Origin of the sequence: Thermococcus aciditolerans (assembly GCF_008152015.1) — an archaeon.
GTDB lineage: Archaea > Methanobacteriota_B > Thermococci > Thermococcales > Thermococcaceae > Thermococcus > Thermococcus celericrescens.
Genome location: NZ_CP041932.1, coordinates 1,645,452 through 1,701,212, shown reverse-complemented (window position 1 = coordinate 1,701,212; position 55,761 = coordinate 1,645,452). Strand labels below are relative to the sequence as shown.

General features: G+C 53.6%; 57 protein-coding genes (2 of these 57 running past the window's edge). 24 read left to right on the top strand and 33 right to left on the bottom strand.

Annotated elements, in window-relative coordinates:
* Together FPV09_RS09350 and FPV09_RS09345 are read right to left on the bottom strand one after the other, a co-directional pair.
* On the bottom strand, positions 1-1,081 hold the 5' portion of the coding sequence (locus FPV09_RS09350; protein WP_148883204.1) for a cation:proton antiporter. 62 nt of this gene lie to the left of the window's left edge; only the first 1,081 of its 1,143 coding nucleotides appear in the window; its start codon is at positions 1,079-1,081; its stop codon lies off the left edge, out of view.
* A gap of 21 nt (positions 1,082-1,102) precedes the next feature.
* On the bottom strand, positions 1,103-1,660 hold the full coding sequence (locus FPV09_RS09345; RefSeq protein ID WP_148883809.1) for a CBS domain-containing protein: 558 nt from the start codon (positions 1,658-1,660) through the stop codon (positions 1,103-1,105).
* 158 nt (positions 1,661-1,818) lie between these two features.
* On the opposite strand from FPV09_RS09345, the gene FPV09_RS09340 reads away from it, so the two are divergent.
* The 5 genes from FPV09_RS09340 (at position 1,819) to FPV09_RS09320 (ending at position 6,427) form a co-directional block, all read left to right on the top strand.
* Positions 1,819-3,279, top strand: a complete 1,461-nt coding sequence (locus FPV09_RS09340) for an NAD(P)/FAD-dependent oxidoreductase (RefSeq protein WP_148883203.1) — start codon at positions 1,819-1,821, stop codon at positions 3,277-3,279.
* Between the two features lie 113 nt (positions 3,280-3,392).
* Positions 3,393-3,986, top strand: a complete 594-nt coding sequence (locus tag FPV09_RS09335; protein ID WP_148883202.1) for a DUF257 family protein — start codon at positions 3,393-3,395, stop codon at positions 3,984-3,986.
* A gap of 2 nt (positions 3,987-3,988) precedes the next feature.
* Positions 3,989-4,600 carry a DUF257 family protein gene (locus FPV09_RS09330; protein ID WP_148883201.1) on the top strand — a complete coding sequence of 204 codons (612 nt, stop codon included), beginning with the start codon at positions 3,989-3,991 and terminating at the stop codon, positions 4,598-4,600.
* Positions 4,601-4,756: 156 nt separating this feature from the next.
* Positions 4,757-5,668: a tRNA-5-methyluridine(54) 2-sulfurtransferase gene (gene ttuA / locus FPV09_RS09325; RefSeq protein ID WP_168194778.1), complete on the top strand. Its 912-nt coding sequence runs from the start codon at positions 4,757-4,759 to the stop codon at positions 5,666-5,668.
* Between the two features lie 102 nt (positions 5,669-5,770).
* Complete coding sequence (locus FPV09_RS09320) at positions 5,771-6,427, top strand: DUF257 family protein (RefSeq protein ID WP_148883199.1); 657 nt, start codon at positions 5,771-5,773, stop codon at positions 6,425-6,427.
* A 3-nt stretch (positions 6,428-6,430) separates the two neighbouring features.
* On the opposite strand, the gene FPV09_RS09315 is transcribed toward FPV09_RS09320, so the two are convergent.
* On the bottom strand, positions 6,431-8,395 hold the full coding sequence (locus FPV09_RS09315; RefSeq protein WP_210411124.1) for an alpha-amylase/4-alpha-glucanotransferase domain-containing protein: 1,965 nt from the start codon (positions 8,393-8,395) through the stop codon (positions 6,431-6,433).
* A gap of 129 nt (positions 8,396-8,524) precedes the next feature.
* Between FPV09_RS09315 and FPV09_RS09310 the strand changes: the two genes are divergently transcribed.
* Positions 8,525-11,956: a CARDB domain-containing protein gene (locus tag FPV09_RS09310; protein WP_148883197.1), complete on the top strand. Its 3,432-nt coding sequence runs from the start codon at positions 8,525-8,527 to the stop codon at positions 11,954-11,956.
* Positions 11,957-11,991: 35 nt separating this feature from the next.
* Here FPV09_RS09310 and FPV09_RS09305 read toward each other — a convergent pair whose 3' ends face one another.
* Both FPV09_RS09305 and FPV09_RS09300 read right to left on the bottom strand, forming a co-directional pair.
* On the bottom strand, positions 11,992-12,618 hold the full coding sequence (locus tag FPV09_RS09305; RefSeq protein ID WP_168194753.1) for a diacylglycerol/polyprenol kinase family protein: 627 nt from the start codon (positions 12,616-12,618) through the stop codon (positions 11,992-11,994).
* Positions 12,590-13,285, bottom strand: a complete 696-nt coding sequence (locus tag FPV09_RS09300) for an HAD family hydrolase (protein ID WP_148883196.1) — start codon at positions 13,283-13,285, stop codon at positions 12,590-12,592. The genes FPV09_RS09305 and FPV09_RS09300 overlap by 29 nt, the downstream gene beginning before the upstream one ends.
* An 80-nt stretch (positions 13,286-13,365) precedes the next feature.
* Between FPV09_RS09300 and FPV09_RS09295 the strand changes: the two genes are divergently transcribed.
* From FPV09_RS09295 to FPV09_RS09280, 4 genes are read left to right on the top strand one after another with little or no spacing between them, the layout of a single operon-like run.
* A complete protein-coding gene (locus FPV09_RS09295; RefSeq protein WP_148883195.1) occupies positions 13,366-13,614 on the top strand; it encodes a TIGR00304 family membrane protein in 249 nt (82 codons plus the stop codon).
* 1 nt (position 13,615) lies between these two features.
* Positions 13,616-14,791, top strand: a complete 1,176-nt coding sequence (locus FPV09_RS09290) for a cation:proton antiporter (RefSeq protein WP_148883194.1) — start codon at positions 13,616-13,618, stop codon at positions 14,789-14,791.
* A gap of 37 nt (positions 14,792-14,828) precedes the next feature.
* Complete coding sequence (mfnA, locus tag FPV09_RS09285; RefSeq protein WP_148883193.1) at positions 14,829-15,983, top strand: tyrosine decarboxylase MfnA; 1,155 nt, start codon at positions 14,829-14,831, stop codon at positions 15,981-15,983.
* A gap of 24 nt (positions 15,984-16,007) precedes the next feature.
* Entirely contained in the window at positions 16,008-17,381 is a 1,374-nt protein-coding gene (locus FPV09_RS09280) for an ATP-binding protein (RefSeq protein WP_148883192.1), read from the top strand.
* On the opposite strand, the gene FPV09_RS09275 is transcribed toward FPV09_RS09280, so the two are convergent.
* A complete protein-coding gene (locus FPV09_RS09275; RefSeq protein WP_148883191.1) occupies positions 17,371-18,231 on the bottom strand; it encodes a cation diffusion facilitator family transporter in 861 nt (286 codons plus the stop codon). The two genes, FPV09_RS09280 and FPV09_RS09275, sit on opposite strands and share 11 nt — an antisense overlap.
* Positions 18,232-18,781: 550 nt before the next feature.
* Between FPV09_RS09275 and FPV09_RS09270 the strand changes: the two genes are divergently transcribed.
* The gene (locus FPV09_RS09270) at positions 18,782-20,326 is read left to right on the top strand and encodes a flippase (protein WP_148883190.1); all 1,545 of its coding nucleotides are present in this window, start codon (positions 18,782-18,784) and stop codon (positions 20,324-20,326) included.
* Here the strand turns inward: FPV09_RS09270 and FPV09_RS09265 are convergent.
* Genes FPV09_RS09265 through FPV09_RS09255 form a run of 3 tightly spaced genes read right to left on the bottom strand, consistent with a single transcriptional unit; the run spans position 20,323 to position 24,165 of the window.
* Positions 20,323-21,915, bottom strand: a complete 1,593-nt coding sequence (locus FPV09_RS09265) for an alkaline phosphatase family protein (protein ID WP_148883189.1) — start codon at positions 21,913-21,915, stop codon at positions 20,323-20,325. The genes FPV09_RS09270 and FPV09_RS09265 overlap by 4 nt on opposite strands.
* A complete protein-coding gene (locus tag FPV09_RS09260) occupies positions 21,891-23,069 on the bottom strand; it encodes a glycosyltransferase family 4 protein (protein WP_148883188.1) in 1,179 nt (392 codons plus the stop codon). The genes FPV09_RS09265 and FPV09_RS09260 overlap by 25 nt, the downstream gene beginning before the upstream one ends.
* On the bottom strand, positions 23,056-24,165 hold the full coding sequence (locus FPV09_RS09255) for a glycosyltransferase family 4 protein (RefSeq protein ID WP_168194752.1): 1,110 nt from the start codon (positions 24,163-24,165) through the stop codon (positions 23,056-23,058). Before FPV09_RS09255 ends, FPV09_RS09260 begins: the two co-directional genes overlap by 14 nt.
* Positions 24,166-24,260: 95 nt before the next feature.
* Here FPV09_RS09255 and FPV09_RS09250 point away from each other — a divergent pair, with 95 nt between their 5' ends.
* Genes FPV09_RS09250 through FPV09_RS09230 form a run of 5 tightly spaced genes read left to right on the top strand, consistent with a single transcriptional unit; the run spans position 24,261 to position 28,856 of the window.
* Positions 24,261-25,532 carry a sulfatase-like hydrolase/transferase gene (locus FPV09_RS09250; protein ID WP_246112259.1) on the top strand — a complete coding sequence of 424 codons (1,272 nt, stop codon included), beginning with the start codon at positions 24,261-24,263 and terminating at the stop codon, positions 25,530-25,532.
* Positions 25,529-26,413 (top strand): glycosyltransferase, encoded by an 885-nt coding sequence (locus FPV09_RS09245; protein WP_148883186.1) that lies wholly within the window; start codon positions 25,529-25,531, stop codon positions 26,411-26,413. Before FPV09_RS09250 ends, FPV09_RS09245 begins: the two co-directional genes overlap by 4 nt.
* A 49-nt stretch (positions 26,414-26,462) precedes the next feature.
* Positions 26,463-27,596: a site-2 protease family protein gene (locus tag FPV09_RS09240; protein WP_148883806.1), complete on the top strand. Its 1,134-nt coding sequence runs from the start codon at positions 26,463-26,465 to the stop codon at positions 27,594-27,596.
* 46 nt (positions 27,597-27,642) lie between these two features.
* Complete coding sequence (locus tag FPV09_RS09235; protein ID WP_148883185.1) at positions 27,643-28,614, top strand: TIGR00269 family protein; 972 nt, start codon at positions 27,643-27,645, stop codon at positions 28,612-28,614.
* Between the two features lie 41 nt (positions 28,615-28,655).
* Complete coding sequence (locus FPV09_RS09230; protein WP_148883184.1) at positions 28,656-28,856, top strand: TIGR04140 family protein; 201 nt, start codon at positions 28,656-28,658, stop codon at positions 28,854-28,856.
* Positions 28,857-28,890: 34 nt separating this feature from the next.
* Here FPV09_RS09230 and FPV09_RS09225 read toward each other — a convergent pair whose 3' ends face one another.
* The 4 genes from FPV09_RS09225 to FPV09_RS09210 are packed head-to-tail and all read right to left on the bottom strand — an operon-like array spanning position 28,891 to position 31,497.
* Entirely contained in the window at positions 28,891-29,490 is a 600-nt protein-coding gene (locus FPV09_RS09225) for a hypothetical protein (RefSeq protein ID WP_148883183.1), read from the bottom strand.
* Positions 29,491-29,498: 8 nt separating this feature from the next.
* Entirely contained in the window at positions 29,499-30,677 is a 1,179-nt protein-coding gene (locus FPV09_RS09220) for an RNA-guided endonuclease InsQ/TnpB family protein (RefSeq protein ID WP_148883182.1), read from the bottom strand.
* Entirely contained in the window at positions 30,658-31,266 is a 609-nt protein-coding gene (locus FPV09_RS09215; protein WP_148883181.1) for an IS607 family transposase, read from the bottom strand. Before FPV09_RS09215 ends, FPV09_RS09220 begins: the two co-directional genes overlap by 20 nt.
* A 57-nt stretch (positions 31,267-31,323) precedes the next feature.
* Complete coding sequence (locus tag FPV09_RS09210; protein WP_168194698.1) at positions 31,324-31,497, bottom strand: hypothetical protein; 174 nt, start codon at positions 31,495-31,497, stop codon at positions 31,324-31,326.
* Between the two features lie 140 nt (positions 31,498-31,637).
* Between FPV09_RS09210 and FPV09_RS09205 the strand changes: the two genes are divergently transcribed.
* Together FPV09_RS09205 and FPV09_RS09200 are read left to right on the top strand one after the other, a co-directional pair.
* Positions 31,638-32,252: a hypothetical protein gene (locus FPV09_RS09205; protein WP_148883179.1), complete on the top strand. Its 615-nt coding sequence runs from the start codon at positions 31,638-31,640 to the stop codon at positions 32,250-32,252.
* Positions 32,253-32,256: 4 nt separating this feature from the next.
* Positions 32,257-32,565, top strand: coding sequence for a transcriptional regulator (locus tag FPV09_RS09200; protein WP_148883178.1), 309 nt, complete (start codon positions 32,257-32,259; stop codon positions 32,563-32,565).
* Here FPV09_RS09200 and FPV09_RS09195 read toward each other — a convergent pair.
* Genes FPV09_RS09195 through pcp form a run of 3 tightly spaced genes read right to left on the bottom strand, consistent with a single transcriptional unit; the run spans position 32,546 to position 35,836 of the window.
* Positions 32,546-33,160 carry a hypothetical protein gene (locus FPV09_RS09195; RefSeq protein ID WP_148883177.1) on the bottom strand — a complete coding sequence of 205 codons (615 nt, stop codon included), beginning with the start codon at positions 33,158-33,160 and terminating at the stop codon, positions 32,546-32,548. The two genes, FPV09_RS09200 and FPV09_RS09195, sit on opposite strands and share 20 nt — an antisense overlap.
* 24 nt (positions 33,161-33,184) lie before the next feature.
* Positions 33,185-35,194 (bottom strand): DUF460 domain-containing protein, encoded by a 2,010-nt coding sequence (locus FPV09_RS09190; protein WP_148883176.1) that lies wholly within the window; start codon positions 35,192-35,194, stop codon positions 33,185-33,187.
* A 39-nt stretch (positions 35,195-35,233) separates the two neighbouring features.
* Positions 35,234-35,836 (bottom strand): pyroglutamyl-peptidase I, encoded by a 603-nt coding sequence (pcp, locus tag FPV09_RS09185; RefSeq protein ID WP_058938520.1) that lies wholly within the window; start codon positions 35,834-35,836, stop codon positions 35,234-35,236.
* A gap of 61 nt (positions 35,837-35,897) precedes the next feature.
* On the opposite strand from pcp, the gene FPV09_RS09180 reads away from it, so the two are divergent.
* Together FPV09_RS09180 and FPV09_RS09175 are read left to right on the top strand one after the other, a co-directional pair.
* Entirely contained in the window at positions 35,898-37,010 is a 1,113-nt protein-coding gene (locus FPV09_RS09180; protein ID WP_148883805.1) for a geranylgeranyl reductase family protein, read from the top strand.
* Positions 37,011-37,022: 12 nt separating this feature from the next.
* The gene (locus FPV09_RS09175) at positions 37,023-37,370 is read left to right on the top strand and encodes an ASCH domain-containing protein (RefSeq protein ID WP_148883175.1); all 348 of its coding nucleotides are present in this window, start codon (positions 37,023-37,025) and stop codon (positions 37,368-37,370) included.
* On the opposite strand, the gene FPV09_RS09170 is transcribed toward FPV09_RS09175, so the two are convergent.
* Positions 37,363-37,731 (bottom strand): type II toxin-antitoxin system VapC family toxin, encoded by a 369-nt coding sequence (locus tag FPV09_RS09170; RefSeq protein ID WP_148883174.1) that lies wholly within the window; start codon positions 37,729-37,731, stop codon positions 37,363-37,365. The genes FPV09_RS09175 and FPV09_RS09170 overlap by 8 nt on opposite strands.
* Positions 37,704-37,940 (bottom strand): antitoxin VapB family protein, encoded by a 237-nt coding sequence (locus tag FPV09_RS09165; protein ID WP_148883173.1) that lies wholly within the window; start codon positions 37,938-37,940, stop codon positions 37,704-37,706. Before FPV09_RS09165 ends, FPV09_RS09170 begins: the two co-directional genes overlap by 28 nt.
* Positions 37,941-38,038: 98 nt before the next feature.
* Between FPV09_RS09165 and FPV09_RS09160 the strand changes: the two genes are divergently transcribed.
* Positions 38,039-39,256 carry a hypothetical protein gene (locus tag FPV09_RS09160; RefSeq protein WP_148883172.1) on the top strand — a complete coding sequence of 406 codons (1,218 nt, stop codon included), beginning with the start codon at positions 38,039-38,041 and terminating at the stop codon, positions 39,254-39,256.
* Between the two features lie 50 nt (positions 39,257-39,306).
* On the opposite strand, the gene FPV09_RS09155 is transcribed toward FPV09_RS09160, so the two are convergent.
* From FPV09_RS09155 to FPV09_RS09140, 4 genes are all read right to left on the bottom strand, one after another.
* Complete coding sequence (locus tag FPV09_RS09155) at positions 39,307-40,806, bottom strand: carboxypeptidase M32 (protein ID WP_148883171.1); 1,500 nt, start codon at positions 40,804-40,806, stop codon at positions 39,307-39,309.
* Between the two features lie 87 nt (positions 40,807-40,893).
* Entirely contained in the window at positions 40,894-41,922 is a 1,029-nt protein-coding gene (locus FPV09_RS09150; protein WP_148883170.1) for a CGP-CTERM sorting domain-containing protein, read from the bottom strand.
* 2 nt (positions 41,923-41,924) lie between these two features.
* Positions 41,925-42,950 carry a CGP-CTERM sorting domain-containing protein gene (locus FPV09_RS09145; protein WP_148883169.1) on the bottom strand — a complete coding sequence of 342 codons (1,026 nt, stop codon included), beginning with the start codon at positions 42,948-42,950 and terminating at the stop codon, positions 41,925-41,927.
* Positions 42,935-43,909, bottom strand: a complete 975-nt coding sequence (locus FPV09_RS09140; protein WP_148883168.1) for a DUF4855 domain-containing protein — start codon at positions 43,907-43,909, stop codon at positions 42,935-42,937. The genes FPV09_RS09145 and FPV09_RS09140 overlap by 16 nt, the downstream gene beginning before the upstream one ends.
* A 216-nt stretch (positions 43,910-44,125) precedes the next feature.
* Here FPV09_RS09140 and FPV09_RS09135 point away from each other — a divergent pair, with 216 nt between their 5' ends.
* Complete coding sequence (locus FPV09_RS09135) at positions 44,126-44,956, top strand: carbohydrate kinase family protein (RefSeq protein WP_148883167.1); 831 nt, start codon at positions 44,126-44,128, stop codon at positions 44,954-44,956.
* On the opposite strand, the gene FPV09_RS09130 is transcribed toward FPV09_RS09135, so the two are convergent.
* From FPV09_RS09130 to FPV09_RS09110, 5 genes are read right to left on the bottom strand one after another with little or no spacing between them, the layout of a single operon-like run.
* Positions 44,953-45,375, bottom strand: a complete 423-nt coding sequence (locus FPV09_RS09130; RefSeq protein ID WP_148883166.1) for a hypothetical protein — start codon at positions 45,373-45,375, stop codon at positions 44,953-44,955. The two genes, FPV09_RS09135 and FPV09_RS09130, sit on opposite strands and share 4 nt — an antisense overlap.
* Positions 45,372-46,676, bottom strand: a complete 1,305-nt coding sequence (locus FPV09_RS09125; protein WP_148883165.1) for a DUF58 domain-containing protein — start codon at positions 46,674-46,676, stop codon at positions 45,372-45,374. Before FPV09_RS09125 ends, FPV09_RS09130 begins: the two co-directional genes overlap by 4 nt.
* 9 nt (positions 46,677-46,685) lie before the next feature.
* Entirely contained in the window at positions 46,686-47,639 is a 954-nt protein-coding gene (locus FPV09_RS09120) for an AAA family ATPase (protein ID WP_148883164.1), read from the bottom strand.
* Positions 47,608-48,060 carry a hypothetical protein gene (locus FPV09_RS09115; RefSeq protein WP_148883163.1) on the bottom strand — a complete coding sequence of 151 codons (453 nt, stop codon included), beginning with the start codon at positions 48,058-48,060 and terminating at the stop codon, positions 47,608-47,610. Before FPV09_RS09115 ends, FPV09_RS09120 begins: the two co-directional genes overlap by 32 nt.
* Positions 48,047-48,898, bottom strand: coding sequence for a DUF4129 domain-containing protein (locus tag FPV09_RS09110; RefSeq protein WP_148883162.1), 852 nt, complete (start codon positions 48,896-48,898; stop codon positions 48,047-48,049). Before FPV09_RS09110 ends, FPV09_RS09115 begins: the two co-directional genes overlap by 14 nt.
* A 68-nt stretch (positions 48,899-48,966) precedes the next feature.
* Here FPV09_RS09110 and FPV09_RS09105 point away from each other — a divergent pair, with 68 nt between their 5' ends.
* Complete coding sequence (locus FPV09_RS09105; protein WP_148883161.1) at positions 48,967-49,461, top strand: DUF2118 family protein; 495 nt, start codon at positions 48,967-48,969, stop codon at positions 49,459-49,461.
* 4 nt (positions 49,462-49,465) lie between these two features.
* Here the strand turns inward: FPV09_RS09105 and FPV09_RS09100 are convergent, their stop codons facing one another.
* The gene (locus FPV09_RS09100; RefSeq protein ID WP_148883804.1) at positions 49,466-49,762 is read right to left on the bottom strand and encodes a hypothetical protein; all 297 of its coding nucleotides are present in this window, start codon (positions 49,760-49,762) and stop codon (positions 49,466-49,468) included.
* 125 nt (positions 49,763-49,887) lie between these two features.
* Between FPV09_RS09100 and FPV09_RS09095 the strand changes: the two genes are divergently transcribed.
* Positions 49,888-50,385, top strand: a complete 498-nt coding sequence (locus FPV09_RS09095) for an FKBP-type peptidyl-prolyl cis-trans isomerase (protein ID WP_148883160.1) — start codon at positions 49,888-49,890, stop codon at positions 50,383-50,385.
* Here FPV09_RS09095 and FPV09_RS09090 read toward each other — a convergent pair.
* From FPV09_RS09090 to FPV09_RS09070, 5 genes are all read right to left on the bottom strand, one after another.
* Entirely contained in the window at positions 50,353-51,267 is a 915-nt protein-coding gene (locus FPV09_RS09090; RefSeq protein ID WP_058939281.1) for a type II secretion system F family protein, read from the bottom strand. The genes FPV09_RS09095 and FPV09_RS09090 overlap by 33 nt on opposite strands.
* Before the next feature lie 5 nt (positions 51,268-51,272).
* Entirely contained in the window at positions 51,273-52,337 is a 1,065-nt protein-coding gene (locus tag FPV09_RS09085) for a type II secretion system F family protein (protein ID WP_148883159.1), read from the bottom strand.
* A gap of 11 nt (positions 52,338-52,348) precedes the next feature.
* Positions 52,349-54,178, bottom strand: coding sequence for a CpaF family protein (locus FPV09_RS09080; RefSeq protein ID WP_246112344.1), 1,830 nt, complete (start codon positions 54,176-54,178; stop codon positions 52,349-52,351).
* Positions 54,179-54,265: 87 nt separating this feature from the next.
* Positions 54,266-55,048, bottom strand: coding sequence for a hypothetical protein (locus tag FPV09_RS09075; RefSeq protein WP_148883157.1), 783 nt, complete (start codon positions 55,046-55,048; stop codon positions 54,266-54,268).
* A gap of 79 nt (positions 55,049-55,127) precedes the next feature.
* Positions 55,128-55,761, bottom strand: partial view of a DUF515 domain-containing protein gene (locus FPV09_RS09070; RefSeq protein WP_246112258.1) — the final stretch only. It continues 812 nt past the right edge of the window; 634 of the gene's 1,446 nt are visible here — the last part of the coding sequence; the start codon falls outside the window, past its right edge — the gene reads right to left on this strand; it ends in the stop codon at positions 55,128-55,130.

Sequence of the window (55,761 nt, the reverse complement as noted above, 5' to 3'; positions counted from 1 at the left end):
TCGCGATGGCTATGGAAAAGCTCTCGTTCGTCAGGATTCCCTCGGAAAGGCCTATGTTGGCCATTATAAGGCCCACTTCCATTCTCGGAATCATTCCAACGCCTATCTGGAGGGACTCCATGGGGCTGAACTTCGAGAGGATTCCGCCGATTCCACAGCCGATGACCTTCCCGACTATGGCGAGGAGTGAGTAAACCAGCGCGAAGGCCCCCGCCGCGAGGACCACGTGGGCATCGGTTTCGGCGCCAACGCCGACGAGGAAGACGGGAATGAAGAAGGCGTAGCCGAGGGTGATTATCTTGTCGGTTATCTTCCTCGCGTCGTCGCTCCCGGCCACGAGTATTCCCGCCAGGTAGGCACCGGTTATGGCCGCTATCTGGAAGTATTCGGCGAGGTAGGCGAAGATGAGCATCACGACTATCGAGACCGTGGTGACGGTTTCGGGGAGATTTATCCTGTGGGAGGAGCGGAGGACCTTCTTGACGATTCCCCTGCCTATGAGGTAGCTGAGGAGGAAGAAAGCGGCGATTTCAACGAGAAGCACCGCTATATCTCCTACGTAAACCGTCCCCTTGGTGTTCATGGCCACGAGAATGGTAAGGATTATTATGCCCAGGACGTCGTCCACCACGGCGGCGGCCAGGATAGCCGCACCAACGCGGGTCCTGAGGCGCTTCATCTCCATGAGAACGCTCGCGGTTAAACTGACGCTCGTCGCCGTCATGACGCCGCCGAGGAAGAGGGCCTCCATACCCGGGTAACCCCACCTGAGGGCCACGGCGTAGCCGAAGATGAAGGGAACAGCAACACCCAGGGAGGCTATGAGAAAAGCCGGGAGGCCGACGCGCTTGAACTCCTCCATGTCCGTTTCGAGACCGGCCAGAAAGAGGAGCATTATGACGCCCAGCTCGGAGATGAGCCGAACGCCCTCGCCGTAGGCCACGAAGTTCAGAAGGGACGGACCGAGGAGTATTCCCCCGATTATCTGACCCAAAGCCGCGGGGAAGCCGAGCCTCGAGCTTAGGTAGCCCATCAGCTTGGCCGTAATCAGTATGACCGCCAGCTCCAGGAAGACGTCCATGGTAACACCCGATTTTAGTGGTCAGAGGGAGACGAGGCGTATGAGGCGTATTATGTCCTTAACCTCCAGCAGGCCGTGGGCCCTGCCACCGTCGTCCACCACGGGAAGGTGGTGCTTTCCGGTTTCGAGCATTATCCTTATGGCGTGCCCCAGGTCGTCGTTGATGTTCACGGTTACCGGCTTGGTGACCATTATGTCCTCCACCCTCGTCGCCCTCGTGACGGAGTACCTCTTCAGCAGGCCGAAGCCCACTATGGAGTGCCTCCGGGGGACGTCGAAGAGGTGGAGTATGTCCTTCATCGTGACGAATCCAACGAGCTTTCCCTCGGAATCAACGACGATAGCGGAGCTTTCCTCCTCGCCCATACTCTCGATGAGAGTTGCCAGGGAGTCGTGAGGGTGAACGACGAGGTAGTCGCGGTCCATGACCAGCCTCACGGGGACTTTGGAGACGTACCTTATGTTGTGGCTGAGCTCTTCCTTGCGCTGGAGCTGGAGAAGCCTCCTTTTGCTGTGGATTATTCGTATCTTCTTCGCTTTGGCCTCATGGGATTTTTCCCCGGCATTCAAAGTGTCCATACGCCCCACGTTTAAACACTAATGTGCGAAAGTGTTTAAAGATTTCGGAGATTCCTTTGAGTGTTACATGTCAAAAGTATCGTACGCCCCCGACAGGTTAACCAAAAACTTGCCAAAAACTTTTTAAGGGGCCACTCAGAGACATCGGCAAGGGAAATATGGTTTCTGAAGCAGGAAACGGAAAGACCTACGATGTCGTGATTATAGGTGCCGGCCCCGCTGGCCTTTTTGCGGCCTACGAGCTGGCGGAAAAGAGCGATTTTAGGATTCTGGTGATAGAGGAAGGCGGCAACGTCGAGCAGAGGATCTGCCCGATGTACGAGCTTGGCTACTGCATCGGCTGCCAGCCCTGCCACATAATGAGCGGCGTAGGCGGTGCGGGGGGACTGAGCGACGGCACGATAAACCTCAGGCCGGACATAGGCGGCGATTTGAGCGAGCTGACCGACGATGAGAACTACGCCTGGCAGCTCGTCTGGGAAGTTGACAGGATTTTCCTGCGCCACAGGTCACCCAGAAACCTGTTCAGGGGAAACCCGGAGGAGATCCGATACTGGGAGCAGAGGGCGGCACAGGCGGGTGTGAAGTTCATCCCCATAATCCAGCGCCACATAGGTTCTGACAGGACGCCCGAGGTCATAGCCGACATAAAGAGGCACCTCGAGGGCAAAGGCGTCGAGTTTCTCCTCTGGACCAAGGCCCTAGAGTTCGGGCCGGGCCGGGTGAAGGTGAAGAGGGGAAAGAACATCTTCACGATCAACGCCCGCTACATAATCGTCGCCCCCGGGAGAGGCGGAGCGGACTGGTTCCACGACGTGGCCCAGAGGATAGGGCTTGAGGCGAGGCACGGGCCAATCGACGTGGGCGTCCGCGTCGAGGTTCCCGCGATAGTGATGGAGCCGATAACGAGCATAAACCACGACCCCAAGTTCCACATCTACACCGACACCTACGACGACTTCGTGAGAACATTCTGCACCAACCCCCACGGCTTCGTCGTTGAGGAGAAGTACGACTCCTATGTCGGCGTCAACGGGCACTCGATGCACGAGAAGAAGAGCAACAACACCAACTTCGCCTTCCTGACGAGGATAGAGCTGACCGAGCCGGTTGAGGACACGACGGCCTACGGGAAGAGCATAGCACAGCTCGCGACGACGATCGGCGGCGGCAAACCGCTCCTCCAGCGCCTCGGCGACCTCAGGAGGGGGAGGAGGAGCACGTGGGCGCGCATAAAGAGGAGCGACGTTGAGCCGACCCTGAGGCACGTCACGCCGGGGGACATAGCGATGGCCCTGCCGCACCGCGTTGTGACCAACATCATAGAGGGACTTGAAAAGCTCGACCGCGTTCTTCCGGGCGTTGCGAGCGACCACACCCTGCTCTACGCACCCGAGATAAAGTACTACGCCATGAAGGTCGAGGTGGACGAGAACCTTGAGACGAGCATAGAGGGAATCTTCGCTGCCGGCGACGGTGCCGGCCTGAGCAGGGACATAGTGAACGCGGCCGCCACCGGATTGCTCGCCGCGAGGGGGATACTCAAGAAGGAGGGCATTTTCACGGAGAAGGACTTCAGGAAACCCGGGAACTGGAAGGCCAAGATCGAGGCCCTCTAGTCCATTACTTTTTTCTGTCAAACCGTCATCTTTGTGCAAAAGGGCAGATACACTTTCCCAAACTGGATAAGGTATATTTAGGAGAATGCCAAAAACAGAATCTGGGGGTAACCATGGTAGATGCAATCGAAAAACTGCTCTCGATGAGAGATGCCGTAGTCCTCGTAGAGTATCACTCAACCGATCATCCCGAGTGGATCCTCAAGGAGATACTCGACGGCTGGGAAAACATGGGAATCTTCCCACTGGTAGTCGACATCGGGGACACCCTGCACGGGTTCGTCCAAAACCTGAGGTTCAGCGGGCAGGCAATAACCGTTGACACGGTGCCCGTGATAAAGATAAAAGGGGTCATGAACGTGGGGCACGTCCTAGGGAATATCGACGTCGTCGATGACTTCGAGTACCACCTCGCACTCTACTCCAAACTGGCGCGGAAGGTTCCGGAGAGAAGCCGGAACCACACGGTGGTTCTCGGGATGGAAAAGTTCACATTCACCTTCCTCGAAGACCCCCAAAAACTTGAGAGATACTTCGAGACGATAACCAGGAAGTACCTTAGCATTGTGGATAAGATGAACTTTCTTTTCCTGAACGTTGACATAGCATCCCCCTACCTCATAAAGGGCCTTGAAGAGGACTCCGACTACGTGATGGAAATTGTGAGAAGCGGCTTGGAGCTCAAAAAAATGCCCGGAGGCTGGTAGGAATGAGGCTTGCTGACTACCTCCAGGATATTGAGTGGGGCGAGAGCGTCCTCATAGAACACACATCCCTCTCGGCATATCCGCGGGTTTTTCACACCATCGGCGAGGTTTACGGATGGGAGAGGCTTCTTATCGTTGACGTTCTGGACTCGAGCATGTCGATAATCAGATGGTTGAGACTATCAAAAGTGAAAATCCCCGGAAAAATACGAAGGATTAAAGTCGGCGGAACGTCCGATTGGGGGGAGGTGGTCTTGGAGGTCGACCCCCACAAAGACCCGGGAATATTCCTCAACCGCCTCTCGCGGAGCGTGAGGGAATACTACCGGGAGAACCCCAAGACGGTCTCCATCCTCATGAACCCCGAAAAGCTGATTCCGCTCCACAGCAACAGTCCAAGGTTCATCCTCAGCCTCTCCAATCTGGGCTACGCCTTCCTCGGAAACCCCGTGAGGAAGACCTTTTACTTCGTCAACGTCGACCTGGCCGAGAGGCGGTACGTTGCCATACTGGAGGAAGCATTTATCAGGGTGCTCAGAATCGACGACAGTGGAAGTATCACCGTACTCAAATCCCCCCACGGTGATGAGGAAGGACTGACGCTTGAACCTTGACCTCCATTACCCCAATCCCACGGTTCGGGTTATCTTTTATACCATTCAAAAATCCCTACGGTCGGCTGATTTCCGGTGACCCCTTCGGGACCTTATTAAATGGAAGAACCTTTAAGGCCCCGACCCTCAAAGTAATCAGGTGAGGATGGCATGCCCATGAGATGCAAGTTCTGCGAGAGGCCGGCGTTTATAAAACTCCACTACCCGAGGATGTACCTGTGCCCCGAACACTTCACCGAGTACTTCGAGAGAAAGGTCAAGCGCACGATAGAGCGTTACAAGTTGATAAAACCCGGCGAGAGGATTCTGGTCGTGGTGAGCGGGGGAAAGGACTCGGCCGTTACAGCCCACGTCCTCAAGAAGCTCGGCTACGACATCGAGTGCCTCCACATCAACCTAGGCATCGGTGAGTACTCCGAGAAGAGCGAGGAGTACGCCAAGAGGCAGTGCGAGAAGCTCGACGTTCCCCTCCACATCGTCCGCGTCAAAGAGCTCCTCGGAAAGGGCATCGGGGAAGTGAGAACGCGCAGACCGACCTGCTCCTACTGCGGCCTGACCAAGCGCTACATCTTCAACAAGTTCGCCTACGACAACGGCTTCGACGCGGTGGCGACCGGCCACAACCTCGACGACGAGGCGGGCTTCATCCTGGCGAACCTCCTGAACTGGAACACGCAGTACCTGGCCAAACAGGGGCCGGTAATCCCGGCGCAGTTCAACGGAAAGCTCGTGAAGAAGATAAAACCCCTCTACGAGCTGACCGAGAGGGAGGTTGTAGCTTACGCGCTCGCCAACGGCATAGAGTACCACATCGAGGAATGCCCCCACGCCGTCGGGGCCACGACGATAGAGGTCAAGGGCATACTCAACGAGATGGAGGAGAGGCGGCCGGGAACGAAGATAAACTTCGTGAAGGGCTACCTCAGGAAGAAGGGACTCTTTGAAGGGGAGCTCCAGGAGGCCGACCTCAGGGAGTGCAGGGTCTGCGGCATGCCCGCCAGCGGCGAGGTCTGTTCGTTCTGCCGGTTCTGGCGCAGGGAGGAGCCCCTGACCTTTTCCCCGCCGTGAACGGCGAAGCTTTCAAAAGAAAAATATAAGACGAAAGACTATTTAAATCCAGCCGGGATATTTTCCTACATCCTCGACACCACAAGTAGCAGGGTGATAAAAATGAGCGTACCCGACGGCCTCATGATGAACCTCTGGGAATCACTAAGGATGGGCGAGATAGTCCTCATGGAGAGGACGGACAGCGGGGATCAGTACTTCGGCTTCTACCAAGTGGTGAGCTGGGGCAGGAGCAGGAGGTACAAGGTTGTGGTCATCGACATCCTGGACTCACTCCACATCCTAAAGGCCAAGGCGCGGCTCGCCGGCCTGGATGACGGGGTTCTGAACAGCGTGAAGGTCATCAAGATAGGCGGCACAATAGAAACCGGGGAAGTCGTCGGATGGATAAGGGACATCTCCGAGCCGGTGATTCTCGCAAAGAAGTTCATGGAGACCTACACCAAGCTTCTCGAATCAGGAGGACCAACCCTAACTGCAGTGGTGGGCCTTGAGAAGCTCTTCGTGGCATCGGAGTTCTCGCCGAAGAACGTTCAGGTCATAATCAGCGCCATATCCAAATACGTTGGCGATGAGAGGAGGCTGTCCGTCCAGTTCCTGAAGGCCAACGTTATAGACGGCATGAGGCAACCAATCGTCAGGCTCCTGGAGGACCTCGCAACCACTGTAATCCAGATCTCGAGAAAGGACAAGGTGACGGAGTTCAGGGTGCTGAAGTCGGTGGACCCGAAACTCGAGGGAATGACGATAAAAATGTGAAAATCAAAGTTCCCTGAACCTCAGCCGGAACCTCAGCTCCCCCTCAACCGGCAGGAGGACCGTGTAACTGACGCCCTGCTGCACGAAGTCCCAGCCGGCTTCGCTCTGACTGAGGGTCTTTATTGGATACTTCCACACCCTCGCTTTTTTGTCGAGCTCCACCGCCACCCTTCCGATGCCGTAGGGGTCGTTCACCTCGAACTTCTCAGCCTCGAACTCCGCCGGCTCCTCCATGACGCTGTGAACCGCGAGGTTGAGCTCGACACCGAAGAGGGCCACTGACTCACTCCTCACGGTGTAGTCAACGACGAAGCCATCCTCTGCCAGGTGGAAGGTCTTCTCCACCCTCGCCGGCCTTCCGGAGACAGTTCCGTCCCTCTCGAGGGTGACGCCGCCTTCAAAAAGGCTGTAGTCGTAGGCACCCGTAACGAAGTCCCCAAGCTCGATGTGCCTGTTGAGGCGATACTCCTCGAGTGCCGTCTCTGGGTCAAGGAAGTGGTCCTGCAGGATTGCCCTCAGGCGGTCATCGTAGGCAAGCTCGCGCCGTATCTCGTCCGGAATCTTTCTGCCGACCTCGTGTATGCTCGCCACGCCCTCCCCGTCTTCCTCCTCGGGAGTGGCGGATTCGGGAACCTCGTGGTAGTGCTCCCAGCGCCTCGCCAGCACGTCGTTGTAGTTGACGGCCCTCCGGCGTGAGGAGAGCTCAAAGAGGGCACCACCGTAGGCGGGCTTAAAGACGGCGTAGAAGTTCTCGTCCTCGATGAATACCTCATCGCGGCCGTCAAAGTCTATGTCGCGGACGAAGCTGCCCGTGGAGGCGAAGCCGTTGGCCCTTATTATGTTCTCCCAGACGGCCCTGCGGAGGTGCGGGAGGTAAATCCCTCCGAAGACGCCGTGCCAGTAGGCGTCGTTGCACTGGGCCTTGAGGATGAACTTTCTTGCCTCGGGGTCCTCCCTGACGAGCTTGCTCACCATGAGCATCCTCTTGTGCATGTAGTTGCTCTCAGGGTACTTGAAGAAGAAGTTCTTCCATATCCCACCCCTGACGAAGACGCGGTACCTCTCGAACTGGCCGTGCCCCTTGAGCTTTTCAACGAACTCCACGAAGAGCTTCGCCTGCTTTGCCGGGAGGGACCACTCGCTCATCTCGAAGTAGGAGGCAATGGGGAGGTAAACCAGCCCGCGGGGCTTGAACCTCGCGAGGTACTCGGAGTAAAGCGTTAGATTTATCCTCTCATCACTCGAAATCCTGTCAAAGAACTCCCTGAGCCAGCCCTTCTCGTAGACCCACTCGTACGTCCCCGGCCAGACACCGAACTTCTCACCGTCGTCGTGGAACACCGCGACCCTGCTCTCGTCACCGTTGTCAAGGCTGTGGAGGTACTCAACGGTCTTCTCAACGGGGCGGAACGGGATGAGGTAGCGGAGCTTCTCGTCTATCGGGAAGACCGCAATGACCTCCCCGCCGTCCTCGGTGTAGTACGGCCAGTACAGCTCCTCCTTGCTCAGGCCGGCACTCATGAAGTGGTAGTCATCGACGATGACGTACTCGATTCCAGCCTCGCGGAGGCTCTTGACGAGTTCTGGCTGCCAGACGCGCTCGGTGAGCCAGACGCCCCTGGCGTCGTAGCCGAGTTTCTTCGCGAAGTCCTTCAGAAGGGTTATCTGTTCAATCCTGTCCTCCTTCGGAATGGCGGCCAGGACGGGCTCGTAGAATCCCGCCACGACTATCTCCAGCTGCCCCTTCTTCACCAGGGAGCGGAGGAGGTCCATGTACTCAGGCCTGTTGGCATCGAGCCATTCGAGGAGGGGACCGCTTATATGAACCGCGGCCTTCATGTTCGGGTATTCCTCCAGAATCTCCATGAAAGGCCTGTAGGATCTATCGTAGGCGCTCTCGAAGACCCAGCCGAAGTTTCCGAGGGGCTGATGGTTATGAATGCCAAAGATAAAGTTCACCATTGCCAACCACCCACCAGATGTGTTATCACTACCAGTGATATGGAAAGAAAGGCATATAAACCTTTTTCTCGTAATACTCACTACGGGTGACTACCGTACACCCCTGGGGATTTACCCCCACCGGAGGTGGATAATGTGAAGAAAACGGCGGCAGTTGTGTTAACCTTCGTTCTGTTGCTTGGTTTAGTGCCCACGTTTAGCGGCCTCGTCAGCGCCATGTACGGCACTAAAATCATAGACGGCAGCCTAAGCGACTGGACTCCAAGCGATTTGGTTGCGGTAGGCAAAGATACTGGACTTGAAGGAGCCAACCTCGACAGACTCTATGTTTCATGGGATGACGAGTACCTGTACATAGCGGTTAAGACGAACAACACCCAGAGCTGGGATGTTGCCTATGGAATAGGAATAGACGTAGACCCTGGAACAGGAAACGGCTACGTTTCCGGTGGAGATTCATGGGGAAGGAGCGTCGAGTTCTCCAACGGCTTTGCTCTTGACTATGAGATTTACTTCTGGTGGGGTCAGAGCAGCGGAATGGGAACAGATAACTTCAACATCTGGACCGGTGGAGGCTGGGATTACAAGGGCATCTCCGGCGTCGGCGGGAGCTTCGCCTATACAGGGAACACTTCAACAGGTCTCCAGACGGTCGAGATAAAGATACCTTGGAGCGCCCTCGGCGGGAAGCCTGAGAAGATAGCGGTAATGGCGTGGGTCACTGGAAGCGGGGGTTCGGCGGTGGACAGCCTCCCCGTTGATCCGGCCATAGACTACACTGACATCGGAAACGAGTGGGGTGACACCGACACCTTCACCAACCTCCCGGTCATCTACGTCGCCCCCAAGACAATAGATGGCAATCTCAGCGACTGGAGCGAGAACGAACTGGCGGCCGAGGACACCACGGGTACGGGCGTTGACGTGGGCAACCTCAGCAAGTTCTACGTCTCCTGGGATGACCAGTACCTCTACCTTGCCATTGAGACCAACAACACCAAGAACGGAGGAATGGCGTACGGTTTCGGAATTGACATCGATCCCGGGACAGGAAACGGCTACACGGCAGGAGGAGACGCATGGGGGCGGGGCATAGAGTTCTCCAATGGATACGCGCTGGACTATGAAGTTTACTTCTGGTGGGACGACGGGAGCGCATCAATAACCGCCGCGCAGCTCAACCCATACGAGGGCGGCTGGAGCTGGCCGAGCCTGACCGATATGGGTGGAAAGTATAACTACACTGGAGACAGTTCAACAGGCCTTAAAACCCTCGAAGTCGCAGTACCATGGTCAGCCATCGGAGGAATGCCCAGCAAATTCGCGGTCGCCGCATGGGTAACCGGTGGAGGCGGCTCTGCCGTTGACGTCCTCCCGCAGGAAGGTACCGCCGCGGACAACGCAGACGAATGGAGCGACATGGACGTCATCACCGAGATGGCGGACTTCGAGATGTTCATTCCTGTGCCCGAACTCACCGCCAGCATAACCGGCCCCGGTATCGCGGGACTCAACAGAACGACCGAATACCGCATCACCGTTAAAAACCTCGGTTCCCTTCCGGCCTCCGATGCCGAGGTCAGGGCCTACGTCAACGATACGCTCATCTCCAACTGGACGGTCGACCTCGGTGCCGGCGAGGAGAGGGAGCTCACCTTCACATGGAAACCAAACGAAACTGGCAGGTACGTGCTGAAGGTCACGGTGGACGAGGACAACCTCATCGAGGAGGCCAACGAGGACAACAACGTCGTCACAATGGACGTTGAGGTGGAGTGGGTCGGAAAGATAGAGGTTGACGGTAACCCGGACGACTGGCCGTCGGCTGACCTAGCCAACGACACGTACACGGTAATCAACGGAACGTTCATCTGGAGGGACGCCGAGAACGACCAGAGAACGGACAACGACAATTACCTTGAGGAAACCAACTACACCTCAAGCCATGCCGACCTCACCGAGGTGGCGGTGACGAAGGACGACCACTACGTTTACTTCCTCTTCAGGTTCAGGAACATGAGCAACATGAAGCTGGGGGCAAACGGAGCAACGTTCATAGCCGTCCCGATCGATTACAAGGACGGCGGAAAGGCCGGTGGCTTCGCCGGTAGCATGGACATGAAGTCGGTAATAGACTGGGACATCCAGATGGCGGTGAACCTCAAGTGCTCCGGTTGCACGGGGAAGACCGCTGTAAAGCCCGCCGGCGAAAACGTTGAGTCCATGCTGTACTTCATAGACCCGGACAACAATATCGTCACCGTGAACGGGGCCGTCGTTGGGGTTAACCTCTCAGCGAACACCGTTGAGGTCAAGATTCCGGTAGAGGTCTTCAACGGCGCCACGGATTTCAACTTCCAGGTCGCAACCGGCCTGAGCTGGGGAGGCGGAGTCTGGAACTTCGGAGAACCGTTCAGCGACGACGAGGTCAGCGACGCCGTTGATGTCCTCAGCGACAAGCCCACCGAGGAGGAGGTCATGGACGGATACCTTGACTACTACATCCACATCGAGACCAACGGCATGGTCGAGAAGGCAAACGATGTGGACTACACTTCCGTCCGCAGGAAAATGCAGATGCAGAAATTCTGGAGAGGTTTCGTGTCCCTCAACAAGTATTACGGAACCTGGCACTTCAAGAACGACTACGGGCGCTATCTCGAACTCGACGAATACTTCCGGAACGCCACCCTGCCGGAGGAGATAGAGAAGAAGGTTGAGGAATACGAGAACACCGTGAACGACCTCCTCAAGCTCTACAACGAGGGGAAGGAGAACATCGATAACGGAAACGCCGCCCTGGGGGCGTCCATTAAGATATTCCGCGCGTACACTGGACTGAAAAGGGTAGTGCATGAGATGGAGGAGCTGAAGAAAATCGTCGAGGAGGGCAACCTTGAAAGGCTCGAGTACCTCAAGGAACTCTCCAAGAACCTCACCAAGACCATAGACGGAAACCTCGATGACTGGAGCGTCCAGCCGGTGGCAGTCGATGAGACCGGCTACGGCCAGGACGGTGCAAACCTCAAGGCCCTCTACGTCGATCACGATGACCAGTTCCTCTACATCGCCCTAACCACCGAGAACAGCGCCTCGTGGAGGGTTTCCTACAGCATATCCCTCGACTACAAGGCCGGTGGATACACGGATGGCCAGGACAGCTGGAGCAGAAAGGTGAGCTTCGGCAGGGGAATAGATGCACAGCTCTACTTCTTCTGGAACGGGGAGTTCTTTGGAGACCCCGGAACCAGCACCATAACCAGCGCCCAGCTCGCTCTGTGGAACGGAACCGGATGGAAGTACGAGGACCTCAAGTGGATAGGATTCTACGCATACACGGGCAACCAGAAAGACGGTCTCCAGACCCTCGAGATAGCGATTCCATGGGAAGCCCTCGGCGTCAAGCCGGGAGAGATAAACGTGGTCGCCTACGTCACCGGACAGGGTGCCGGCGATTCGGCCGTTGACTCACTGCCGCTCCAGGACGCCGTCAAGGACACCGACCCAGGACAGGAGTGGGGCGACGCAGATACCTTCACCCAGTTCGCGACGGTCACCATAGAGTGACCATCCATTTCTCCACCTTTTCTTGATTTTATCCTTCAGATGACGAACCCTGCCAGGTAAACGGTCAGCGCCACCGCCAGCTGGTTGGAGAAGTTGTCGTCGGGCGGCAGGTTGTAGAACTCCGCCACGGTTCCAGCTATAGAGCCGACCAGCGCGAGGGGAAGGCCAACGAGGGGCCAGAGTATGGCAATCCCGGCGAGGAAGTAGGCAAGGCTGCCCTCGAAGCTCTTGCCGTTGGAGAAGCGGTGCCTTCCGAGGGACTTGCCCACTATGGCCGCCAGGGCGTCTCCGACGGTCGCGACCGTTATGGCCCCCACCGCCACCTCCATCGGGAAGAAGTACACCACTATGAACGAGGCCGCGGCGAAGTAGATGTGAGCCGCGACGCGGTAGCGCTCGTGGGAGCGGGTTATCTCGTCTATGTGCTTTTCCAGAACCTCAACCCTTCCGATGACGTCCTCATCGACGTATATCCTGAGCCTCCTCTTTATGTTGTCCCTGAGCTCCTCTATTATCCTGAAGGGCTCGAGGACGACGAAGAGGAAGAACGAGATGCCTATGAGCGTGAGGGTAAGCTCCCTGCCGAACAGGTGGTAGGAGAGCGGAACGAGCAGACCCGTCATGTGGAGGGACTTACGCTTCAGCTCGCTTTTCATGCTCACGCTTTATCACCTCCAGGGCTTCGATGAGGTCCTTAACCACGTAGTCGGCGTGCTTGGCGAGCCTCCCACTGAAGTAGCCCCTCTGAACCAGTATCGTCGTCGCCCCACTATCCTTCCCCCCGCGCATGTCGGTGTCGTCCCTGTCCCCGACCATGTAGACCTCATCGTCGGGGAAGAGCCTGCGGGCAAGCCTGAAATTGTGGGGTTCGAGCTTGCTGTGGCCGGTTTCACCGCTTATTATCAGTGCGTCGAAATAGTCCTTTATACCGAGGTACTCGAGCTTCTTCCTCTGCCACTTGGTAGAGGAGTCCGTAATGAGAACGAGCCTCGCACCCATGGCTTTGAGACCCCGCAGAAAGGGAACGGCGTCCGGGTAAAGCTTCAGATTGGAGAAGAACACCCTATCAACCAGTTCCGTTATCTCGTCCAGCTCGTCCGGGCTGATTTTGGCGTAGACCTTGCTCATCACCCTCTCGACGAGCTTATCGAAGTCGAGGGTGTGGAATTCCCTTGACTGCTCCAGCTCCCTGTAGCGGGCCGTAAGAATGTAGAAGAACGCCCTGAACTTCCTCCGTCTAATGAGATAGGGTATCAGGCGGAGAACGCTGTACCTGCCGGCCTCCCAGGTGTTGCAGAGCGTGTCGTCGAGGTCAACGAGCACAAGCATATTAAAGAATCCCCACGGGTCGTTTTAATCCTTTGGGTTTGGCGCTAAGTTTTAAAAGGTGAAAGGGAAGCCCATACCGTATGGACGGGAAAACGCTGATACTGAGCGGGATGGCGCTTATATTCCTCGGCTTCCTGTTAGTTTTCATTGGGACCCTCGTTTCTGCCCTCGGCGGAGAGGCGGACGTTGAGGGGGGCGGGGTGATAATGATAGGCCCCATTCCGATAATATTCGGAACAAGCAGGGGGGCCGCTGGAATCGCGGCTGTACTGGCGATAATACTCATGGCGCTCTGGCTGCTTGCGGCCCTGCTGATGAGGGGGGACTGACGTGGACTTCCTGGCGGCGCTCGCGATTCTTCTCGTCACCGCAAAGAGCATAGAGTGGCTCTTTGAGAGGGTGGAGATACACCCGATAATAGCCCACGTCCTCACGGGAATACTCCTGGGGCCCTTCGTCCTTGGAGTGATAGAACCGACGGATGATCTGGGAGTCCTGGCAGAGTTCGGACTTATAATGATGATGCTCTACATGGGACTCACCAGCAACTTCTCCGCCATAGCCCAGAACACCAAGAAGGCGGTGGTCGTTGCGGCCCTTGGCGTGGCGTTCTCCTTCGCCCTGGGCTTCCTTACCGTCGAGGTGGCTGGGAAAGGAACCACGGCCGCAATATTCATCGGAGTGACCCTCGGAAACACCGCAATAGAGGTAACCAGCGGCGTACTCGTGAAGGAACGTGTGAGGAGGGAGGTCTCATCGATACTCATGGGAGCCGCCTTTGCCGACGACATAATGGCGGTTTACCTCATAGGTATAATCACCGCTCTGGCGGGAGGGGGGCTCGACGCGGCTTCCTTTGGAATACTGACGGTCAAGATATTCGCATTCATAGCCGCAACGCTTCTGGTATCTGAGTACATCTTCAAGAGGGCCAGGTGGTTCTACTCCATCGTCAGGAACCTCAACGTGTTCTTCACCTTCACGCTCATCCTGACCTTCACCCTGGCCATAATAGCCCAGTGGGCGGGCCTCAACCAGATAATAGGCGCCTACCTCGCGGGCCTCACCATAAGCCGCCTCCGCGAGAGGAAGGACCCGCTCGTCGTGACGAGAATAAAGCTCAACGAACTCATAAACGACCTCCAGGTCGTTCTCACCGAGTTCTTCATACCCCTGTTCTTCATCTACGTCGGACTGATGTTCAACCCGCCCCTTGCCGACATAAGCCTGATCCTCATAGCGGCGCTCTACCTCGCGGCGGTGATGGGCAAGCTCATCGGCTGCGGTCTCGGTGCGAGGCTCTTTGGTCTGAACTGGAGGGACTCGATAACGATAGGTATTGGAATGGGCGGCAGGGGAAGTCTCGAGCTGGCCATACTCACGTTCGGCCTCTCCGCGGGCCTCATAGACCAGGTTCTCTTCGCGAGCGTCATAGCGGTCTCCATGCTCACCGCGCTGACAACACCGGTGTTCTTCAAGGGCTACCTAAAGAGGGCAAAGGCTTAAATTTGAGGGATAAAACTAGGGGCAGGCTGGTGAGACCATGTTCCCGAAGAAAGGAGCGAGCGAAGAGGAAGTTCTGGCGGAGCTGGAGGAGAAGACGTCAGAGGACCTGACCTTTGATTCAGGCAGGATTCTCGGCTCGATGTGCACCCATCCCCATCCCTTCGCCGCGGAGGTGGTACGGCGTTACATCGACAGGAATCTGGGCGACCCCGGGCTGCACGTTGGAAGCCAGAGGGTGGAGAGAGAGGCAATAGCAATGCTGTCCAGCCTTCTCGGACTCGAAAGGGGCTACGGGAACATAGTCTCAGGGGGAACTGAGGCCAACATTCTCGCCGTGAGAGCCTTCCGCAACCTGACGGATGTGGAGAACCCCGAGCTCATACTTCCCAGAAGCGCCCACTTCTCCTTCCTCAAGGCGAGCGAGATGCTGAAGGTCCGGCTCGTCTGGGCGGACCTGCGGGAGGACCACTCCGTTGACGTGAGGGATGTTGAGGAAAAGATAACCTCCAACACGATAGGCATCGTTGGAATCGCCGGAACCACCGGCCTCGGGGTTGTGGACGACATTCCCGCTCTTAGCGATCTGGCCCTGGACTACGGGCTTCCCCTCCACGTGGATGCAGCCTTCGGGGGTTTTGTCATTCCCTTCGCCAAGGCTCTGGGCTACGATATCCCCGACTTCGATTTCAGGCTGAGGGGCGTCAAGAGCATAACCATAGACCCCCACAAGATGGGGATGGTTCCCATCCCGGCGGGAGGGATAATATTCCGCGAGAAGCGGTTCCTGGAGGCGATAAGCGTTCCCGCGCCGTACCTCGCCGGCGGCAAGGTCTGGCAGGCAACGATAACGGGTACGAGACCCGGAGCACAGGCGCTGGCAGTGTGGGCGATGATAAAGCACCTCGGATTCGAGGGCTACGCTGAGATCGTCAAGCGGGCCATGGAGCTGAGCAGGTGGTTCGCGGGCGAGCTCAAGAGGATCCCAGGGGTCCACCTCATCCGCGAGCCCGTTCTCAACATCGTTTCCTTCGGGGCAAAGAACCTAGAAGAGGTCGAGGAGGAGCTTAAGAAGCGCGGCTGGGGTGTGAGCGCCCACAGGGGATACATCAGGATCGTCATGATGCCCCACGTCAGGAGAGAGCATCTGGAGGCGTTTTTGAAGGATTTGCGGGAGATCGCGCGAAACGTTTAAATTAATAACGTGATATTAAATATCATGATATTAAAATTCATTGACCGGAAGGATGAGCTAAAAGCCCTTGAGGGGCTGTACAATGAGAGGAGGGCGCACTTCGTCCTCATCTACGGGAGACGGCGCATTGGAAAAACCGAGCTCGTCAAGCAGTTCATAAATGACAAAAAAGCATTCTACTTCCTCGCCAGAAAAGAACCGATGGAGCTTGAGCTTAAACGCCTCATTACCGGCTTCAACAGGAAGTTCAACGTCTTCATAGAGGCCAAAAACCTTGAGGATTTCTTTGAAGAAGTGAGGGAGTTTGGAAGGCTCGTCTTCGTGATAGACGAGTTCCCGTACTGGGTCGAGGAGGATAGGTCAATCCCCTCCATCTTCCAGTACATCTGGGACGAAATCCTTAAAGATTCAAAAATCATGCTGATCCTCCTTGGTTCCTCCATATCAACGATGGAGAGCCTGATGAGCTATAAAAACCCGCTCTACGGAAGGAGAACCGCCCAGATTAAACTCTCAACACTGGGGTTCTTCGACATAGGGGAGGCCCTGCCCGGCTATTCCTGGAAAGAGCTGGTTAAGGTTTACGGAGCAATAGACGGCATCCCTGCATACCTCCAGTACTTTGACGACACACTAGGCGTCGAGGAAAACATCGAGCGCAACTTCTACAACAAAGTCAACGTCCTCTACGAGGATGCAGAGAGGCTCCTAAAGGATGAGCTGAGGGAGCCGATTACGTATCTGAACATCCTGAAAGCCATAAACGAGGGCAAGACCAAACTGACCGAAATTGCCAACGAGGCTAAAGTAGCGGTTACGAACCTCCCCAAGTACCTGAAGACCCTTGAGACCCTCGACTTGATTTATAAGGAGTTTCCGGTGACGGTCAGGGAACGGAAAAGATTCGGTGTTTACAGGGTCAAGGACTTCTACTACCGCTTCTGGCTCCGCTTTGTTTACCCATACCGCGACGATATAGAGATCGGCGCGATACGTTTCGAGGATTTTCAGGAAGACTTCAACGGGTATCTTGGAGAGGTATTTGAGAGGGTGGCAAGAGAGTTCCTCATAAGACTAAACTCGGAGAGAAAATTGCCGTTCAGGTTCACCAAGATTGGGAGATGGTGGGACAGGGAGGAGGAGATAGATTTAGTCGCAGTGAACAGCCTGGGGGGCGACGTAGGTTTCTTTGAAGCAAAGTGGAAGGACCTCTCCAAGAGGGACGCTCTGAAAGTCCTTAAGAAACTTGAGGAAAAAAGCGAAAAGGTAAAGCCGGGGGATAGAAAGCACTACGGCATCATCGCGAAGAGCATCAAGGGGAAAGATAGGCTCAGAGAAAAGGGCTATCTGGTTTTCGATTTGAAGGACTTTGAGAACGGTGAACCCCCTACTCAGTAACTCCCTTTATGTCCACGTGAACGAAGGCGACCTCGACCTCGGGGAGGCTCTCTATAACCCTCTTGACCTCCTCGCTGACGTCGTGGGCCTCTTTGAGGCTCAGCTCCGGGGGGACCTCTATGTGGAGCTCAACGTGCAGTTTGCTGCCGACGTAGTGAGCCCTCAAATCGTGGACGCCGAGAACGTTCGGGACGCCCAGGGCACGCTCCTTTATTTCCTCGCATATTTCGAAGGGCGGCGCTTGGCCGGTCAGGTAGGCGAGATTCTCAAGGATTACCTCCAGCGAGACCTTCAGGAGGAAGACCGAGACGACGAGACCCGCGATGGAATCACCGTACATAAAACCGAGTTCCTGGGCACCGAGACCGACGAGAACTGCCACGCTGCTCAGCGCGTCGCTCCTGTGGTGGTAGGCGTCCGCTATGAGTATCTGGCTGTTGAGCTTCCTGCCGATGTGGACAGAATAGCGGAACATGAGCTCCTTAGAGAGTATCGAGAGCAGGGTGACGCCGAGCATTATGGAGTTGACTTCTATGGCTCCACCCTCAATTATCCTGTAAACGGCATCACGGCCTATCTCGTATGCCACTATTATAAGAGCCTCCCCAATCAGGAAGGCCACCAGGGGCTCAAAACGGGAATGGCCAAAGGGATGGCTTTTGTCGGGCGGTTTTGAGGATATTCTAATGCCCGCGTAGCCGATGACGCTCGTGATAACGTCGCTTAAGGAGTGGACGCCGTCGGATATCAGGGCGATGCTGGAATACATGAAACCCACGGCTAGCTTGAGCAAGGAAAGGAGAACGTTGCCAAGGATGCTGACCCAGATGGGCCTGTACACCTCCTCCACGGTATCACCACAATTTTGTGCATATGCACACAATATTTAAGCCTTACCGTCCCCTATTTGGATATTTAACTTTATTAGGTTTTCCAATTTTATTAGGCCAACCTAATAAAAGAGCAATAAAAATAAGCCGACGGTCAGTCCGTCACTCCATCATCACGAGCCTCAGGCAAGGCTGAACTCATCATCCCAGGAAAAGGTTGAAGATGGGCCTTAAAAGGGTTGCTCAGAGATCACCTTTCCGTCCTCATCAATCGGTTCGCCCATCACTCATCATCGCGTTCTGAAGTTCTCACCAGGGCTTAAAACGGTTGCCGTTCATATCATCCGCTGGTCACTTGTCTGCCTTTATTTTGTTCAAAGATATTCAATGTACCGGCTGTGATATACTCATCGCCATCTCCTTGGTATTCCCTACAATTGATGAGCAAACGAAGAATGCGCCAAGTCTGAGAAATACACTGGCCCTTTTAGGGGAAACCTTAAGAGCCCTGTGAATGCGTGATATCATGAACAAGATCAAGATTGGTCCAAATTGGACATGGTGACCTCCATGAGCGAGGCAAGTCAAGCATTACAGAGGATCGCAAGGGGTACAGGAATAATCTTTGCCGGCACGGTCATATCAATGTTACTAGGCTTCATCAGCAGGATGCTGATAGCAAGGCACTACACGGTTCTCGAATACGGGGTGTTCAACCTTGCCCTGACCGTAATCGGCGTTGGTTCCGTTATAGCAAAATTAGGCTTTAACAATTCTCTCCCAAGGGAAGTGGCTTTTTACAGGGAAAAGGAGCCAGATAGAATAGACGACCTCATATCAACGGCCATGTCATTGGTTGCCATGAGTAGCGTTCTAACGGTCATGGCAATAATACTCTCAAGGTCCGAAATAGCGGATGCCTTGACGAGAACCGAGACGTCTTATCAGCTTCTAAAAGACGCCCTAAAAATGATAACCCTTGCACTTCCGTTTACGGTTCTAACTGGCACCATAATATCGGCAACTCAGGGATTTGGGAGGGTTAGGGAGAAGGTTTATTTTCAAAACATCATTTATCCCATCCTCTGGACCTCAGCCGTTGTCACGCTCATAGCCCTAAGTCCCCCGTTTTCGGATATATTCTGGGCGTACATGCTGGTCCAGTTTTCAGTCTTTGCGCTCCTCCTTCTTGAAGTCAAGAGACTCGGACTTTTCAACCTTAAGCCTTCGCTTGACCTAAACATAGGAAGGCATCTAGTAGCGTTTTCCATTCCCCTTATGTTTACCGGAATACTCTCGTTTATCATGAACTGGACAGACACGCTGATGCTCGGCTATTACAAAGGTTCAGAGATCGTTGGAATATACAACGCGGCCACTCCTCTTGTAAGGCTGATTCCGCTGTTTTTGAACTCGGCCGCGTTTTTGTACTCACCGATGGCGAGCGGTCTCTACGCTCGGGGAAAGCTTGATGAGATGAAGCGGATTTATCAGGTTCTCACAAAATGGATTTTCATGCTTACCCTGCCGATATTCAGCGTGATGTTCCTTTTCCCCGAGGCCACCATAAGGTTCATCTTTGGGAGTAAGTATCTGGAGGCAGTGTTGCCACTGCAGATTTTAGCGCTTGGCTTTATGTTCCATACGTTCCTCGGGCCGAACGGACTGAGTCTGATAGTTATCGGGGACAGCAGGTTTATCATGGTGAGCAGCCTCGTTTCAGCCGGTCTAAACGTCCTCCTCAACGCCCTGCTGATTCCAAGTTATGGCCTCGAAGGAGCCGCGATGGCGACGGCGGTTTCTTATTTTGCGGGAAACATTTTGAGCTCAGTAAGGCTGTATCAGAGGGCGAGAATCCATCCCTTCAGCCCGAACTACGTGAAGCCCTTAATTATCAGCCTCCTCCTGTTGGGGATAATTCGCGGCCTTAAGCTGAAGGTTCCGAGCATCTGGTACGCGGTTTTGATTCTGGCCCTGTTCGTGGCCGTTTACTTCCTGCTGGTTCTTATAAGCAGGAGCATTGATAAAGAAGATATAGAGCTGTTGCTGGCGATAGAGAAAAGGCTGGGAGTTGATTTAGGAACAATAAAGAGAGTGTTGAGGAGATTTGTTTAGATTTTGCCCTTGAGCTTGAGGTTTTTGATGGCTTTTTTAAGCTTTTCATCTTCTTGTTTTTTCTCGTAATAGCTTGGATCAACGTACTTTGGCTCTCTCTTTGCAAATTCTGAGTCTTCTTCAAAAATCTCCATCAAGACTCTGCCATCCATGTCGTTCGGAATTGGCAGATTAAATATGTGAAGAATAGTTGGAGCGACATCAATTATCTCTGCAGGTTTAATTTTATACCCCTCCTTGATACCAGGACCATACACAAGGAATATACCATCTACGTGGTGAGTACCGAAGGGGGAGTAGATATTCTCAAAGAAAGGAGCACTTAAATCAAGGAAGGTAGTCAAACCATATCCTTTTTTTAATAAAAATATAATATCTGGAGCATCAGATAAATACGGACCGGAATATATTTCCTCTTTTTTATAAATTGCTTCAACTACCAATTCCCCTGTCTCCGGATCCTTAAGGGAAGATAACTTGAGAATAAGTTCATTCCTAAGTTTCTCATATTCTTCTTCACTGCGGATTTTTTCTCGATTGATTGAAAGATACTGAGAAGCCCCAGTAAATAATATTCCTGGGTAAACTAGACTCTCTTTGAGGTCAATCTCTACCGAAGATTGGGGCAATTTTGATTTAAGAGACACAGGAAGATACTTCCGTATCCAATCTAAGTGGAGCTTCCTGAGAACTCTTAGAATGGAATTCTGAGTGATTCCAAGTCTCGTAAGTATGGATACTCTCGAATTCTGCGGTGATATCTCCTTCTTTTTGAGCTTAACATATCCCATTTCATAAAGCCATTTCGTGATATTAAAGTATCGTGTAAGCTCACAAAATCCATGGTCTGACATGAGGATTACAACTGTCTCTTTGGGGACAGATTTAAGGAGAATATCTATGCTTCTATCGATTTCAGAATACACCTCAAGTAACTTTTCTTTTTTATTTTGGAAGTGTTTATGTTGAACTACATCAGTAGCGCGGAACAATACAAAGAAAAAATCCCAAGGATATGTTTTCATTAGGTGGACAACTGTATCTGTTCTTTTCCGTATTGTTTTAATAAGTTCGCTGATGAATTCCTCAGTATCCCATTTGGTTCTAACTATTTCAGGGTCAGGCTCGATAATATATCCAAGCTTTTCTAGTTCCTCCAAAATCTCTGGGGGATGTGCATAATCATTAGAACCCGGTGGTGTCAGCATTCCGGAAACCATTATACCACTGATTTTCTCTGGTGGATATGTAACAGGATGATTGAGGATTATTGATTTCTTACCATAGAAACTCAAATAATTCCATATTTTTTTGGATTTTATGTCTGTAGATCGCACTATTCTGACTTTACCAGTTTTATTATCAACAATTAAAAAGTTGTATATCCCCAACTTTGCAGGATTTTTACCAGTAGCAAATGAGGGCCACGCGGGTACAGTAACAGGGGGGAGAGTACTCTTTAAAATTCCACAAGAACTTCCCTTAAGAAGCTTTTTGAAAGTTGGAAGTTTTCCCTGCTTAACAAAGGGAATGATCACATCCCATGTCGCTCCATCCAATCCAATTACCAGAACTTTGATGTTAGACATGACTGATCACCTAGGACTTTATCATACACATCTAAAATTTGTTTCACTACCAATTCCCATGTAAACTGTTTCGCATAATTTCTTATTCTCTCATGATCCCACTCTTTTTCAAGGGCTATTAAAATTTTTTCAGCTAAGCACTCTGGATTTTTTGGCGGACATAGTAGGCCATAGTCTTCTGAGACTATTATTTCTTCACTTCCACCATTATAAGTTGAGACTACGGGTTTTCCACATGCCATAGCCTCAATATTAACAACTCCAAAATTCTCAACTAGACTTGGGAGGACAAATACATCAGCAGCATTCATCCAGAGGGGAATTTCATGATGTGGTTTGGGACCTATAAGCTTCACATGTTTTTGGAGCCCCAGTTTTCGTATTTCATTTTGGAGATAGTTATACAACGGCCCCCCTCCAATAATATAGACTGCGAAATCTTTCTCAGTTTCTCGCATTATTTTAGCAGCATTGATCAAATATATATAACCTTTTTTCTCTACTAAATTACCGACACTAACAATAATTTTCTTGTCAATAGGGATCCCAAGCATTTTCCTGACAACAGATGAGTCCATTGGATAAAACTTCCCAAGGTCCACTCCATTGGGAATGTAATACAATCTAGACATAGGAATACCCAAACTCATTAAGAGTTCTACACATTTACGAGATACATTAATTATTGCATCGGCGGAATTCCAAGTACAAATAGCACTTCTTTTTTTGAGGGTTTCTAGTCGTGTGACATGTAATCCATGTGTCGTTATTATAAGGGGAACATTATATTTTTCCTTTAATTTTACCCCTGCATATCCGCTTGGCCACGTGAAGTGGGCATGGATTAAATCAAATTCAAGTCCCTCTCCTTCAATGATCCTCGATGCAGCTTTGAAAAAATTATCTCCAAGTCTTTTTCTAAAGAACTCCACAGGGATATGGAAGAATCTGGGATAATATACCCTAACATTATCATAGAAGTACTCCTTCAAATTCCGCCGATAGCCCACCGGCTGGGGTGATATAACTATTATTTCCTCAAAATAATTCTTTAACTCATCAACTTGGCCCTTAATAAAAGAGCCTATATAAAACGAGCCATCTTTACTTGGAAACGAACCTGCCAAAATAAGAAGTTTCTTATCTTGAAGCATTGCTCTTCACCCCCTTAGAGTAGGCAGTTAGAAGGACTTGCTCAACAAAATTCCACGTATACTTCTTTAAATAGATTTTATGACCCCTATGTCCTGCTTTTTTTAAATATTTTGGATTCATTAACAAAAAGGACACCCTATTTTCAACATCTTTCTCATCATATTTTACAGACCATCCAATTTTCATGCTTTCAACAAGCTCAGCCAGTGCTGTTCCCCGGGATACTAGAATAGGAGTCTTAACACTGGCAGCCTCGAACACCTTATTGGGAAGACTCAACCTGATGTTTTCAAAACGTGGATCGTAGATTGCAAAGGTTAGATGTGCTTTCTCAAGTTCAACGAATATTTGCTCATGGGGTATAAATCCCAAGAAATTCTTTCCCAGCTGTTTCTTCAAAATCTCTTCAACATCGGCCCATCCCTTTCCTGCAATCCTGTAAGTTACACCAAGGCGTTCTGCAATCTTAAGCATCTCCAGAAGAAATCTGTTTCCCGACAGTACTCCTCCGTAAAAAATTGTAAAAGTAGGATACTTCGGGAGATTTTTGAGATAGCTCGGGTTAACTGTGTTTAAGATAACAAAAACGTCCTTATTGTTTCTCTGGACAACCTGTTTAACTTTCTGACTAGCAGTAAATATCAAATCTGCGTTTTTTTGAAAATATGAATCCAAATATCCCACAATTTTAGCAAGTTTCTCACCCGATACCAGCTTGACCATGCTTTCATACAGATCGTGTACGTCATATACCCATACATTATTTTTGATTTTTTTTATGATAACTCCCAGGACTGCAGTATCAAAGTCATGTGTATGTATAATATCGAAGTCCATCTTCATTAACAAAAACAGAGAGCGTAAGTAAAATAGGAATAAACCGGCAATAAAGCATAGTGGAAGCCCATAGCAGGATCTAATGTGAATCCTAAGGATCTTTATCCCGTTTATAGTCTCTATCTTGGGGTATTTTCCCTCCCTATCCCAGGCGATTATAGTAACATCATACCCAGCTTTCACAAGACTGGATGCCTCTTTGTAGACCCGAGGATCTGGCTTGAATGGATTACTAAGAGTCATCACAATCCGTTTCACACAATCTCCCCACTGATATTGGAGAGTCCCCCATAATTTAAGTCTTTTCATAGTCCTGGCAAGACAAATATTTAAATAAAACATATAGCTACTAGGTGGGAACATACATGGACAGGCCAAACGTAATTCTCATAGTCCTCGATACCCTCAGAAAGGACTACTCTAACGAGATAGAGCATAAGCTGATTAGGGACTTTGGATTCACAGGATACGAAAACGCAATAGCTCCCTCACCATGGACTATCCCGAGTCATGCATCGATGTTTACCGGCCTCTATCCCCTCTACCACGGGGTTCACGAGGGCAGGAAGAGAAAGGTGCCCGACGTGAGGTTCCGGGAGGACGGGACGTACCTCCACGAGGTTTTAGGGGCTCTCGGGTACACCACCTACCTCCTCACGGCCAACTTCTTCGTGGGTCCTGACTTCGGCATCAGGGCGTTCGACAAGTTCAGGGACACCCTCAAGCCCCTCATCGAGGACAGGGACAGGGAGGAGCTGAACGAGGTGCTCAAGAAGCACGAGCCGAGGAACGCCCTCGAGCTAACCTGGGCACTTGTAGAGGAGAGGAAGTTCACCCTGCCGTTCAAGATTTTCTTGAGGATAGTGGGCAGGTACGGCGAAGGGTGGCCCAGGGACAAGGGGGCGAAGGTGACGGAGAGGCTCCTCTCAGAGATGGAGCTGAAGAGGCCGGTTTACATGTTCATCAACCTCATGGAGGTTCACGAGCCGTATTCCATCTTCGAGGGCTTCACCGACGCCCCAGTCGTGAACAGGCTTCTCGGCGAGGAGTCCGAGCTCGTCGAAAAGTGGAGGAAGGGCTATCCAAGGCAGGTGGAATACCTGGAGAAGAGGCTTAGGGAGATGATGGAGATCCTCGAGGAGAGGAACCTGATGGAAAACTCCGTCATCGTCGTCACGAGCGACCACGGACAGTTGCTCGGGGAGGACAACAGGCTGGGACACGGGGTTTTCTTGGACGACGAGCTCCTGAGGGTGCCTCTCCTCATAAAAGCCCCTCACGAGATAGGAGAAACGGAAGGCTACGTGAGCCTCGCGAGGATAAAGCCCTTTATCCTGAGCCAGGTTGAGGGGAAGGACTTCCAGCTGGCCTCGGAGTACGCCCTGGCGGAGAGCTTCGGAACCCACTATCCCTACCCCAACCTGCCCGAGGAGAAGCTCGAGGCCGTGAAGGAGCTCGAGAAGTACAGGATAAAGCTCTACCACGGGGAGGGCACCGCGGTCTTCAACGTCGATGACTGGAAGCTCGAGGAGGTTGAATCGGAGGCGGAGGACTTCGAGAGAAAGGCCAGGAGGCTGATACTCAGGCACCTGAGCCTCCTCACCGGCGGGAGGGTGGCCGGGTGAGGCCGACTGTTTCGGTCATAATCCCAACCTACAACAGGTACGAGCTCCTCAGGAGGGCAATAGAGAGCGTATTAAACCAGAGTTTCCACGATTTCGAGGTGCTCGTGGTGGATGGGGCCAGAAGCGAATCCACGCTGGAACTGGTGCGTTCCTACGGGGACGGGCGCCTGAGATACATCCCCCAGAAAGGAAAAGGGATAGCGAACGCCCGCAACCTCGGAGTCCTGAAGGCCAGAGGGGAGTTCATAGCCTTCCTCGACGATGACGACCGGTGGAGGAGGGACAAGCTCGAGCTCCAGATGGAGGCCTTCAGGGAGCTCCCCAGGGACTACGGGCTAATCTACACGGCATTTACATACTACTACCTGGAGCGAGGAAAAATCCTGGGGGTAAAGCACCCCCGTGCGAGCGGGAACGTTTACAGGCACATGCTGCGGGACAACATAACCGGAACGTCCACGATAATGGTGAGGCGCGAGTGCTTCAAGAGGGCGGGGCTGTTCAGGGAGAGCTTCCCGACCTGCGAGGACTGGGACATGTGGTTGAGGATGTCAAAGATATGCCGCTTCGGAGCGATAGACGAGCCGCTGGTGGACTACTCAATTCACTCCGGCCAGTTCTCCTTCGCCAAGTACTTGGCGGGAAGGTACAGAATGATAGAGGAGCACGGGGACATAAGACATGACCCGCGGGTTCTGAGCTACCACCTCCTCCAGATAGGGATTCTCAAGCTCTTTGGAGGCGATAGGAGCGGTGCAGCGGAGATCCTGAGGGCGTTTCGCCTCAACCCGACGATGAGAGGAAACATCTTTGACGCCATAGGCTCCATCCTCGACGTGAGGACTAAGATATACATCCTCAAATTCATTGGCCGGCTGTGAGCCCGATTACTTTTTAAATCGAGATCTGAAAGTTCAATAGGTGACCCAAATGAACACCGCCCTCATCGCAGTCATCGTTGGAATCGCTGCCTTCTGGATAATCCTCTACGCCCTCTTCGGGAAGAGAGAGGAAAAAGAAGAGGGCCTGGCAGTTGACATGTTCGTCGCCATGTGGAGGACCAAAAAGCTTCTAGGCCTTATAGACAGGATTGCAGGCAAAAACAGGCGCTTCTGGAAGATTTATTCCGATGTCGGAATCGCCCTCGGCTTTATGGGCATGGCCTATGTCTTCTACGCCCTCCTCAAAACCGCCCTGCAGACCATCCAAACGGGCGGTGAGCAGGCGGGGGTTCAGCTCGTCATCCCTGGTGTTACCATACCCCTCTGGTACGGCCTGATAGCCCTCGCCGTCGTCATGGTGGTCCACGAGCTGAGCCACGGAATAGTGGCGAGGGCCGAGAACCTGCCGCTGAAATCTGTGGGTCTGGTTCTCCTCGCCGTCATACCCGGCGCCTTCGTCGAGCCGGACGAGGAGGAGCTTGAGAGGGCCTCCCTGCGCACCAGGCTGAGGGTTTACGGAGCCGGCTCACTCGCCAACGTCACAACGGCGCTCCTGGCTGTTTTGATCCTTAACTTCGCCATCTCGCCCGTTCTTCAGCCGTCGGGAATCCTCGTGTCCGACGTGCTGGAGGACGGCCCGGCCTACGGAATCCTTCAGAAAGGTGACGTTATAGTCGCCATGGACGGCCTTCAGATAAGGGACATAGAGAACTTCATAAACTTCATGAACAATACGAAGCCGGGCCAGATGGTCACGCTCACGGTCCTGAGGGACGGTAGGGAGATTAACCTCCAGCTGAGGCTCGGTGCACACCCAGAGGACCCGGAGAAGGGGTACATCGGAATCTACCCAGCCCAGAACGTGGTCTCAAAGGTTGGAGCCGACTGGCTGGTGCTCCCGCTGTTCTTCACGTTCTACTGGATATACGTGCTCAACATAGGCATCGGACTTATGAACCTCTTCCCGCTCGTTCCGCTGGACGGCGGGAGAATGCTGGACGACGTGTTCAAGCACTACCTGCCCGAGAGGGCAGTTAAGCCCGTCAGATATTTCACCATCGGAGTGGGCCTCTTCCTGCTGGCCCTCAACGTCCTTCCAGCACTGAGGAACCTCATCGGCTGAGGCTTAACTTTTTTAACACCTTTTTCAACCCGGAAAGGGTGAAAAGATGAAGTGCTCCAAGTGCGGCCGTCCAGCGGTTTACCACGCGCGCTACACCGGGCGGTATTACTGCAAAAAGCACTTCAACGAGATGGTGGAAAAGAAGTTCAAGGAAACGGTGAAGAAGTACCGCCTCATTGAGAAAGGAGAGAGAATAGCAATGGGAGTTTCCGGGGGGAAGGACAGCGTCGTTCTCATGCACCTCCTGGCGAAGCTGCGCGAGAGGTTCCCCTTCGAGCTCGTGGCCGTAACGATTGACGAAGGAATAGCCGGGTACAGGCCTCCCAGCGTCGAGATAGCCAGGAGGAACGCCGAGAAGCTGGGCATAGAGCACAGGGTCTATTCATTCAAGGAATACATCGGCTTCACCCTCGACGAGACGGTGGAGATAATGGGGAGCTTCGAGAGGGGCGAGCGCGTTGGTGCCTGCTCCTACTGCGGTGTGTGGAGGCGCTGGCTCCTCAACTACGCCGCCAAGGACGTGGGGGCGGACAAGTTAGCGGTAGGCCACAACCTTGATGACGAGGTCCAGATGTTCATCATGAACATACTGCGCGGCGATGTGGCACGCCTCGGAAGGACCGGTCCCTACTATGAGGAGATACACCCAGAGCTGGTCCCCAGGATAAAACCGCTCCGTGAGATTCCCGAGAAGGAGATAGTCCTCTACGCGGTCCTCAACAACATAGAGGTTGATTTCAGCGAGTGCCCCTACACCGTTGAGGCATTCAGGGCCGAAATTCGGGACTGGATCAACGGGATGGAGGAGCGGCATCCGGGGACGAAGTATCAGATACTGAGGAGCTACGACAAGCTATTCCCCCTCATAGCGAGGACGTACACCAAAAGGACCAGCGAGCTGAACAGGTGCAAAATCTGCGGCCAGCCGACGACGGGAGAGATATGCAAGGCCTGCCAGTTCCGCCTGCAGGTGGAGAAGAGGGCAAGGGAGAGGGGGCTAACGTTCCGGGTGGATTAACTGAGCGAGTATTTATAAAAGGCTGTTCAGTACAGTGAACAATGAGGTGGGAAATCCTAACTCCAATTCCCCCTGCCGAGCTCGAGGAAATCATGGAAAAGAGCGGGGCAGAGGTTAAGCTGACGGTTCTCGGGAAAATCGAGAGACACGGCATACCCCTCAGCAGGGTTCTGATAGAGGGAAACGAAAGGGAAATCGAACGCTTCATGAGGGGGCTCCGCCTGGCGAGGGCTGGAGGTTAGTTCGGAACCTCTTCACCAATGACCAAACAGGTTATCACCTGGGCTGGATGGGACTGAGCTCAACCTTCCCTTCCCAGAGCCTGAAGCTATACTGACTTTTTAGCGGGTTGAACTCAGGGAGGGGCGATTTTCTGATGATCATCCTCTCCTCAAAGGGGGCACTGCTGGAGCTGAACTCAAGGACGTACTGGCTGTAGAGGGAAACCCACGCCACAATGTCACTCGAAGCCCGTCCCCTGTTGAGGAGAAAGATATTTATCGGACGCTTCCGGGTTTCGGTTATCCTAGCCCTCTCCTTATCCGCGATGAGACGCTGGAAGACCGACAGGAAGTTCTCCGTCCCAAACAGAAAGGCCAGCCCATCTATGGTGACATCTATACCAACCGGCCTCCTGTCTCCGATGCGTTCGGTCAGCAGACGGCGGTAGAGCCTGCTGTACTTCGGTAAAAACGTACCGGCATCCATCGTCCCATCGGTGTATACAAAATCGTACGTATATTCGATCCCATAAAAAGAGGAGAACACATCTATAACTGCAACATTACCCGCCATACCCTCCGAAGCAATGTCAAAATCGGCGGCCCTGAGCTCCATCTCCAGCGATGATATCGGGAGAACCGAGTCAATTATCACCGTTCTGCCTACCCGTAAAGTGTGTGTAGAGTGTTAATTTCGTATCGGGTAGGCTTCCAGCCTCCAATCTTCATCGGCCGGCTTTCGGGGGGAACGGTGACTCCCCACATCTTCAGGGCTCTTAAACGAATATTCCAGCTCCCAATCACATCACGGTCAGCTTCAAAACCACACTTGCAACTCAAAACCCTGCCCCCATTCGGGCTTAACTTACCCCCACATACCGGGCACAGGGAAGAAGTGTAAGCCGGACTGACAAAAACAACTTTTACCCCTTTCAATTTAGCCTTGTATTCGATAATGCTTTGAAGCTTCCTAAAACTCCAGCGATGAAGTCTCCCATTCATTTCAGCCGAATACCTTATCGACTCCCTGATTTCAGTCAAATCTTCCAGAGCAATACCACCATACTCCTCCGCCAGCTCAACGATTTTATTGGCGAGCTTATGGTAAAGGTCGTTAAGCCTGTTCTTCTCCCTCTCACCGTATTTTTCGAGGAGTTCTCTCCTCCTCTTTCCAGCTCTGATTTTCTGCTGTATTTTCCGTCTCTTCACGAAGTAGCCAGTCCTAATTTCACGCTCGTGAGTGACTATCTGCACGAACTCACCATTGGGGAGGCTGAGGGTTACGTTGTTCTCATTCAGGTCAATACCAACGAAAGCCTTTGGCTCTCGAATTTCAACTTCTTTTGAGAAGACAACGTTTAGGAAGACTCCCCTCGGCGTTCTGACAAGCCAAGCCTGTCCAATCTTCCAATCTTTAAATTTCTCGTGGTATTTGGCAGGATAAAACTCCAGTTGAATCCTCCCTTTGGGAGTGGAGAGTTTTACGGTTCTATTCTCCAAGTCGAGTTTGAACAAGTGGTCGTCCAGCATTATTACTTCCTTCGTAAAGACGGGCATGCCCTTAGCTTTTCCCTTCCTCTTCCGCTTTCTAAAGCTTTTGAATATTGCCGTAGCCATCTGACAGGCCGTGTAGAGGTAATGACTCGGCAAGCTCGGATAATCCCTGCGTAAGCCCTTGTAAGTTTCTTTTTTCAACCGATAAAAGCTCGTAACGTTGTTCTCGAAAGCGTAAGTTATGAGAAAGTTCACAATATCCCGATAAGTGGAGAAGAGGTCACCCAACCCTTCAGGAGGTTCCTTAAGTTTGAATTTTGCCGTCAGCTTAATCGTCTCTGAGGGCATTCTTTACCGCCTCAACAAGGCGTTTTTTCTTGTGAGAACGCATTCCGTAAAGTTTTCCAGCGAAGGAAGTTACAATAGCCAGTAAGTCTTCCACGAGTTCCTTTTCCGGCGTTTTCTCCTCATCGTCAAAGATTACTTCGATTTCAACGCCGTGAGAGTTGAAGTATTGTTCGAGGTATTTGAAGCCGAAGCGTGTAAGCCTGTCCCTGTAAATTATCACGACCTTCCCAACTTCTCCGCTTTCGACAAGTTTGAAGAGTTGTTTTAAGCCCCTTCTATTCTCATTCAGACCAGAAGAAATGTCGGTAATGATTTTGACCACTTGATAACCTTTTGAAGAACAGTAGTTTTTGAGGTATTCAACCTGTCTTTCAAGGTCTTCTTTTTGATCTCTGCTCGAAACTCTGGCGTAAATAACGACTTTGTCAAGAGTTTTACCTTCAAGGAGTCGTATGATTTCACTTTCGGGGATACGGTATTCTCTCCCAACACGATACGCTTTAATCTCGCCAGATTTAATCTTTCTAATTAGTGTTGGTTTGCTGATACCCAAGAGTTGCGATGCCTTACCTGTTCGATAGAGCCTCATACAGCACTCCTCCAAAACAAATTATGAAATGAAAATATTCAAACTTTACGCTTTTAACTATCTATGAAACAGCCCAAAATCTCCCGCGCGAATACGATTCCTGAGTATCTCAAAGGCAATGGCCCACCCCTTGGAGTATGTATCGTAAACGATGAGGAGGTTGCTGTCCTCGAGCAGACCGCCCCCGAGGGCCCTGTCGAGAGCAGGAATGCCGGTGCTTAAAAGCTCCATGCTATCACCCATGTATTTTTTGTTTAACGCTGTATTTAAGACTACTCTTCACCATCTGTATCAAAGTTGAGGATGCTCTGTGATTCAGAAAAACCTCATGTTATAAATAGTCGGTCGTTCCATCTATAAATGGTGATACTATGGAAGACGTCAGGGAGCTGAAGACCGTCCTGGAGAGGGTTGAGGGCAAGCTGATAGCGGCGGGGAAGATGTACGGGGCGATGAACTTTGGAGCCTGGCTCTCGGTGATGCTGCTCTACTACGCCATCATAGGAGTCTTCGACCTCCCGTGGCAGTTTAACCTGATCTACTGGCCGGCAGCTTTTGTGGTGGCAATGGGATTCACCGGAAGGGTGTGGAAGCGTCTTCAAAAACTGGGAAGGGTTACCGGAAGAGAAGCGGAAGCATCGACCCTCGGAGGGATCTTAGTAGCTCTTTCCTGGATAACGGGGATAATCCTGGGATGGGGCATTGTTCCAAGGATGCACCTCGGGGTGAACGCCGAAGCGAGCCTGGCCATGGGGTTTCTAAGCTTCATAGCATTCTCTGTATTCGCAATGTGGCTGGTTTTTGCCAAATACGGTGGGGCCGAGCGTGAAATAATTCCCGCTTTTCTTATCCCCGCCATCGGGATACCTGTTGCAATGAGGATGGAAACGGGCGCTATGGCATGGGCAGGCTTCGTTGTGGGGCTGGGGTTCACCCTTACCGTGATGTGGTACCTCCACTCGGCCTTCAGGGCAATAGAGCGGTGATAGCATGGAGGCTCTGCGGGAGCTGAGCAGGAACCACACACTCGGAAACCCGGTTAGGTTAGGGGTGATGCTCTACCTGCTCCCCCGGGGGAGGGTGCTCTTTAGGGATCTCCTGGAGGTCCTGGAGGTAACACCAGGCAATCTTGACTCACACCTTAAGGCCCTTGAAAAAGCCGGCTACATTGAGGTCTACAAGGTGATAGCGGACAGACCGAGGACAGCGGTTAGAATAACGGAGAAGGGAGCGAAGGAAACCGGAGAGTATCTGAGGGCTCTGAAGGAAGCGCTATCACTCATTCCCGCGGAGGACTGAACGGATAGCCCTTCTTCGTGACCATCCAGAGGCCAAAGAGAGCTCCCAGCTGTTCCATCAGGACGTCCCTTACCTTGTTCGGTATCGTCTCCTTCAGTATGCCCTCCGTGAAGTGGCTTCCGAACCACTCGGCTATCTCCCAGCCCACGCCGATTATCAGCAGGAGCACGAAGGAGTAGAGGAGTACCTTTCTCCACGGCATCCCACTGAAAAGTCCCCGGAGGAGGCTCACAAGGAAGAGCCAGAGGACGAGTCCCCCAAGTGAGTGGCTTATCATGTCAACGTCCCTGAGGGCCACGTTGAAGAGGTCAATGTTCGTGAAGGGCACATTGACAAGGGAAACGTGGACAGCAAGGAAGATCGCGAGCACGGCGACGATGCCCTCGTTGTAGAAGGGGGTCAGAAGGCCACCGAGCCGGCCGGGGGCCCTCGGGTACACCCTGGGAAGCCACAGCAGGAACACCAGAAACGTCATAGTCCAGAGGGTTCTGAGTATGTGGTCTACCCTCCGATAGTACACTCCGGTGAGGAAGCCCGTGAATATGAGCATGACGGCGCCGATTACGATTTTCCTTTCGGGGTTTATCCTGACCACCACCCTCCAGCCGGTTCCAAGCAGTTAAACCTTTCGGTGACCCTCCTCTTCAGCCTTCCTTTTCAGCTCCTTCTTCCGCTCGAGACGGTACTCCTCAACCAGGCGGAGCATCCGCTCGACCTCCCTCTCCTCGTCCTCCAGCCTCCACTTCTCCAGGAGCCCATCAATGGCCCTCTCAAGGGTCTCGCGCTCCACAACCGCGAACTCATCGACGCGCTTGACGTCAAGCTCTTCGCTCGTGAAGAAGGGCACGTGGGCCTCACGGAGCACCTCCGCCACCGGCTCCGGAAGGGGCTTCTCGGTTATCAGGGCTTTTATCCCCCTCTCGACCAGCTCCTCGGCGATCGCCTTCCCCGCCCCAGCTGGGTTCACCACGAAGAGTATATCCCCGCGCCTGATCCCGACCTCGCGCTCTATCCTCTCAAGCTCGCGCCAGCTCAGAACCTCCATAACCTTGAGAGGGACCGCGCTCCCCCGGATCTCCACAACGTTCATGCGCTTTACCTGCACCAGGTCCCTGCTCAGACGCTCTATGACGGATTTGGCCTCCCTCAGCTCACGCTCAAGCATCTCTATGCGCTTGACCTTCGCCTCCAGCTCGCGCTCCCTGAGAACCTTCCGCCTGATCTCCTCATCGTAATCGACGAGCTTCCGCTCGAGTCTGCCTATCGTCTTCCTCTGCTCACGGATAATCCCCTTCAGCTCCTGGTTCTCCCTCTCCAGGAACTCGATCCTCCTCTCAAGCTCGCGGATTCTCCTGAGGTACTGCTCAACGTCCGGGCCCTGCCTCATGGCCTCTTCGGGCTTCTCCTCCGCCCTCGGCCTCTCGCGGAGCGCTACCTTCTGCATGGCCTCCCCGAGGTTGTAGCCCTGTATAACAAGGGCCTTTACCTCGTCGGACTTCTTTGTCAGGCCGGCCTCCCGCAGCCTGGCATCCACGTGTTCCAGCTTCGGCTTCAGCCGGAGGTAGGCCTTGTAGGCGGCGGCCAGAGCATCGCGCTGGTGGTCATCCTCAACGGTTATCCCGAGGTCCCTCAGCAGTTCGTTCTTGTCCTGAACGCGGAGGCTCTCCCTGGGAACGAATAGGTTTGCCTTGAAGGAGCGTGCTATCTTCTCCACGAAGCCCGGGGCGGGGGAGACGTCGGTGGCCACTATGACCGGGTGACCGACCTCGCTGATGAAGCGAAAGACCTCGCCGATGGGCATGTTTCTCTGGCTGTGGAGGGCCACTATCCTCCCGTTCAGGTCTATAGCCGCTATACCGACCGTTATCCCCGGGTCTATGCCGACTATGATACTCCTCCTCTCCCGTATCGCCTCCTCACCCTTCAGAGGGGCGAAGCCGAGCTCGGCCCTCTCAACCGGCTGAATCCTCACCTCAACGTCCCCGCCGCGCGCGGGCCTTATCAGTCCCGCCAGCTCCTCCCTGGCCGCGTAGACTCGGAACTCCCCCCTGGCCAGGCCGTAGTCCCGCTCCTCCGTTTCGAGGTCGAAGGGTATATCCGCCCTTCTGAGCCTGTCCTCTATCTCCCTCACCTTATCCCTGACGAGGTTGTGAACGCGCTTTCTGTAGCGGTCCTGGCTCCAGCCACCTTTACCGTGGCTCCTTCCCCGGGTGACCTTGATTATAACCTCGTCCTCAAAGGCGAGAACCTCGTAGCCGACCCCCCTGCTCGCGAGGAGTGCGGAGAGCCTGGCCTCCTCATAGGGGTCGAAGCGGTCTCCTGCCCTTATGCCGTGCTCCTTCGCGAGGCTCTGGAGGGAGCGCTGCTCTCCAGGCCGTCCGGTCACCTGAACGAGCTTCGTTCCGGATGGAAGGGCGCGGAGGAACTTCCTCAAGTCCTCGCCCAGCTCGGTGACGCTGTCAACGGCGACCATCTCGGGCCGCTTCGACTGGATGAACCTGATCAGCCTGTAGAGTGTGAACTCACCCTTTCTCTCCAGCCTGCCGTTGAACCAGCTCACCACCGCGAACTTCTTCGGATTCTCACTTATCACATCAATGCCGAGGATTAGAATAGGCCTCACCCTCATGGGCTTTGTAGGGGGTAGGAAAGAGGATTTAAAAAGGTTTCAGACCTCAAGCGAGGTCCTAACGGCGACCTCAAATGCCCGCGTTATGGTTTCCAGGGCCATAGAGGGCCTCGGCTTTTCCAGGGCCTGCTCGTGGATAAAGGGCACATGGATGAAGCCAGCTTTAGTTTCCATCCCAGCAACGGCTATCGTGTGGAGCGCCGTGAACATGGCGGCGTTGCAGACGTACGTTCCAGCCGTGTTGGAGACCGCCGCAGGGATGTTCTCCCTCCTGAGGGCAGCAACGATGGCCTTTACCGGGAGGGTTGCAAAGTACGCGGCCGGGGCGCCCTCAAAGACCGGCTCGTCCTCGGGGGCAAAGCCCTCGTTGTCCGGCATCTTGCTGTCCATCACGTTTATCGCAACCCTTTCAACGGTCACGTTGGGCCGTCCCCCAGCCTGACCCGTCATGATGACCACATCGGGGCGCTCCTCCACGATGAGCCTCGGCAGAATCTCCCTGACTCCCCTGAAGGTCACCGGCAGCCTGTGTTTTATCAGCCTCGCCCCGCCTATACTCTCCGGAAGCCGCTCAACCGCCTTCCATGACGGGTTTATCTCCTCTCCCCCAAAGGGTTCAAAACCTGTTATGAGAACCTTCATCTCAATCACCGGGAAGGTTAGGTTTTTAGGGTTTAAAAACTACTTCGAACGAGGGGTGAGGATGAAGTACGATGTTCTCATCATTGGTGGCGGGCCCGCGGGCAACTACCTCGCGAACCTGCTCGCCAGGGACTTCAGCGTCGCTGTAGTCGAAAAGAAAGGTGCGTTTGGAGGTAAAGCCTGCACGGGCATCATCGGGGCGGCGAACTACGAGAGGCTTGGCCTCCCGGAGGAGGCTGTAATAAATGAACTCCGCGGTGCGGCCTTCTACTCACGGATCCAGAGCTTTGAGATAGAGAGGAAGACCCCCCAGGCATACCTGGTGGACAGGAAAGCCCTGGAGAAGAGCCTGGCCGAAAGGGCCACCCGGAGGGGCGTGGACTACTACATGGCCACGACTTTCAAGGGGTTCAGGAACGGGAAAGCCGTGCTCCAGCACCTGGGGGAGACCCTCGAAGTTGAGGCAAGCTTCTACGTTGGGACGGACGGCGTTAACAGCGCCGTTGCCAAAGCCATCGGGGCCAGGACGGACGCGGAGTTCCTGAGCGGCTATGAGGTGGAGGTCGTTGGAGAGTTCAGGAAGGATTTCGTTGAGGTCTGGGTGAACAAGGACATGAACGAGGACTTCTTCATGTGGGTGGCGCCGGTGAACGAGGGGCTGGCGAGGGTCGGAACCCTCGGGAGCATCGAGGCCCTCAACCGCTTCCTCAGGGTGAGGATGCTCAAGCCGACGTCGATAGTCGAGTTCAAGGCGGGTTCGGTTGGTTTCGGCTGGAGAAAGCCGTGGGTGAGGGGCAACGTGGCACTGCTCGGGGACGCGGCGCTGCAGATAAAGCCGACCACCGCGGGGGGAATCGTCTTCGGGATGCTCTGCGCCCGTGCCCTCAGGGAAGCCCTGATGGTGGGGAAGCTGGCTGAGTACGAGAGGCTCTGCCGGGAAATACGGAATCAGATAAGCTTCGGACTGCGCTTCAGGAAGATTTTCAGGGGAATGAGCCAGGAGAACATCGAGCGCGTCTTTGAGGTCCTCGGAAGCGCGGAGGCGAAGGAGGTCATAGAAGGGCAGGCCGACTTCGACGACCACGTGAAGACCGCGAAGGCGATACTCAGGAGGCCGAAACTCCTCGCAAAGCTAATAAGGATAAGCCCGAGCATCGTTCGCTACCTCGTCTGAGGAGGTGAAAGGGTGGCGACGTGGAGGATGGGGCTCCAGGAGGAGTACCTGAAGGCGATAGCCGAGGGAAGGAAGAGGATTGAAGGCAGGCTTTACGACGAGAAGAGGCAGGGAATCAGGCCCGGGGACGAGATAATCTTCGAGAACAAGCTGGTGTGCGTCGTGAAGGACGTGAGGGTTTACTCTTCTTTCAGGGAGATGCTGGAGAAGGAGGGTCTTGAGAACGTCCTCCCGGGAGTGGGGAGCGTCGAGGACGGTGTTAAGGTGTACCGCCGCTTCTACTCGGAGGAGAAGGAGAGGAAGTACGGGGTGGCGGCGATAGAGGTCGAGCCGGTGGCGTGGGTTGGAGAGCCTAAATGATGTAAACTTCAAAGCCCAATTCCTTCAAAACCTCAAAGTCGCTGTCCAAGGTTATTATCGGCAGGCCATTAACAATCGCAATTGATGCTATGAACAGGTCCCTAAAGGACATGGGACTTCCCTTTTCCCGCAGTTTTTTATGGAGATACGAGGCCATTTCGGCGCATTTCCCATCAAAGGGGAGCTCGATGAGCGTTTCAAGCCATATGAGCTCATCTTTTTTAGGCATCCCGACAAGAATCTCGAACTTGGATATCGAGGTTATGTAGAAGGTGTTGTCCAAAGCCGTGACTTTTTCAAAGACTTCCTCGTTATCCCTAGCGATTTCGATTATCACATTTGTGTCAAGGACTGCCCCCATTTTTCAAACTCCTCCTCGATCTCTTTGAGCTTCCTCTTTGTTTCCCGGTACTCCTCCTCACTCAATATGCCGCGCAGGTGGCGCAGAGCGTCGACGTTTCCCTTTCTCTCCCTTAAGAGCTCCCGAAACAGTTCACTGAAAGATTTCTTGCCCTTAATCCGGACGAGTTCATTGTAAACATCGTCCGAAATCGTTATCGTCTTAACCATGCTCTCACCAATACACTGTGTGCATGCATCATATTTAAGCATTATTCCCCCAGTAAAAAACGTTAAAAATTATTACACATTAGCCAAAATGGTGGGCTATGATGGTCATCAAGTTAGAAGATGACCAGCTTATAGTGAAAGAAACCCACAAAAGCTCCAGGGGAGGGGATTACACTTACATCGTCAGGGACTCCAAACTGATGCACATTTCCAAACTTTTCAGACCTTCCAGGAAGGAAGATGGGGAAATTATGTATGACATTTCGATAGAAGAAGCAGAAAAGGTTTTTGGAGAAGAAATTGAACTCGTTGAGTTTAGTTTCTCGAACAGAGGGCATTTCTACCCCAAGATTTACAGGATAAACCTCCAGACGAAAACTATCAGTCAGGAGCTCTCCCGAAACAGAGAAATTCTTGGAAGATACGAATTTGAAATCCTTGGAAGCGAGTATCAGGCCCTCAACGAATACGAGAGAAAAGTTCCACCGCTCATCGAGAGGGTGTGGGAGATAGAAAAGAAGCTGGATCTGGAGGTTTATATAAGGGGAGCAAGGGGTGAAGAAGTCCACGAGGACCCCGAACTGGCAAAGTTCAACTCGCTGGTCTTCCCAAATCTAAGGAGCAGAACAAGGTCATTAAAGGAGAAAATAAGATTCGCCCACGAGCTCTACGTCCTAATGCTCGTTATTGACTCCGTGCTCAACGAACCTCCAGAGGAGAGGACACTCCAGATAACGCACAAGGATTGGCCAACACTGGTGGAAAGCAATTTAAATCCACCGGTTACTGTGTGGTACCAGTTCTCAATAGAGGACTGGACCAAGGTAGTGTGGGGCTGTTTCTGGCTGGTAATTGACGAGGCCGCAAATAGGATAGCACACGGTCAATATGAAGAAGCCGAGAAACTTATCGGAGTGAAACTCCCCAGAAATTATGCTGGAGCTATGAAAGTCATTGCATCGTTGCGTTCATCCAAAAGAATCTACGTGAAACCCGACATCATGGTTTTCAAAGGAGAGTATCGCTCAAGAGGGAATATCCTCGAAAATCCACCGGATAAGGCAGTTTTAATAGACGCGAAGGTCGAAATGACCCAGAGCGACCTAAAACAGCTCCTAGAGTACAGAGCCAAGTTCCCCCAAACTTTTGGGAACATCGAGTTTATTGTGGCGGCGATTGAAAAAATGTCGGCTCACTACAAGCACAAACTCGAACGTGAGGGATACACTGTGATAGAGCTGGTATTCCCAAACAAACCAGGTGAGAATGAGTTTCAGGAAGCAATAAGGAAGGTTATTGAAACGTGGAAAGAATAGCGGAAACCGTTTAAGCTCCTAAAAAGAGGTGTGGAGGGTTAAAAAAGAAATCACAGATACCTCTCCTTCACCCACCTTACGAAGTAGTCCGGGTTCAGCTCCTCGCCGATGGCCTTCCTGAGAAGCTCCTTCGGCGGGTAGATGCTTCCGTGCCTGTGGATTCTCTCGCGGAGCCAGGCCTTTATCGGCTCGAACTCCGCGTTGGCCACCTTCTCCTCGAAGTCCGGGATGTCGCGCTTCATGTGGTAGTATATCTGCGCCGAGAGGAGCGTTCCTATGCTGTAGGTCGGGAAGTAGCCGACCGTACCGTGGGCCCAGTGGATGTCCTGGAGGATGCCCTCTGCGTAGGTCTTGGGCCTTATGCCGAGGAGGTTCTCCATCTCGTCGTTCCAGAGCTCGGGGAGGTCTCTGGCTTTAACACCCTCGTTGAGCATCATGCGCTCGAGTTTGAAGCGGAGGAGTATGTGGAAATTGTAGGTGACAACGTCCGCCTCGGTCCTTATGAAGTCGGGCCTAACTAAGTTGAAGTACAGGTAAACGTCCTCCGGCGTGTAGTTTGCCATGAAGGGCAGGTTCTCCTTCAGGACCGGGTAAATGAGTCCCGCGAACTCCCTCGAGCGGCCGATGATGTTCTCCCAGAAGCGGCTCTGGCTCTCGTGGATTCCAAGGCTGACGCCACCGACTATCGGGCTGAACATGAACCTCTCGTCCTGCTGGAGCTCGTAGAGGGCATGCCCGAACTCGTGAACGGTGCTCAGAATCGTCCTCCTGAAGTCGTAGCCCTCGTAGCGGGTGGTTATCCTGACGTCCCTTATTCCAAACTCTGTTGTGAAGGGGTGGGCAGAGACGTCCAGGCGGGAGCGGACGCCGAGCGGGAAGCCGAACTTCTCGAGGATCCAGCGGTTCACCTTCTCCATCTGGGCCTGCTCATAGTGCTCGTTCTCAAGCGGGTGCTCTCTCGGAACCCTGCCCTCCTCCATTATCTTCTCAACGAGCGGTTTCAGCTCCTTCTCCAGCCTGTCGAACATGCGCTCGACGTCCCTGGTGGTGGTTCCCTCCTCGAAGAGGTCGAGCAGTGCATCGTAGGGCTCGTTCTCATAGCCGAGGTAGTCGGCGGCGCGCTTGGCGAGGTCTATAATCCTGTCCAGCCAGGGCTCGAACTTGGAGTAGTCGTCGCTCTTCTTGGCCTCCTCCCAGGCCTTGGTGGCCTGACTCGTGACCTCGCTCATCTCCCTGAGGAACTCGGGAGGGAAGGAGCGGCTTATCCGTATGTTCCTGTCCAGAACGCGAACGACACCGCGCTCGTACTCGTTGAGATCCTCAATCCCCTTGGCCTTCTCAACGAGCTCGACGAAGTCCGGTTTGAGCAGAAACTCCTGGCTGAGAACGGAAAGCTCGCCCTGGGCCACGGAGCGCTCGAGGATTCCCTCCCCGGGCATGTTGACCTCCATGTCCCATCCGAGGACGCTCTGGGCGTGGCCTATCGCCCATATCCTGCGGTACTTGCCGAGAATCTCCTTTACCGTCTCGTTCTGGAAGACGCTCTCCATGGCAATCACCCCGTATCACTTTGAAGAATTTTCGGGGGCAGTTCTTTTAATCTTTTCGATGTCCATCTAAACGAGGGCTGGAATGATTCACTCCACCCGTCTTTTTAACCTCCCCATGAGCACTGGGATCACGGCAAGCAAGGTTACAAGCCCCGGCCCGCAGATTTTGCTGTTTTCTTTTGTGCTGGGGGGATGAGAGGGAGTGGTTTTGATTGGTGTGGTGTGGGGAGTGTCCGTTGAATTTGCCGTGACGTTCTCACCCGCCTTGCCAGTGTTCGTGCTCGCCTTCTCGCAGACCGTCACGTTGGCTATCTTAACACTGTCCGGGAACCAGTAGCCTGGAACGGGGGTGTTCGGCGGGACGAAGTCGTCCCTTGTAACGTTCATGTTAAGGTAAACGAGGGTGATGTTCTTCACGTGGCCCTCCTTTTTGAGGAGGAAGTAAATCGGAAAAACGCTCGAATTGACGACTTCAGTGGGGCCAGGAGACCACCTCAGCGCGTTCTCGCTCATCGTGACCCACACGTCGCTCACGTTCACGTAGTCCCATTTTTGAAAGCTCGGGGACTGAAGCTCAATCCGCCAGCCGTTTATCTCGTTGCTGATTTTTCCCCCTGGGAGCTTAAGCCAGCTAACATTGACCGGCTCAATGCAGAAGTTTTTTGGATTGAAGAGGTAGATGCCATGGACATGCGTCATCGGAGGGTAGAACGTGAGGTCCAGGTACCAGCTCCCGTTTATGAAGCGCGCACCATTAAGAGACTGGCCGAGAGTGTAGTGGTAAAGGGCCCTGGACTGGTCAAGGAGAGTGCTATAGTTTGGGTAAAGGGCTCTGAACGCGGGGGTGAAGTTAAGTAAGTAGAGCTGGGAGCCGTTGAAGTAGAAGAGATGTTCCTCTCCCCCAAGAACCTCCCCGGTGGTTGCGTTGGCGCAGTTGATTCCGGACAGTGGGGGACAGTAGGGAACGTAGGTGAGAATCTGAAGGGGAATTAGTGCGTCGCTTCCGTTGGACATCACCGCATACTTAACCTCGTAAACCTCTTGGGCCGAGGTCAAGGGGAAGAACAGGAGGAGCGCCAGCACGAGGAAGGAAAGATAACTCATCAGTCTGGACATTGTTACCCCCTCTTACGTGTTCTTTCTGCGAGAAGACCAACGATCGCAAGCAAAACCATGAATCCGGGCCCGCAGATGCCCTTGGTTTTGGTTTTCGTTGCGTTGCTTCTTGGGGTCGTTTCTATCCCAGTGGTCGTGCTGGTTGGGGTGTTGGTTGCTCTTTTGCAGATAGTCACGTTCACAATCCTAACGCTGTCGGGGAACCAGTAGCCGTTTATCGTGTTCGTGGTGTTGATGTAGAGGATGGTAACGTTCTTTACCTGACTGTCCTTTTTAAGCACAAAATAAACCGGAAACTGGGTCCAGTTTGCAATTACTGGGCGTTGATTTGACAGAAGCCAAGGAACTGAGTATGACCCGTTGGCAACGCTCGAGTTTGCAATGAGGAAGAAATCTGCTGAAGGAGGTATCCTCACTGCAGTCTCATTGCTAACCTGAACCCATGTGCCGTTGATGAAGACGTGCTTGGCCCTGAACTTCTCTGGAATTTCAATCCTCCAGCCATTAATAGTGTCTCTTAGAGGAGAAAACCTTCTTATTATTGGAAACTCCGCCAAACTTACATTGACACTCTCAGCACAGAAGTTTTTTGTATCAAGTTTGTAGATGTAGCTTAAACTCACGCCATCCCCCATTTCCTTTGAGTAGACAAAAACCTTCATGTTAACATGCCAGGAATCGTTTATGTAATTTATTTCATCTATAAGGAAACCCACTTCACTTACAGGTGCCGGAGCATAAGAAGGAAGGGTTGAGAGCACAAGGGAAGTGAGGTTCAGGAGATAAAGCCGGGAACCGTTGAAGAACAGCAAATACTGATAAACTTGGTAAACTTCGGCCGAGCAACTGTCCATGCCACAGAAAACGCCGTAATTACCAACCTCGACGTTAATCAGAGCAGTTGTCCCGTTTGAGATGACAGAGTATCTAACCTCATAGAGAAAACCGCCGAGGTCCACATTATAGATTGCCGAAACCGGAGAGGCGAGGAAAAGGAGGAGGACGATGGGGATTACCAGTCTTGACATCTTTCTCTCACCTTGTCTATGACTTTCAAATCGGTACCAAAGTAGTAGGCCCTGGTTGAGAATGCACTGGGGCTTACTTCGAGGAGGGCTTTATAGTAGTCACAGGCACGGTTAATGCACTTTTCTTCTGTTTCTGGAGTGGGTGTTTCATCACAGCCGACTTTTTCATGAAAAGTGCCGTTCTCCCACCATCCTTGAGTGCTTTTACAGTACGCACAGTTGCTCGGTTCTCCAATTATGCTGTTGTCGGCTTCCATCTCAATGGAAAGCCCATGGTTTAGCATCCACTCCACGCGGGATACCAAATCCTGAAAAGTATAATCACTTCCATCGTCTAATTTGGTAGTCTGATAGTAGTGGGGCTGAACGAACACGTGGTCAAAATACTCCGCAAGAGTGGGAATAGTAACATAGTCAGAGTTCGTTATCCCCTTCATAGCCCTGTTCCCAATCGTAGGAATCCAAATCAGCTCCTGCTCGTGGTCGTGAACGTAGTTGGACATCTTTTGAATGAATTCCTTGGAGACGTTCTTGCCATAATTGCCGGTTTGAAGAGGGCTCTCGTAACTCCAGTAGAAGCCGAGCCTGTTGCTGTCAACGACACTAAGGACACCGTCAATCCAGTCCTTCCAGTAGGAATTATTGAATCCCTTGGACGGGTTATCCCTCGGTTTTTTACTCCCATGCTTGTAGAAAGGGATCGGCACATAGTAATTCATGCTGCCAATCCTTGATGAGAGCCACAAAGCCATGCGAAGCCCATCATCATAACCGTTTCCGGTATAGTTGATTCCCCTCCCTTCTCCACCGAGGAAAACAACCCTGTCAAAACCCCTGTTCTTGAACCACTGGGCGGCTTCATCGTAAGAAGTTGGCCGTTTTCCTCCAAGGGTCATCCTCGAGGCGTAAGTTCTAAGATTCTCGTCCCATCGAACCCACCACAGACCAAACTTCGACATAAGGAATCACCAACTGCGAGTAGTTAAGCGGCCATATAAAAACCTATTCGTTAAACAAAACCATTAAAAACGTCCTAAAAGTTCCAAAATAGGTTGAAATTATAGGGGTGGTAATCCATTACCACCTCACATACCCACCGCTTGGCTTAAAACCAGGGGCAACATAAATGGGTCAACTTCAATGACACAGTGTCCAGAATTAGATGGGGTGATAAAATGATCGAGCTCGTCGTCATAGGTCACGTCTCTATAGACACAATAGTCTTTCCCAACGGGAGAAGGGTGAACATGCCGGGCGGAGCGGCGGCCGCCGTGGCCACCTCCGCCGCCCTGGCCGGCGCAAAAGTGGGCCTCGTGACCAAGGTGGGGGAGGATTTTCCAGGAGAATGGATGAAAAAGCTGGCCTCCATCCTCGATGTGCAGGGTGTCCAGGTGTTGCCGGGGAAGACCATCCACATCTACATGATTTACCACGAGGAGGGGAGCGTGGACGCCCCCGTGGAGATGGGCGTCGCAAGGAGGATGGGCGAGACCCCGATTCCAGAGGAATACCTGGGGGCGGAGCTGTTTCACATCGCACCCATCCCGCCAGAGGAACAGCTTAAAGCCCTCAGAAGGCTCGAAGGGAAGAGGACGAGCCTGGACTTTAACCCGACGTACATGGCCGACTACCGGGAGAAAACGGACCTCATGAGGAAGGTGGTCTCGCGCGCCGAGGTCATCTTCCCAAACGAGAGGGAGGCCCTCGTTATGACCCGCGCGGAGAGTGTCGAAGAGGCCGCGGCGACCCTCCACGAATGGGGCGCCGAAATCGTGGTCGTAACCCGCGGCGAGAGGGGAGTTCTCATCTACGATGGGAAGTTCAGGGAGTTTCCGGCGCTCCCCATAAGTGAAAACGAAATCGTAGACCCCACAGGCGCAGGGGACGCCTTTGCCGGCGGCTTTCTGGCTGGCTACGCCAGGGGAGAGCCCCTGGAGACCTGCGTAAAACTCGGACTGGAGCGGGCGAGGGAGGTTCTGAAGAAAAAGGGGAGCTGGAGCATCTAATCGGTCGCGAGCCTGACGAAGACGTAGAGCACAACCAGCAGGAAAGCGGCCAAAGCGGTGACCTCGAGCCTCGGCAGGAGGGGCGACAGGGAAAACATCAGCAGGTATGTGGGAAAGGCGAGAGCTATCGCCGCCAGAAGGACGGCGTAGTGCTCCAGCGGCGCCCGTTCCCTGTCGAGGTGGGCCATCTCTATGACCAGAAGGGCAAGGGCCATAACCGCCAGGCCGTAGAAGCCGCCGGTGCGGGTGTAGATGAGGAACGCGCCCACGGAGATGAAAAAGAGGGAGCCGATGAAGTACCACTGAAGGCCCATTAGAGCTAAGGGGAGCAGGAGGAGAGTGCGGCGGTCGATCAGGGCCAGCAGGAGGAAGAGCAAAACTAGCGGTGCAAGGGAGTAGAGCCTTCTTTTTATCCTCATACCACAGCCACCTCCGCCACGGCAGCCTTCAGCGGCTTCCTGACGTCCCAGTCTATTATCCTCCCATAGCCCGCCATCTTCCGCAGTATCGCCCTTCTCCGGAGACTCAGGAGCCTCAGCGCCAGCTCCTCCTCGCGGCTCTTTGGCTCAACTGCGGTGTAGGGGTCGGGGCTTATAACGACGACGTTGTAGCCGAAGGATGACATTATCCTGAGCGCCTCCCTGCTCTCCTCCGTGAGGAGGGGCGAGAAGTAAACCAGCTGTGCCCTCGGCGGGAAGCGTGAGCGTATCAGGTGCTCGACCTGGTAGGTTATCATGTTGTTCCTGTCCGGCCTGGCCGTGCTGAGGAAGTCGATGCACTTGAAGAAGTGCCTCTTGCCGTAGTCCGGGCGGACCCAGAGGGGAACCTCCTCCGCAAGCAGGAGACCGAAGCTGGTTCCGCTGTTCAGGGCGTTGAGCATGAGCGAAGCGGCCGCTCGAATGAGGTTGTCGAAGACCAGCTCCCCGGTGTAGGAGGCATCGACGATGAATATCACGTCCACCTTGCGCTCGCTCTCGTACTCGTTGGCCATTATCTTTCCCGTCCTCGCGGTGGCCTTCCAGTTGATTATCTTGAGCGGATCCCCCGGCTGGTACTCCCTGATGGCGTGGAACTCAACGCCCTCGCCGACCCTTGGACTGGGCAGGGAGCCGACGGTTATCTTGGTTCCCCTTGTGGAGTAGGGCGTGGGAACGTCCTCTATTATGGGAACTCCTATGAGCTCGGTGTAGAGGTCGAACTTCTTCGTGAAGTGGAAGAAGCCGAAGGGGTCGCGGTAGCTCAGCTCGACCCAGTTGAACTCGTGGATTCCGCGCTTAACGCGGACGCGGTAGCGGAGTTCCTTCAGCTCGCCCTTTCTGAGTGACAGCACCCACTCGGTTCTCCCGTCTATCAGCTCGAGCCCCTCTGGGAGGTCCTCCCTCACCTTGAGGCTCGGAATCCTCTCACCGGCCCTTATTTTGAGCACTATCTCAATCTCAGTGCCCTCGAGGAAGCGGTTGTGGGGGACGACCCGCTCCAGCTCCACCATCATCTTAGGCTTGAAGAAGAACACCGCAACGAAGACGAGCCACAGAGCCGGAAGGAGAAGGTAAACCAGCTCCCAGCGGAGCAGAAGGAAAGCGATGAGGACAAGAAGCCAGAGGGCCAGGAAAAGCTCTTCAGCCTTCTCCGTTGGGACCATTCTCCCCTCTGGCCCGGCGTCCTCAGCAGGCCCCTTCCCAAGTTCAACGGGTGTTGGAGTTCTTGGAACCGGCTGCACCGTTTCACCTCACTCAAATTTAGGAACCGGAACGCGCTCGAGGAGCTTCCCCATTATGCTCTCCTGGCTCACCTTGGTGTACCACAGCTCACGCTTGAGGATGAGCCTGTGGCTCAAAGCCGGAACGGCAACGGCTTTAACGTCGTCGGGAATAACGTAGTCCCTTCCGTTGAGGGCTGCGTAGGCCCTGGAGAGCTTGAGCAGGGCCAGGCTTCCCCTGGGGGAGGCACCTATCTCTATCTCCTTCTTGTCCTCCCTGATGGCCGTCACGATGTCGGTTATGTACTCAAGTATGGCGTCGCTGACGTAGACCTCCTCGACCGCCCTCTGCATCTCCACGACCTCTTCCGCACTCAAAACCGTCCGAACGTCCGGTTCCTCCTTCTTCCTGGCCATTCTCCTGCGGAGTATCTCTATCTCCTCCGCCTTCGAGGGGTAGCCGACGCGGAGGCGGACGAGGAAGCGGTCGAGCTGGGCCTCCGGGAGCGGGTAGGTTCCCTCCTGCTCTATCGGGTTCTGCGTGGCTATGACGATGAAGGGCTTGGGCAGTGAGTAGGTGTTCCCCTCTATCGTGGCCTGCCTCTCCTGCATCGCCTCGAGTAGAGCGGACTGCGTCTTCGGCGGGGCGCGGTTTATCTCGTCCGCTAGGAGTATGTTAGTGAAGACCGGCCCCTTCCTGAACTCGAACTCGAGCGTCTTCTGGTTGAAGACCGAAACGCCGAGTATGTCGCTCGGGAGCAGGTCGGGCGTGAACTGGACGCGGGTGAACTGGACGCCGAGGGCCTTGGCGAAGCTCTTGGCCATCAGGGTCTTGGCAAGCCCCGGCAGGTCCTCCAGCAGGACGTGGCCGTCGGCGAGTATCGTGGTTAGGATAAGCCGCAGCACCTCGTCCTTTCCAACTATCGCCTTCCTTACCTCCCCAAGGACGGCGTTACCTTTCTCGTGTATCTCCTCCACTTTCATCCAAATCAGCCTCCACAATCTTAAGGGCCTTCTCAAGGTTGTCGAGAAAATCCCCCTCCGAGCGGAGCGTTCTTATAGCGTCGTTCGGGTCCGTGAGGAGTGAGTGATAGATTGAGTTGTAGTCATCGGACAGGGTGGCGTAGATTTCGGCTATCTTCTCCTCCACCAGCGAGCGGGCGACCCTGCCGGTTCTGGCCTTCCGGAGGAGGGAAACGGTTCTATCCACGTCTGTTTTCCTCTCAACCCTCTGTTCGCGGTCCCGCCTCCGCCTCGCCACGTTCATCTCGACACCGAACAGAAAGAACGCCATCACTGCCCCCAGGAAGAGAACGGCCAGCCACCTGACCAGGTAGGAGCCGGCCAGTGTGGCCGCGAGCACCAGGACGGAGCCTATGACGAGGAGGACCTTATGAAACTTCATCCACAGCACCCCTCATCTTTCTGTAAAGTTCGAGCGCCTTCTCCGCATCCTCCCACGTGACCTTCTCCGGGGCGTACTTTGCCTTTTCAAAGAGCTCCGTTATGCCCCTGAACGGCTCCCTGAAAATTTGAACCCTCTCCGCGTGCTCCCAGTGGGTCCAGCTCTCCCGGTAGGGAACGCCAAGTATCTCGAGCCAGAGGACGGCGTTTTTGTATATCCCGACAACCGCCTCTCCGGGGTCGCTGAACATGTCCAGGCCCAGCTCCTCCACCTTCCTGTCGAAAAGCTCGGCCTTAAGCCTCATCTCCTTGAGCTTCCTCCTCCTGAGGGCCTCGCGGTAATAGGTTACGGCGAAGTAGGACAGCCCGGCGAGGAACAGAAGCGCCGCGCCATAGAGGATGTAGCTCGAGGGAATCCCTGTCGATGGGGCGCTGGAGGCCGTCTCATTGTGGTAAATCGGGGCCGGAGGGACAACGCTGCCGTTGGCCGTCGTGCTGTTAAGGGATGAGTTGAGGGTGGAGTTCACGGGGGGAGTGGGATTCGAGCGGCCGATGTAGTAGAGTATCCCGGCCGCACCGGCTATCGCGAGCGCCCAGGCCAGCAGGTAAGACCTGACGTGAACAGGGTACTCCGTCCTGCCCGGGGAGAGGTCCCTCCAGCTCAGGAGCACAAGAAAGATGACCAGCAGGGAAACGGCAACGATTGCGAGCAGCAGAACGCCGAAAGAAGGGGCCTCACTCCGCTGAAGTCCGGAGTTTTTAACGCTGTAGCTCATCATAAGGGTCATCAATGTGAAGAGCAGGGTGTAGAGTGCTGCGAATTTTACCCTGATGGACATTTTTATCAAGAGTAGTACGAAGGGCAGGTTTAAAAGCTTTTACCCCGAGGTAAACCTTGGGTGGTAGCATGGAGAAGATGCCGAGGCTCTACGTGGAGGCTCCCGCGGAGGAGTGCATCAAAGGCGGAAAGGTCACCAGGGACTGTGCGATAATCCATGGGGGCGTTGAGGTCTGGCTGGAAAAGGGTGAAGGGGTTCCCGACTTCGTGGAGGCAGAGAGGGCGAAGTTCCTGGCGAAGGAGGTCTACGACAGGTTCTACCTCTACGTGGACGGAACGGAGGGAAGGATGCTCGCCGACGCGATACTAATTCTCCCCGACGGGAGGACCAGGATATACCTGAAGAAGGGCGACGAGCTGCTCATCCTCCCCGTGGAGGGCTATACAAAGACCATCATAGCCAACGTTGGCAACCGTGTGAGGAGAGGAGACGCCTTCGCGGCGGTGACGACGAAGAAAGGGGAAGTCCACTACCTCAAGCCACCAAAGACGGGAACCGTCGTCTTCATAGACGAGATAACCAACAGGCCGCACTACGTGTACTACATCCTGCCCGAGGAGTGAGGGGTCACCCCTTCCCCATCCCCGCCATCATGGCGTCTATGCTCGACTTGAGGGCCAGCTTTATGCCATCCAAGGTGTCCATTCCCTTAAGTGTCCGGGTGTTGTGGGCGCTGGTTATGATTATCGACCACTTGTAGAGGTTCTCCTTAACCGGAACGCTCTGGAACATTGCGATGAACTTCTCCCCCTCCACAGAGGCCTCGAGTATCTCCACATCCGTCTCCCCCAGCTTCGTGGAGTAGACTTCCCTAACTTCGAGGTTTCCATACTCCTTACTCAGCATGTCAGAAAGGTATCCCATGTCAATCACCGGCATTATATAGTGCAACATCCTTATATACCTGTCGTGCCTTCCGAAAGGGACACCAAAAGCGTTATAAGGCGCGGGAGTAACCCCCCTTGAAGACAGTTTTGGAGTTGAAGGAAATGAAGATTGAAGCTGGAGATTTTGTGGTGTTCCACTACATAGGCAGGTTTGAGAACGGTGAAGTTTTTGACACGAGTTACGAGGACATCGCCAGGGAAAACGAGATATACGTCGAGGAGAGGGAGTACGGCCCGCTCGGCGTCAATGTCGGTGTCGGCGAGATAATTCCCGGCCTCGACGAGGCGCTGATTGGGATGGAGATTGGCGAAAAGAAGACCATTACGATTCCGCCGGAGAAGGCCTACGGTATGCCCAACCCGGAGCTGGTCATAGACGTTCCCCTCACCGAGTTCACCAACATAGGGATGGAACCGGTCGAGGGCATGTACGTCATGACCGACTCGGGGATAGCAAAGATAGCCAAAGTCGGGGAAGAGAGCGTCAGCCTCGACTTCAACCACCCGCTCGCCGGAAAGACCCTTGTGTTCGAGGTCGAGATAGTGGAGATAGAAAAGGGGAAGGACTCAGAGTCCGAAGCCACCGCTGATGTTGAGTGACGAGACGCCTTGATAGACGGCCACACCCACAAGCATCAACATGAGGCTGTACTTAAGCCCAGCGGAGTACTTTCCTTCTCTTATTACCCCAATTCCAAGGCCGGAGATAAAAGCCTGAATGACAACGAAGCCCAGGAGTATCAGTTTGATAGTGTCAACCGGGAGCACCACCATGTCCGTTCCCATTGTCTCCATGACCTTATAAACGACCGCGAGTATCATGGGACCTATGAATCCACTGGTTATTATAAAAAACATCATCTGCATGCCCGTGGAAGCCTTGCGCTCCTGTCTGATTCTGAGTATCTCTCTCACGTCGTTGCCGACGTAGACCAGAACATCGCTCATAGGGGCACCGCGCTCTAGGGCCTCAATGATAATCATCATCGATCTGTACAGGACCACCGATTTTCTGTTCCGAATTGCAAAGGCCCTGAGGGCATCGACGGTGGGACGGCCCTTCTTTATCTCCGCCACGGTCTTCTTAAACTCATCAGTCAATGCCCCGAACTTGGCCGTGGTAAGCTCCTCCAGCGCCTCCGAGAAGGATATTCCAGCACGGAGTGAGCTGGCAAGGTAGAAAAACGCATCGGGAAGGTTCTTCTCCATCTCCTCAACACGCTTCATGACTTTCCAATAGGGATACCCAAAGGCCATACTAAGGAAGAGGGCAATGAACGCGGCCACAGAGTAGGGCCATGTGGACACCATCTCCACAAGGAGCGCACCAATAATACCGAACAGGATGGAGATAACCAGATACTCAACAGCAAGGAAGTTCAATCCCGCCGAATAAATGAATATCTCATAACGCTTCACCCACTTCTGGGGAAGGATCCGTTGAAACGCAGAGACCAGCAGAGACGTTATTCCACGGGGCATGCGGATCACCTGGGTTCTCCCTTCTTGATCATGCTTATGATTATGAACGACACCCCCGGAAACGCGAAGAGCAGTATCACCGCGAGGGCCTCTGGGGGCATGACGAGATGCTTGGACATGATGGAACCCGCCAGTATAGCGACCACGAACATCGTGGGCATGACGATGGTAAGGAACATGTAGACGAAGGATATACCGTTGACTTTCTGGACGTACTCAACCAGCTTCATCCGGTACTCAAAGGAGAAATCCTCCGCCATTTTGTAGAGTATCTCGGAGAGATTGCCGCCAAACTTGACCGCCCTCAGTATCTGCTTAACCACCCTGCTAACGCTTTCGGACGCCATTTTCTGCTCAAACTTGGATAGGGAGTCTTCAAAGGAAGAACCCGCCCTCATCTCCATCAGTATAAACTCAAACTCCTCGGAGATCGGGCCGTAGTCAGCCTTGGACACCGAAAGCATGGCCTCCGCGATACCGACGCCGGCACTGAGCAGTGAGGCCATATGCCTGAGGGCGTAGGGAAGGGCACGTTCCACCTCCACCACGCGTCTCTTCCACACCATGCGGGGGTAGTGCCTCATGTACATGAATCCACCGATAAAACCAAGGACCGACAGCAGGACTATTATATCGGGTGTCAGGTAGAGCAGATATCCAAACAGGGCAGAGAACACCGCGGAGAAAATAGCCACCAGGAGTATGAGGGCGGTGTATTTTTCCTTGGGCGTTGTCATGCTGGCACGGTAAAGGTCCTCATCCAGGCCCCGGAGGGATTTAGTAAGGGACTCTATGGGACCCTTAAAGTAGCGCAGCATGGCATCCGCAAGCCTGTCAGAGAACGGGCGCTGTATTTCCTGCTTCCGCCACTCCAGAATTTCTTCAAGCTGCTTCTCCCTTTCCTCCTCCCGCTTTTCAGTTTCCATCTCCTTCTGGAGCTGTTTGAGGGCCTTCAGTCTCTCCTGAACTGACCTGCCCTCCGGTATCCTTCTGACGGGCCTTTCCGCAACCTCGATAGTTTTTCCCCCGAGGCGCTCGAGGAAGTTGACAAACGCATCGAAGACCCCCATCGACATCACCTTCAAATCAAAGTCCTTATCTGCCTGCTCGTCTCAGTGCTGCCCTCGGCTTCGATTTTCTTCAGAAGCGACTCCTCGTCTATGTAGAACTGCCTGATGTAGTAGCCAACCTTCTCGATGCTCCTGATGCCTCTTTCAATCATCCAGTCAAGGATTATCTTTCTCTTCTCCTTCTCCAGTTCCAGCTCGGAGACGCTCATTCCCGTGTGGTGGGCGAGGAGATTGAGGGTTCTGCTGGGGACGCCCGTTGATACGAGCTCGTCCTTGGCAGGATCGTACTTGTAGAGCTTGTTGAGCTGTATGCTCTCTCCCTCAACCCCCGATATCTCCGCTATCTCCGTGATGCGCCTTATGGTGCCCTTCTTTCTGCTGTGGAACCTGACCTGCATGATGATTATATCCAGCGCCGGAATCATAATCCTCGGAACGGACATGGGAGGGCTCTCAAGGCGTATTATTGTCTCGCGGGCACTGTTGGCGTGGATTGTACCCATACAGCCATCATGTCCCGTGTTCATTGCCGTGAACATCGTCCTCGCTTCGGGACCACGAACCTCACCAACGATGATTCTATCCGGCCTCATACGGAGGGTGTTCTTTACGAGATCGTCCATTGTTATCTCGCCCTTGCCCTCAACGTTGGGCGGTCTCGTCTCAAGCCTCACCCAGTGCTCCACCGGGAGCTGGAGCTCCGCGGTGTCCTCTATGGTGATGACGCGCTCGCTCGGTGGAATAAACATCCCGAGTGAGTTGAGGGTGGTGGTCTTACCAGAACCAGTACCACCCGCGACGAGGACGTTGGCGGGCTTGACACCAAGTCCATCGACAAAGATCCAGAGAAGGGCCGCTATGTCGGTGTTCATAGTGCCGTATTTGATGAGGTCTATGATGGTGAGCGGATCCTTCTTGAACTTACGGATGGTTATCGTCGGGCCGTCGAGGCTGATCGGCGGGATTGTCGCGTTCACACGGCTTCCATCGGGAAGACGGGCATCAAGGAGGGGACTCTGCTGGTCTATCCTCCTGCCGACCTCCCTGGCTATGCGCTCGATGATGTTCAGTATCTCCTTCTCCTCCTCAAACACGATGTTGGTCTTGCACATGTTAAAGCGCCTGTGCCAGACGTAAACCGGCCTGTTGGTTCCTATGACCATGACTTCCTCAAGGTTGTCGTCGCGGACGAGGGGATCCAGCTTGCCGTAGCCTATCATGACCTGAACTATCATGTCGGCGAGTACCTCTATCCTGCCCTCCGAGAAGTGGGGGGCCGCAGACTTCAGCATTTTCCTGATGGCGTTCATGAAGACCCTTCTCCGTTCCTCCGGATTTGGAAAGGCGGTGGGGTCTATCTGGAGCTCCGTTATTGCCCGTTCTTTTATGAGGCGGAGAAGTTCCTCCTCCTCTCTGCTGAGTTTAGGGAGACGTATTTCATATATCGGGACGGGTTCCCCCTTAACCCGCAAAATGCGAACGTTACCATAGGCATCGAGAACCTCAGCCTTTCCAACGTACTTTGTTTCCTCCGCGGGGGGGAACGTGCTCAATATATCCTGAAGGGTTGAGGGGGGTGGTGATGTGGATTTCGCCTTGGGCTTGGGCTCCTCCCTCGGCGGTGCCGTGGAGAAAATCTCCCCCAGAAGGTCCGCCCCTGTGGGGCGACTCTGAGCGGCTTCCTCGGGAGTGGTGGGCTTGCTGAGTATCTCCTGAAGGTCTATACCCCCACTTCCCGCAATGGGGAACGGGGCCTCTGGGGCCTCTTTTTCACCGGACTTCTTTCTCTCAGGTTCTTTTTTTTCATCCCTAGGAGCGGTCTTTTTGCTGGAGGTCAGCATATTCTCCAGTAGGTCATCCTCACCGTTCAGGATTTCATCTATCCAGGAGGTGGGCTTTTTCTTCTTCTCGTCATCAAACGCCAACTTTTACAGCCCCCCCGCGCTCCATTCAACACGGTAGGTTATCTCCACACCGGTTCCCGTTGTGACGACCCACACAGGCAACTCGTATGATTCATTCGACGGGAGAACCTGACCTGGCATTCCAACACTGACACCGGTAAGAAGCGTTGGAGTGAGCTGGAACATCCCCTGCGGCATCTGAACGCTGTTTTCTACGTTCACAGAGCGCCTCCCTGTTCCGGTGTATTCAAAAAGTGCGTCCACATACTCGCTGTAGTCCATGGTGTAGTTCGGAGTGAAGTCGTACATCCTCCCATCAACGAACACAACCGGGACGGTAACGGCAAAGAACTTCTTGAACGTACCCTCATCCCCCGAGTACACGTTGAACCTAACGACTCCCTGGTACTCCAGAATACGGATGTGTCCATCGACGAGTGGGAACATTGAGAGCGCCGAGAGCTGGGATGGGGAGTTAAGGAGAGGAGGCACAACAACACCGCAGCCGATGGAGGTACCATCGGTTCCCCCACACGTAATAGACGGGAGAGAGTATGACTCGGTTTTGGAGACCCTGACGTTTATCACAACGGTTTCGTACGGCATAATCCATATGCCAGGATTGTAGTTAAGGTTCATTCCCTTATCTATGTAGAACCCAAGGTCCGTCTCATTGTTCCCGCGCCGGTAAACGGTTATATTGTACGCGGGATTGAGAACAAGAAACTTGGGAAACGGGGCGGTGTTTACAAGGGTAACGTTAAGGTCGATTAGAACATCACCCTGGAGTGTGCCTGCGGCCCGCACTTGATAGTGGCCAGGCAGAGCCGCAAATAACGAAATGAAAAGTAAAAGAAATGCCGCGGGGCGTTTCACGGCTATCACCTCACGTCGATACTCTGACAAGGTAAAGGGAGTTCTGGTTGGCCAGCACGTCCGGGACAAATATCGAGGGAACTTTGACTATAACGAGCAGCTGGGTGTTGTGGTCAATGGCCTCCAATGACGTGTCTTTCTCGAGGTCAAGAACCTTCCATCCGTACGCACTGAGCTGCTGCTTAACCTCCTCGCTGGCCTGTATCTTACCGGCAGCTATTGCTTTGAGTATCTCCGCCAGGTTCACGCTGTAGGAGTAACTGCCAGACGAACTCTGACTCACTGACTGGCTGTTGGTGACGGAGTCACTCGCACTGCTGCTGTCAGATATCGAGGCTCCACCCGGGGAAGCGGATGAGGAGTGGCTCTCACTGTAAGTGGTCGATGAGGAAGTGGAGGAGGAACTTGACTGACTCTGGGACTCACTCACCGATATCGAACCTGACTGAACCGGCAGGAGGACAAGCTCAAAGTACCCGTCAACCGTCGTTGTGTTCTGACCCTGGATAAAGAGTTTTATTCTGTCACCCGGCGAAAGGAACGCACCGTTTATGTTTCTCTTGGGGAGGACAAGGGACATCTCCACCCACTCAACCTTCACGACGTTGTACTTCATAAGCTCCTTATAGTCCATAATGCCTCCC

Bases quoted from the DNA above. Each gene is read 5' to 3' on its own strand.
- FPV09_RS09345 (WP_148883809.1), bottom strand. From the start codon at position 1,660: ATGGACACTTTGAATGCCGGGGAAAAATCCCATGAGGCCAAAGCGAAG.
- FPV09_RS09340 (WP_148883203.1), top strand. From the start codon at position 1,819: ATGGTTTCTGAAGCAGGAAACGGAAAGACCTACGATGTCGTGATTATA.
- FPV09_RS09335 (WP_148883202.1), top strand. From the start codon at position 3,393: ATGGTAGATGCAATCGAAAAACTGCTCTCGATGAGAGATGCCGTAGTC.
- FPV09_RS09330 (WP_148883201.1), top strand. From the start codon at position 3,989: ATGAGGCTTGCTGACTACCTCCAGGATATTGAGTGGGGCGAGAGCGTC.
- ttuA (WP_168194778.1), top strand. From the start codon at position 4,757: ATGAGATGCAAGTTCTGCGAGAGGCCGGCGTTTATAAAACTCCACTAC.
- FPV09_RS09320 (WP_148883199.1), top strand. From the start codon at position 5,771: ATGAGCGTACCCGACGGCCTCATGATGAACCTCTGGGAATCACTAAGG.
- FPV09_RS09300 (WP_148883196.1), bottom strand. From the start codon at position 13,285: ATGCTTGTGCTCGTTGACCTCGACGACACGCTCTGCAACACCTGGGAG.
- FPV09_RS09295 (WP_148883195.1), top strand. From the start codon at position 13,366: ATGGACGGGAAAACGCTGATACTGAGCGGGATGGCGCTTATATTCCTC.
- mfnA (WP_148883193.1), top strand. From the start codon at position 14,829: ATGTTCCCGAAGAAAGGAGCGAGCGAAGAGGAAGTTCTGGCGGAGCTG.
- FPV09_RS09280 (WP_148883192.1), top strand. From the start codon at position 16,008: ATGATATTAAAATTCATTGACCGGAAGGATGAGCTAAAAGCCCTTGAG.
- FPV09_RS09270 (WP_148883190.1), top strand. From the start codon at position 18,782: ATGAGCGAGGCAAGTCAAGCATTACAGAGGATCGCAAGGGGTACAGGA.
- FPV09_RS09265 (WP_148883189.1), bottom strand. From the start codon at position 21,915: ATGTCTAACATCAAAGTTCTGGTAATTGGATTGGATGGAGCGACATGG.
- FPV09_RS09260 (WP_148883188.1), bottom strand. From the start codon at position 23,069: ATGCTTCAAGATAAGAAACTTCTTATTTTGGCAGGTTCGTTTCCAAGT.
- FPV09_RS09240 (WP_148883806.1), top strand. From the start codon at position 26,463: ATGAACACCGCCCTCATCGCAGTCATCGTTGGAATCGCTGCCTTCTGG.
- FPV09_RS09235 (WP_148883185.1), top strand. From the start codon at position 27,643: ATGAAGTGCTCCAAGTGCGGCCGTCCAGCGGTTTACCACGCGCGCTAC.
- FPV09_RS09230 (WP_148883184.1), top strand. From the start codon at position 28,656: ATGAGGTGGGAAATCCTAACTCCAATTCCCCCTGCCGAGCTCGAGGAA.
- FPV09_RS09220 (WP_148883182.1), bottom strand. From the start codon at position 30,677: ATGCCCTCAGAGACGATTAAGCTGACGGCAAAATTCAAACTTAAGGAA.
- FPV09_RS09215 (WP_148883181.1), bottom strand. From the start codon at position 31,266: ATGAGGCTCTATCGAACAGGTAAGGCATCGCAACTCTTGGGTATCAGC.
- FPV09_RS09210 (WP_168194698.1), bottom strand. From the start codon at position 31,497: ATGGAGCTTTTAAGCACCGGCATTCCTGCTCTCGACAGGGCCCTCGGG.
- FPV09_RS09205 (WP_148883179.1), top strand. From the start codon at position 31,638: ATGGAAGACGTCAGGGAGCTGAAGACCGTCCTGGAGAGGGTTGAGGGC.
- FPV09_RS09200 (WP_148883178.1), top strand. From the start codon at position 32,257: ATGGAGGCTCTGCGGGAGCTGAGCAGGAACCACACACTCGGAAACCCG.
- FPV09_RS09190 (WP_148883176.1), bottom strand. From the start codon at position 35,194: ATGAGGGTGAGGCCTATTCTAATCCTCGGCATTGATGTGATAAGTGAG.
- pcp (WP_058938520.1), bottom strand. From the start codon at position 35,836: ATGAAGGTTCTCATAACAGGTTTTGAACCCTTTGGGGGAGAGGAGATA.
- FPV09_RS09180 (WP_148883805.1), top strand. From the start codon at position 35,898: ATGAAGTACGATGTTCTCATCATTGGTGGCGGGCCCGCGGGCAACTAC.
- FPV09_RS09170 (WP_148883174.1), bottom strand. From the start codon at position 37,731: ATGGGGGCAGTCCTTGACACAAATGTGATAATCGAAATCGCTAGGGAT.
- FPV09_RS09165 (WP_148883173.1), bottom strand. From the start codon at position 37,940: ATGGTTAAGACGATAACGATTTCGGACGATGTTTACAATGAACTCGTC.
- FPV09_RS09160 (WP_148883172.1), top strand. From the start codon at position 38,039: ATGATGGTCATCAAGTTAGAAGATGACCAGCTTATAGTGAAAGAAACC.
- FPV09_RS09155 (WP_148883171.1), bottom strand. From the start codon at position 40,806: ATGGAGAGCGTCTTCCAGAACGAGACGGTAAAGGAGATTCTCGGCAAG.
- FPV09_RS09150 (WP_148883170.1), bottom strand. From the start codon at position 41,922: ATGTCCAGACTGATGAGTTATCTTTCCTTCCTCGTGCTGGCGCTCCTC.
- FPV09_RS09145 (WP_148883169.1), bottom strand. From the start codon at position 42,950: ATGTCAAGACTGGTAATCCCCATCGTCCTCCTCCTTTTCCTCGCCTCT.
- FPV09_RS09140 (WP_148883168.1), bottom strand. From the start codon at position 43,909: ATGTCGAAGTTTGGTCTGTGGTGGGTTCGATGGGACGAGAATCTTAGA.
- FPV09_RS09135 (WP_148883167.1), top strand. From the start codon at position 44,126: ATGATCGAGCTCGTCGTCATAGGTCACGTCTCTATAGACACAATAGTC.
- FPV09_RS09130 (WP_148883166.1), bottom strand. From the start codon at position 45,375: ATGAGGATAAAAAGAAGGCTCTACTCCCTTGCACCGCTAGTTTTGCTC.
- FPV09_RS09120 (WP_148883164.1), bottom strand. From the start codon at position 47,639: ATGAAAGTGGAGGAGATACACGAGAAAGGTAACGCCGTCCTTGGGGAG.
- FPV09_RS09115 (WP_148883163.1), bottom strand. From the start codon at position 48,060: ATGAAGTTTCATAAGGTCCTCCTCGTCATAGGCTCCGTCCTGGTGCTC.
- FPV09_RS09110 (WP_148883162.1), bottom strand. From the start codon at position 48,898: ATGTCCATCAGGGTAAAATTCGCAGCACTCTACACCCTGCTCTTCACA.
- FPV09_RS09105 (WP_148883161.1), top strand. From the start codon at position 48,967: ATGGAGAAGATGCCGAGGCTCTACGTGGAGGCTCCCGCGGAGGAGTGC.
- FPV09_RS09100 (WP_148883804.1), bottom strand. From the start codon at position 49,762: ATGGGATACCTTTCTGACATGCTGAGTAAGGAGTATGGAAACCTCGAA.
- FPV09_RS09095 (WP_148883160.1), top strand. From the start codon at position 49,888: ATGAAGATTGAAGCTGGAGATTTTGTGGTGTTCCACTACATAGGCAGG.
- FPV09_RS09090 (WP_058939281.1), bottom strand. From the start codon at position 51,267: ATGCCCCGTGGAATAACGTCTCTGCTGGTCTCTGCGTTTCAACGGATC.
- FPV09_RS09085 (WP_148883159.1), bottom strand. From the start codon at position 52,337: ATGGGGGTCTTCGATGCGTTTGTCAACTTCCTCGAGCGCCTCGGGGGA.
- FPV09_RS09080 (WP_246112344.1), bottom strand. From the start codon at position 54,178: ATGCTGACCTCCAGCAAAAAGACCGCTCCTAGGGATGAAAAAAAAGAA.